Here is a 57,671-nt window from a genome sequence, read left to right on the forward strand (position 1 = left end):
TCATGTCGTCCCGAACGTAGTGAGGGATCTCCTGATGCGTAGACGACATGGTGCAAACATCTTCATGTCGTCCCGAACATAGTGAGGGATCTCCTGATGCGTAGACGATATGGTGCAAACATCTTCATGTCGTCCCGAACATAGTGAGGGATCTCCTGGTGCAGAGACGATATGGTGAAAGAGATGTGGTCTATGCTCATAACGATATTCTGCGCTGGGTATGACATGTTGCGCTCTAAATGAGGTGAGCAACTTTAGGGGAGTTGCTGCCAAGAGTTGGGAGATCCTTCGCTTCGCTCAGGACGACATGCCACAAACATCTTCACGTCGTCCCGAACGTAGTGAAGGATCTCCTGATGCGTAGACGACATGGCGCAAACACCTTCACGTCGTCCCGAACGTAGTGAGGGATCTCCTGATGCATAGACGACATGGCGCAAACATCTTCATGTTGTCCCGAACGTAGTGAGGGATCTCCTGGTGCAGAGAACGATCATTCGCTACACTTAGAAATCCTACATTTTCATGACAAGGCAGTATCACAAGGAATAGTAATGAATAGGCAAGAAGTAAATTATCCTGTTGGATTTAAATACCTTCATTGGCTCATTGCAGTCATCGTAATCGCTATGCTGCTTGGTAGCTATTTTCTTGAAGATCTCCCTGAGCGATACATAGGATTTGCATTCATGTTGCATAAATCCTTTGGCATTACCGTTCTCTTTTTGATGCTCGTTAGGGTAGGGTGGATTTGGCGAAATGGGAAACCGATGTTGCCTGAATCGGTGCCCGTGTGGGAGCGATTTCTTTCAAATTTTGTTCAGTATGCTTTATATTTCTTTTTGATTTTAATGCCATTAAGTGGTTGGATCATGTCGGCCGCTGCGAATAAACCGCCTTATTTTTTCAGCTTGATTCATTTAACCTTACCTGGAATAGAGCCTAATAAAGAATTAGCTCACTTAATGAAGCAGACTCATAATACGGTTGCATGGATTATCATGATTTTACTTGCTTTACATATCGCTGGCGCATTCAAACATTATTTTATTGATAAAGATAGAGTACTGCAGCGTATGTTACCAAGGAGTTGACAGAGATCTCATTAAGTTAATTAAAAATTGAGTTGACTTGTCAAGCTTAAAACTTTGCCAATTTACCCTAATTATTGCTATTGTGTACACATGGGTACTCAAAAAGCTTTGCTTATAAAAACAGAAAATGTATTGAAAATGGGAATGAGAAAATTTCGTTCTCACTTACCTCAGTATTTACTAACTTTTAATCCTGTAGCAATTACCGTCACGGGGAAACAAGAACGTCCTATATTTCAACAAAGCATCATGCAAAAAAATCGGATATTGAGGCTAAGGGAATGAAGCGAAAGGCTTAAGAAGCACTGTTTTGCTATGAGATTCAATAAGCGCTTCATTGGGGTGTTCATGGAGAATACTTATTGCCACTAAATATTGCTCATCTGCAAGCGGAGAATAATCAATGAGCTCACCGATTTCGGTGTTACTGTTGGGAAGAAATAATTTCTTCCCTGCGGTCAGTGGTTCGTTTGTTTCGATGAGAAACAGAGCTACCTCGTGCTTAAGTTTGGCTCGATAGTGAGTGCGTGCGACAATTTCTTGCCCTTTATAGCAGCCCTTATCGAAGCTTAGATGTCCTGATAAGTGCAAATCAATTCGATGAGGTAAGAATAAGCCTCTTGTTTCAGGGTAAATTTCAACGCGCTTATGACGCAATTGCAATTGATGCCAGGCAAGCGAGCCACGGATTTGTTGACTATTTATAAAAGGCTGGGCGAATGCAGATGCTTGTCCTTTAGTCATTAAGATGAGATAGCATTGATTGCCTAAATAGTAACAACAGCACTCCGCTGTACCGCTTAGTGCAAAACGCGTTTCAGGTAGCGTCATATTCTCAGGCAATTGATCGTGTGGATTAGCCAAATAAAAGCCATAAAGCTGATAAGCGGTCGTTTGTTCAACTTTAACCCGACTGAGCATTGCCGTCTTGCTGAGTGAAAATTGTGTTGCAGCGAGCAAATCGTTCGCTAAAATGCATTGCAAACCATGCCAATGGATCACATCAAACAAGGCCAATACACGTCCTTTTAAATTACATATTGCTCCTTGTTGCATCATCTTGTCAGTCACTTTGCGTATGTCACAACTTACTTGACCTTGCAAAAATTCTGCTGCTCGTTCACCGATGAAACGCAATGATCCAAGATAAGAAAGATCAAACAAGTAATTTTTATTTTTTTCAAAATTCAATTCACTGGCTAATGAAGTAAAAACACTCAACGGTCTGCCATTAACTCGGTATTCAGAAAAGTTCATTTTAGTTACTCTTAATATTTGCTGCTTTCGCGAAAATGATATTTTAGCATTTACACCAATGCTAGATTGCGAATGGTATGAAGTTTAGTGTAACATCGCCCATTCTGGCAATTAGGTAATTCAATGAGTAATTCATTAAAAAAAGCCAAACTCTTGTGGCACAGTCGACGAGGCATGCTCGAGCTGGATTTAATTCTCATACCGTTTGTGGAGCGTCAGTTCGATACGATGAACTCAGCACAGATCGCTTCTTTCGAAAAATTACTTGATTGTACGGATCCGGAATTATTCAGTTGGTTAATGGGGCACGCCGAGCCCGTGGACAAGGAATTGAACAATATTGTTGAATTTATCCGAATGCAGGATTACATTAGGTAGGTCGACTCATTACGCCAAACTCGCTTTGTTAATTCATTTGAGCGCAATTCTACTTCTTGCTTATTCTTCCTTTATTCTGCTTTTAAAAATTGCGATCACTGCCTTTCTTTTGTGGCAGCTCATTCGCATTTTTAACAATCCGCTGCCTTACCCAAATTATGTCATGCTCACTTATCACGAGCGCTGGGTGCTTCATGGTCAAGATCATCAGGAACGAATTTATGAGAAGGGAAGGGTAGTGGTTAGCATAGGGCTTTTTTTTCTCTTCGAGTTAAGCGGCAAGAATAAAAAAAAATTGATAGTGATATTTCGAGACCAAATTGAAGAGCATTCTTATCGGCTATTAGGCATCATCGAAAAAATTCAACCTAAGCTGCTGGATTAATAAAAGTCATGTCGTTTGAGATTCTCAAGCTTTTCTGTGCAAAAATCAATTCGCCTAAACCTAGCATTTTGAAGTAGCTTGGGTATAGAATGCACGAATCATGGCAAAACTATAGCCCTTTATGTTGGAAAGTGATCGTCTAGTCAGTGCTAATCCGGCGGCTTCTGAGGAAGCATTGGATCGAGCCATTCGTCCTTTTAGTCTCGACGAATACATCGGGCAAGATGAAGTGCGCTCACAGATGCGTATTTTTATCGACGCGGCAAAAAATCGAAACGATGCGCTCGACCACGTGCTCATTTTTGGACCTCCTGGTTTAGGCAAAACAACGCTTGCCAATATCATTGCCCATGAGATGGGAGTTAATTTACGGCAAACCTCTGGTCCGGTATTAGAACGGGCAGGGGATATCGCTGCCCTTTTAACGAATCTGCAAGAGAACGATGTGTTGTTCATTGATGAGATTCATCGCTTAAGTCCAGTGATTGAAGAAATTCTCTACCCAGCGATGGAGGATTATAAGCTCGATATCATGATTGGCGAAGGGCCTGCTGCACGTTCCATTAAATTGGAACTACCCCCATTTACGCTCGTTGGAGCCACGACGCGAGCAGGCTTGCTCACTTCTCCTCTACGTGATCGTTTTGGTATCGTACAACGCCTTGAATTTTATTCAGTGGATGCGTTGACTTATATTGTGTCTCGTTCAGCACGATTATTAGGAGTAACCACTGAAATTGAAGGCGCTCGTGAAATTGCCAGACGTTCTCGTGGTACACCCCGAATTGCTAACCGTTTATTACGACGGGTCCGCGATTACGCCGAAGTCAAAGGAAAAGGGATTATTACCTTAAACATTGCTGGTCAAGCGCTAGAAATGTTAAATATTGACCAGTATGGTTTTGACATGATGGATAGAAAATTGCTTCAGGCGATTATAGAGCGCTTCGCTGGAGGCCCAGTCGGTATCGATAGTATGGCCGCAGCCATTGGCGAAGAAAAAGGAACGATAGAAGATGTGCTTGAGCCTTACTTAATCCAGCAAGGTTTTTTGATAAGAACGCCCAGGGGGAGAGTGGCCTCTCAACTTGCTTACCAGCATTTTGGATTAACTGCCGTTGAAGAAAATAATTAATGGAAACTAGGAATTCTCACCAGATTAATTTTAGAGTGTATGCAGAGCACACCGATATGATGGGAATCGTGTATCATGCCAATTACCTTTGTTTTTTTGAGCGTGCCAGGACAGAAATGATTCGCAGTTCTGGCTTGTCTTTAACCATGCTTGCAAAGTATGATTGCCATTTTGCAATCAACGAGGTTCTACTTCGTTATCGCTATCCCGCTTATTTGGATGATTTATTGAGCGTGATAACAAAAACAAGCAATATAAAATCATGCAGCATGGTATTTGATCAGGTTATGCATAATCAGGATAATAAGCTAATCTGCGAAGCGCAAATCAGCGTGGTGTGTGTAAATAATAAGATGAAACCAAGGCGCTTACCTGAGAATTTATTTAAATCTGATAGCTAAAAATAGTGTTGGTTGGAGGAAAAAAACGTGGTAAACCATGCAAGTGTACTAGGTTATTTTATGCAAGCTGGCCTAGTCGTTAAGACAGTGATGATGATTCTGCTGATCGCATCCATAATCTCATGGACGCTTATCCTGCAAAGAGCGTGGTATTTCAAGCGTAAGAAACAACAATGTGAAGGATTTGTAAGGCGTTTTTGGGACAGTAGTGATTTGAGCAAACTCTATGCAGATATCGATAGTAATGTGGACGACAGACAAGGATTAGCCGCTATTTTTCATGCGGGGTTTAAAGAATACGTGCGCTCCCGTAAATTAGGGCACGTAACCTTAGAACCCATCCAGCGCGTCATGCAAATCAGCCACACTAAAGAAGCCATGCAATTGGAACAACATCTGCCCTTTTTCGCTTCTGTAGGCTCTATCGCACCTTATGTGGGTCTGTTTGGGACAGTGTGGGGGATTATGACTTCTTTCCAAGCCTTAGGACAAGCTCAACAAGCCACTATCGCAATGGTAGCTCCCGGTATTTCAGAAGCTTTGGTAGCCACCGCACTGGGACTGTTTACTGCAATTCCTGCAGTTATCGCTTATAACCGCTACAGTACTCGTGCATCTAACTTACTCGAACGCTACGATTTATTTCAGGATGAACTCGTCTCGCTGATTGAGCAACAAACTGCTGCGCCGATGAGAGGATAAGTCATGTTAAGAAGAAAAAAGACGAGTGCTCGCCCAATCGCTGAAATCAATGTGGTTCCTTATATCGATGTCATGTTGGTATTGCTCGTCATTTTTATGATCACAGCACCTATGTTAACGCAGGGTGTTACTGTGGATTTACCTAAGGCAGCAAGCGAAACCTTGAAATCAACTGACAGAGAACCCATTATCGTTTCAGTTAATCAGCAGGGTGATTATTTTCTTAATATTCATAGTGATCCTGCTAGCCCAATTGCACCGCAAGCTTTGAAAGTCCGAGTAGCAGCTGAATTAGAGTTAGCGCGACAATCTAAACAGGTATTAAATGTGTTGGTGAAAGGTGACCAAGGCGTTCCCTATGGAAAAGTGGTTATGGCAATGAGCTTATTAAAACAAGCAGGAGCTGAGCAAGTGGGTTTAATAACGGATTCGTCTGAGATGGGGCAGGAGAATCGGGGGTGATTGTGGATCAAAGTTATCGCAAGTCGTTTATTGCGGCCGTTTTATTTCATCTTTTTCTGGGTCTAGCCTTATTAGTAGACACCACGACTCATCAGCGCCCAGTGTTAACACCGGAAGCGAAAAACGAGCCTAGCCAGGCATTGCCCATCGAGCAATCTGCTCAACCGAAAGACGAGGTTGTAAAAGCGGTGAGTGTGGATAATCGCGAAGTGATGGAGACAGTGCAGCGTTTAAAACAAGAGCGCACCAATCAATTAAAGGCGGAGCAAGCAAGACAAAACGCTTTGCTTAAACAGGCTGAAATGGCACGTAAAGCACGCTTACAAGAGCAGCAACGCTTAGCGAAATTAAAAGAGGAAGCTGAGAAAGTTGCTATTGCTCGAAAAAAGCAAATTGAAGAAGAAAAACGCCGATTAAAGCAGCTAGCTGAGCAAAAAGCACAAGAAGCAAAACGGATTGAGGAACTTAAAGCTAAGCAACAACAATTAAAGAAACAACAAGAAGAGACCGAAAAGCTCGCTTTATTAAAGCAAAAACAAGCTGAAGAGAAAGCGAGACTCGATAAGGTTAACGAAGAAAAAGCTAAAGAAGAGCTTGCTCGAGCTGAAAAAGCGAAAGCAGAAGCCGAGCAACAACGTCAAGCTGCTCTTCAACAGCAAGCAGCAGCTGATGCAGCAAAAAAAGCGCATCTCGCAGGTGAAGTGGATAAATACAAGGCCATGATTGTTAATGCGATAAGCCGACAATGGATTTTGCCTGAAAATGTGGACAGTAGTTTGTCAAGTCAATTTAGAATTCGTCTCGCACCGGATGGTGCTGTTCTGGAAGTAAGCTTAATGCGTAGCAGCGGTGATTCGGTTTTAGATCGCTCCGCACAAACTGCTATTTATAAGGCGTCGCCACTACCAGTACCGAGTGATCCTGAGACTTTTAATTTATTCCGTGATATCAGTTTAACTGTACGGCCAGAAAATGTTAGGGGGTAACGTGTTAATTAGACGTTTGATTGCAGCAGCATTCCTATTTTTTCCAGTTCTACTGTTCGCAGTTGATTTAGAAGTGACTCAAGGTATTAACTCAGCACTACCTATTGGCATTGAACCCTTTGGTTATGACGAAATCGGACAGCAATTAACCGATGTAATCAACGCTGATTTCCGATTTTCAGGCCAGTTTAAAATTATTCCAGCACCTCAAGGGCGCCCCCTTGCAGTTAGTGTGTGGCGCGAGGCGGGTGCTGACAGTGTGCTATCCGGGCAAATAACCCGAATTGGTTATAATCGTTATGATGTGAGTTATAAATTATTCGATGCGGTAGCTCAAGGTAAAGTGTTACTGGCAAAAAACTATCAAATTAGTGCACATGATGCTCGCGCGCTCGCGCATCATATCAGCGATGAGGTGTATGAAAAACTGACAGGTGAGCGTGGTGTTTTCTCTACACGTATTGCCTATATTCTTGTGCAGCGGACTAACGCTGAGAAGGCAAAATATTTTCTTGAGGTCGCTGATTTTGATGGTTATAACCCACAAAGTTTGCTTGTTTCAACAGAGCCAATCATGTCGCCTGTTTGGTCGCCTGATGGTCGACAAATTGCTTATGTGTCATTTGAAAAAAAGAAAGCACAAATTTTTACCGTGTCAGTTGAATCAGGTAAGCGGCGTTTATTAACTGATTTTGTGGGCATCAATAATGCTCCAGCTTGGTCACCTGATGGTCGCAATCTTGCAGTGGTTTTATCGAAGGGAGGCTCTCCTAAAATTTACAGTGTCGACTTAAGTAGCGGTTACATGAAGCAATTAACCTTCGGGGATGCCATTGATACCGAGCCTCGCTATTCGCCAGATGGAAAATCAATGCTCTTTACTTCGGGACGAGGCGGTTCGCCGCAAATTTACCGATTGTCTTTGGTTGATGGAAGGATCGAGCGTATGACCTATGATGGAAACTACAATGCACGTGCTTCTTTTACGCCGGATCAAAAGCACATTGTGATGATGCATCGCGGCGAAGATCGATCGTTTAATATAGGAATACAAAATACAGATAATAATAGCCAAATCAGCCCATTAACCTCTTCTCCAGCAGACGAGTCGCCTTCTGTAGCTCCAAACGGTCGGTTAGTGCTCTATGCCACTCGGATTAATGATAAAGGTGTATTAGCGGTGGTATCGATTGATGGCCGCACCACAATGCGGTTACCGGCAAGGAATGGGGATGTTCAAGAGCCAGCTTGGTCACCTTATCTTGGTTAAGTAAAGTGAGAAACCGCTGGTTGTGTTTCCTCCTTATGTTGGTCGTCAATAACGGTTATTGTTGGAATGCCCTAGGTCACCGTTTGGTAGCCCAAATTGCTTATCATCATTTGACTGATCATGCTAAGCAAACTTATAACCGTTATAACCATGCTTTAGACAAAGTTTATCGAAAGCAAAATTTGGTGAACTCAGCTGCCTGGATGGACAGCCTACGCTTTCGTAAAGAAGTATGGCTACAGGAAAAGCATTATATTGACCAGCCTTTTTCTGCGGATGGCACCAAGGTCATTCTTCCTGCTAAGGTTAATGCGGTGTCAGCAATTGAAGAAGCAAAGACGGTTTTACGAGGCCATTCAAGTGATTTCGACAAAGGATTTAGCTTAAGGGTCCTATTGCATGTAGTGGGTGATCTTCATCAACCTTTGCACGCAATCAATCAATTTAGTGTCCAATATCCAAGAGGGGATAAGGGAGGCAATCTTGTCCATTTAGGAAAAAATTCGGTCGCAGCCAATTTGCATGCTTATTGGGATAGGGGAGGAGGATCCCTCTACAAGAAACAGTCCTATAAGCAACTGATTAAAATAGCCTATCGTATTGAAGAAGTATGGCCCTGCCAGTTAGAAAAGATGAATTTAGAACCAAAGAGTTGGGCAAAAGAATCTTACCAGATTGCAATTCAAAAAGCTTACCTAGTAAAACCTGGGCAGAAGCCGGATAAAAAATATCAGCACATGGTCAAGCGTGTAACTGAGCAAAGAATAGCTCTCGCTGGTTGTCGTTTGGCAGCCTTGCTTAATGCATTGGCAGAAAAAGACTAATGTCAAGACTTGGTAGTACCTTGCTTCAGAGATCACTGCCAAGAGTTTGGAGGTCCCTCGCTTTTGCTCGGGATGACAAGGGAGGTGTCGTCCTGAGCGAAGCGAAGGATCTCCTTGATGGAGCTCCTGCCAAGAGTCGTGAAGTCCTTCGCTTTGCTCAGGACGACGAAGTGCAGGGAGGGAGCCCGATTCTTCTTGCTAGTCAAGCCAGATCGTTGAATATTAATTAGTTCAATTGAGGATAATTGACTGTCTCAATTTCATCTAATATACCATTAATTTTACTGACAGCAGCGGTATTACCCCAAGCTCCTGTAATCACGAAATTACTACGATGCTGATTAAACAGTGGTTGTTTTTTTGCCCATTCTAACAATGCTATTTTTTCTTGGATATCCTCGATCAAATCGGCTTCTTTAAATAATTTTGTTAATGCAAAATCCCGGATTTCTTTAACCGTATCACCCCAAGTCCGCGTATTTTTAATCCCAAAAAACTGGTCCCAGTTAGGGTTTCTATGGGTATTAAATAGATTTTCTTTGGCACTGCAAATATCGAATATCATGCTCAATTGAGCGACATTTAATTCATTTGTATCGGTTGAAGTCAATTTAGTTGTAAGTTCACGTAATAAAACGGGTTTCTCCAAGCTAGGGCTTTCAGCAATGAGTTTTCTCACATAATCCATTGATTGGACCAATAAACACCATGTCTGCGGTGGATAAGTTAAGCTAGACCGAGTGGCTAAATCAGTACTGGCGCAGCCAATGCTATTTCCATTCTCGTCAGAGGTAAGAGGAGGAAGAGATTTCTCTTGCGAAAGAGAGGTTATAATATCATCCAACTCTTTTTCTGAAACTTCCTTTTCAATGCGGGCTAAAAGAGCTGATCTATGTTGAGGATTACTGATGAGCGCGCGAACCAATTCTTTTTTATGATTGGGCACTTGCATAATAGCGATGGTTGCACAATCACCCAATCCTTTTCGTTGTAAATCCTGGGCTAATAGTTTAGCCGGGCATGTATTGATATTGTAATGGATATCCTCTTGCGATTCTTGTAAATACCGTTGTAAATCATCCGCTATACCGGGTCCGCTATCACCACTTTGACGAATCTCCTCTAACCACACTGAAATGGTATAAGCTTCATAGTCTACTCTACTCAAAAACGATTTTTTTAAAAGCGTTTCACTAAAGGGTTGTAGTGCCTGAATTAGCTCTTGGAACTTATTTCTTTTCGTGCAAGCAAGTAGGCTGAGCCCTGTAAGAAGATTTTCACCGAGTTGAACGATTGTCTCGAGTTCTCTAATTAACTTGTCAAAATAAAATAGAGCCTTAGAGGTAAGTTGATGTGCACGATAAGTTTGTCCATCGACTTCATGTTGCTCTTTCGTGCATTCGAATTCACCCCAAATACCGTCAGTCATTTGGATAATGATATCGTCTTCCTTAATGGTGTCGAGCTCGATGAACTCAGCAGCGACTGCCACATTATCCTCTGTTAAATCTTGGACAGAGTTAGGGATATACTGAGAGAAGCCACCCATTTGATGACGCTGATAATCGCGTGCAGCCACTACCTGTTTTATGTCTCCTGTTTTTCCGTCAATAACGACAATCATTCCATCACCCACGTTTCCTATGATTGCTTTCATGGCACCATTGGGTTGACGATAAATAACAGTTGCTGCTAAAGAAGATTTAGAATTATAGGTAGGCGATAATTTGCTTTTTTTCGACTCTTCACCGGCTTCTAGCATGAGTTGCTGCACAGTATCTGTATCAAATGTTGTCAATTGTTTGCTTTTATTGACAAATGATTCACAAGCACTCGAGCTGACCAAAGCAGTGCTAAGATTTTCTTGCTTATCAGCAGAATGGTCCAATCCATCAGCAGTCGCCATAGTTAAGCCGATTCTTACACCATGCTCATCATAAAGGTAATCAGTGACACTGGCATCCAGTACACCGTAGGTATTCTCGCTGGTCGCATTAGAATAGGTGCTTCCCGATACAATGAGGGATTGAGTATTTCCAAAAAAATTAAATCGCTCCTGCAAAAATTCTCGAAAGCTATATTCATAGGAAAAGGGGCGGTTCTTTGTACGGGCTAATAGAACTTTTTGTTGATCTCTTACATCATGCTTACCCATTGTAACTCCTATCCAATATGGCCGAATTTAGTTTGTGGATGAAATCGTAGAAGAGTACCATTTTTTATAGTTTTATGTCAAAAATTTAATCAAAAAGAGTGATTGAGAAACATGTAATCTGTTTGTATTATGTCCATCATAAGTTTTTATGGATTTAAAACCCGTTTTAAAAACAAATAACCTCTTGATTAATGATTATAATTCATTTTGTCGTTATTTTAAAAAGCACGAACAAAGTTCAATGCAAAGAATTACCAAAAATTTAAAGTTCTTAAGGTTAACTTAAGCTTTCTCATATATCTTATGCCCATTCATCCTAATCCGGAAACCTTTCATGGGTAGGAAAAAGCTTAGAATACCAACGAAAAGTAATGCGTTTACTTCTTTAGCTGTAAGCCCCTTAGGGCAAATTATGATGCACTTGCAGAATAGGCTACAAGAGCTTATTCAGAAAAATAAGCAGCGCAAAGAGCAATCTACTCTCGAAAAAAAGTATGCAACGCAACGCCTCAAAGATATAAAGATCATTCTTGATAAGGTTATTGAATTATTTTTGTCCTTTGATAATGGAAACCAGCCCAGTAAACTTTCCCTTGTAAAAGATGGTATTTCGCTCTTCAGCCGGTTAGAGGATGCCAAAGAATTCGACACTCCGGTTAATGTATTCTATAGAATTACGCTGGAGCGGTTGCATAATGCAATAAAAAATAGCCGGCCAAACACCCCACGTCTTACCGCTACTAATATCCCCGAATTTAAAAATCGATTAAAAAAAGAATTAAGAAAAGAAACTGAAAAATGCTATGCAGAAGCACTGCAAATTCCCGGTTGTAATTTAGAGCACTACTTCTCGATTATTGAAGAGGTGATCGACGCATTTGATTTAGTGGAACAGGAGCCCTTTGACGTCAAGGATTTAGAGAAACGTTTTATTAAAGAAATCAAGTATGCGTTATTTGATGACAAAGGATACGCACCTCAAGCATTAATCATTAGTCATCCTTCCATGTACCATCTGGTCATTGAATTGCTTGATTTGCTTAGTCAACTTCCTGATGAGTTAGAAGATTTAGTTACTTTTCTAAATCCCAAAGCATTTACGCTGGACATAAGAAATAGTGCCTTATCCGCATTCATTCCCGATCGATTTAGTGACCTAAAAATTTCAGTTGAGCATGCGCCAAGCAACCCGCAACAGACACAAGGCGGACAAGGTTGTCAGGGATTAAAAGAGTTGCGTTATAAAGTTACTAACAATAGCGGAAGTGAAATCTATCATAATTTTCAAGATTATTATAATGATTTTTTAGTATCGACCAAAAATTTCCTTTCTTATTCACTTCAAACTTATTTAGAGAATTATGCGCAAACCCCTCACGTAAAAAGTGAGCTAGCAAAAATGAGCTTGCTTCAAGAATTTGTTGAACAAGAAGCTCGATTAGCGTCAAGCCATTTAGAAGAAGCGAGGCAGCTTCATGGGGCGTTTGATGAGTTTCACACCCTCCTGGCTAATGAACGGGCTCCTTCGGTAAAAGTCAAGTTATTGCATGAAAGAATGAGTAGCTTGGATCAAACTATTGCACAATTAGCTTATTTATTAGAAAGAAATAAGGATTATGAACTAAAAAAATTGAATGGCTTGATAGCGACTTATCCAACATTACTTAATGATTTGCAAAGGGCTAAAGTGCAACAGTTGGATGTTTCATACAGCACAGAGCAATTGCCGGAAGTGATTATCGCATTTAATGAGCAAACTGAGCTTGATGTTGTTCCTGTTAAAGACAAACTTAAATTAAAAAATCCTGAATATGAAGAGATAATTTCATTGCTGTCTTATTTTAGAAGTGAGAAAGCAAAACTTGCTGATCAGCTACAGCAAGAGGTAAAAGTCTGGCAAGAACAGGCAGTTATTCGCTGGAAAATGGAGAATGATGGATGGATAAGTGAGCTTAATGGATTAATTCTTGAAGAGCTGGACATGCCAAGCGATAGTGGTGATGTTGAGAATATACCTATTGATAAACGACTTGTTGTGATTAATGAATTATTGCTTGATGTGAGCGCTCGACAGAAAAAAGCTCAGCACGGTCTCGAAACAGTGAAAAGCATTGAGCAAAACCTAGCCGGTTCCATCCAATCCTTTGAACTTCTTCTAACGGTTGCGCCCGTGACCAACAAAGAGCTTAATGCTTGCTATGAGCAAAGTAAAATGCACGTTGAGCATTATAGAAATAGGCTACAAGAGGCTGCTGCAAATTTAGAGCAATGGCATGAGAAATTGGAGATTAAGCGGAATAAAGCTAAGGCTGCACAGGAGTTGGCGGAAACGATGAAGTCTTCTGATCCCTCAGTGATCCTTTCATTAAGGGAGAGTAAAAAAAGACAGCTTGCATTTATGGAAAGTGAATTAGCAATCCAATTGGTTGAAGAAAAATCCAAAAAAGAGCGGCATCGAGATAAAGTAGCACTGCTTCATTTAAATAGTGATCCTTTAGCCAATCCTGATCCATTATCGACACTCGAAGAAGAGTTTTTCAAAAAGAAAAATCGATTCACCAGTCAGTGCGCGGAAGCGTTGCAAAAAATTAAACTATTATTAGCGCACAGAAAAGAGTATCAAACAACACACGATCCTGAATTTATTCTAAGTGATGAAAATTTAAAAACGTCTGAGGGGATCAATACTCTCGTAACCTGGCTAGGAGAAATTACAGCGGAGGAAAGCAACAGTAGAACAGAACCTTCTGTCCCTTTCAAACTAAAAAGTGAGCTACTCCCTTTTTGTAATTTGGCAAAAACATTAAGAACACTTAGTCAAGATATCGAACACTTTAAAAATCAGCGTAAGCAGTATGCTAAAGAGGTGCAATTGCTCGTTGAAGACATTAAACAATTAAGCATAAATACACAGGTGAAGCAGGATGAGCTGAAAGATTTAACTAAGGAGATAGCTGTTCTTGATAAAATGGTCCTTTTATTAGTCGGCAATCAAGAAATAGGAAGACAAATTGCTGAGTTGGACAACTTAATTCTCGAATTCAATACCATTAAGTTGCTTAATCAACATCAAGAAAAACTGCTTAGTTCTTTAACCGCTGCGCGAGAAGAGTTATCAAAACTTGAAAACTTATTAAAAACCGCAAAAATCGAAGCGGCTAATAATCCTGTGTATGAAGATAATTTTAATCAAATCCAAAAAATTCTTGCCCATTCAAAGGAAAAACTTGAACTGCTTTTCAATACTATTTGTCATAAAAAGCAAAATGATTTAGATGCTTTTTTAATTAAAATTGAAAATGAGGTAAAGGAGATTTTTTCTGATGAAAATTCTGACGATAGCAATCTAGCTGGTCAATTAACAACATGGAATAATCGGCTAACTCAATGTTCAGTATTATCGGAAAAAATGAAACTTTATTTTCTTAAAATTGAATTTTTGCAGAGAGATTTATCCCATGTTGCTGATGAAAAACGAAAAGCAGAAATTACCAGCAAACTTGATCAATTTAATGAATTAGACAAACGTGTTAAAACGTTGTACACAGAATCATTAGCACAAGTTGACTCTCTTCTTTGTAAAATTGATGCTGAACTTCAGCAAAATCAAATGTGTGCAAATCTACTGTTTGCAGAATCTAAAGCGAGCTGGGAGACGAATGTTGCTGTAGTTGAGAAAGTGAGTCGCTATTTAAATGCATTTCCAATGGTCGGATTAACCCTCTTAAAAGCCACGTTAGAAACGCTGTCGTCACCACCTACCGAGTCGATGCAAAAAATTGCTCGTTTAGTTGAGGAATTTACTCAATTAAACGAAAAAATTGGAATTAAAAGTACAATTAATTCCCGATTAGGGAAGCGCATTGAAGAGAGGGAAGAGGTTGTTGCTGATTTTATAGCGCAACTTACTCGTTATGAAGATGAACGTCGAAAAAAATACCGTTATAAAGATCGATTGTTTCCCCAAGACCAACAGCGTAGATTGTCCTTTATAGAGAAAATCATAAAGGCTTTGGAATGCTATAAAGACACGGGTAACAGTGAGGCGCTATTAACCTCTATCTGCAACGAAAAAGAAACATTTCATGGTTTCAGTTTACGATCATTGCTTAATCGTTTTGTTGTAAAAATTAATGAACTCAATAAGCAAATTCCTGATAATTATGAATTGAATTCAAGTGAAGATTTAAAAGAAGCAAATGCTGACCTGCATGAGCAAGCAGAGGCAATTCTTAATACATTGAATTCAAGTGACCCCGAATTAGTTACCCAGATTAAAAAACTTTATGTTGAAATTGGAGAGCTTGAAAAATTTGGTGATTCGATTGCGGACAATTATAAAGAAAACGCGAATGTTGCTAAAAAATTAGCCGAAGCTCTGCAGGGAAAAGTGGATCAATTTCTCCTGGATAATCAACATAAATTTACCGATAAAGCGGCTTCACTCAGTGATAAAAAATTCTTTACAAAGTTCCATATGGACTTTATTTGTCATATTCACAGCAGGGATGAGATCATGAGTCAACACACTGCATGGCTACCTTTACTGGCAAATATTGCTCTTGCTTCGCTGGCTGTATTTACTTTAGGATTAGCGATCCCTGCAAAACAGTACATTACTGAAGTAACGACGGGAGAGGCGAGATTTTTCTGCCGGACAGATGGACTCTCGCATGTGGATGCGATTGAAAAAAGAGCAGAAAATTTGATCGCGGCGATAGCGTAAAAACAGCAGTATATCTAAAGCCCCTACGTACCGCGCTTCGTGCGGTACGTATCCACTGAACTTATTTCATTAAAACAGTAAAAAGCAGAGATATAGTTGACCGATTTAAACATCAAGGCTTTTGCAAAGCCTCAATCACTGCGCCTAAAAATCGTGTCGCTTCACCACCTGTCACTGCTCGATGATCAAAGCTTAGCGATAAGGGTAGTAGGCGATGCGTTTCCACTTTGCCATGAGAGGCGACTACTCCTTGGTACAAGCGGCCTACTGCAAGAATAGCCACCATAGGAGGAACGATGATGGGGCTTGCGAAACGACCAGCAAACTTACCGAAATTGGATAAAGTGATTGTTGCTCCTTTTAGTTTTTCTGGTGCGACAACTCGTTCGAATACCGCCTTTTTATAGTCATCAATCATTTTCCGTAATTGCTCGTCAGAATGAGTCGCGGCATTATGGATGACAGGAACAAACAATCCTTCACTGCTGTCCATAGCTATGCCTAAGTTGACTTCACTAAAACATTTTCTTGCACTGTGCGCCGTATCGAACCAGGCGTTAAGAGCAGGCTCTTGTTCACAAGCATGAATAATAGCGCGAACTAAACGCACGGTAATATCGGTTCCTGTTGACCAGCCCTCGATGTCCGCTTCATCAAAAATACTAACAGGAACTATTTCTTGATGTGATTGCACCATACTGTTGAGCATGGCTCGGCGTACGCCGCGTAACGCTTCATAACCTTCTGGCAGTTGGGCTTTTTTCTCTGCAGCAGCTTGCACATCTTCACGAGTAATCATGCCGTGCTCACCACTGCCTTTTAGCGAGCTAAGCTCGACACCTAATTTTTTTGCCATTAAGCGCACTGCAGGGGTCGTTTTGATTCGTTGTGAGCTTTTGCTGCCAGAGCCAATGATGAAGTTGTCTTCACTCATATCCGTGCTCTCTTCAAGATTACCCACCACTGTCCCTTTGTCGACTTTCTTAGCACTTTCAACCCCTGCTTCAAAGCCAACTAACGGTTCACCCGTTTTGATGACATCGCCAGGTTTACCGAACAGCTTAATGATTTTGCCATTTTGAGGACAGGGCACATCAACGACTGCTTTCGCTGTTTCCATGGAAACAAGCGGTTGGTCGGCCGTCACTGTATCGCCTTCTTTAACAAACCATTCATGAATTTCTGCATCGGGCAACCCTTCGCCTAAATCAGGTAAATTGAAAATATTCATCATCACTCCATTATGCTCAAGACACTGTCTTTGATTCGGGAAACACTGGGAATATAGTGCTTTTCGAGTTGGAAATAGGGCATAACCACATCGTAACCTGTGACGCGTTGTACCGGTGCGAGTAAATCAGCCAGCGCATTTTCCATGATTAATGCGGAAATTTCGGCACCCACGCCGCCTGTTTTAGCCGCTTCATGCACGATAACACATCGTCCTGTTTTCTCAACAGAAGCCAGTATAGTTTCAATATCCAAGGGTTTAATGGTTGCTACGTCGATCACTTCGCAGGAGATCCCTTCCTCTGCAAGTTGCTTAGCAGCTTGTAATGTTTCATGCATGCTCGCGCCCCAACTAATGAGAGTTACATCGTCACCTTCTTGTAACGTAAAGCATTTTCCTAAGGGTAGGGCTTCCCCATTATCGTCAACCGGTTGCTTGACTAAGCGGTAAATTCGTTTGGGTTCAAGGAAAATAACGGGATCAGGATTCCTGATGGCTGCGAGAAGTAAGCCATAAGCCCTTTTCGGTGAAGAGGGAATGACCACCTGAAGGCCAGGAATGTGGGCGAATAAAGCTTCAGTACTTTCAGAATGATGCTCAGGCGCTCTAATGCCGCCGCCAAAGGGAGCGCGAAACACGAGGGGGCAATGCAAGCGTCCTCGAGTACGGTTTCTCATCCGCGCTGCATGAGCAATAATTTGGTTCATAGCTGGATAAATAAAACCCATAAACTGAAATTCTGCCACGGGTTTTAAACCTTGAAGAGACATACCAATAGCAAGGCCGCCAATCATCGATTCTGCAAGAGGCGAATCAAAGACGCGGCGTTCACCAAAGCGCTCTTGTAATCCAACGGTAGCTCGGAAAACGCCGCCGTTTTTACCAACGTCTTCACCAAAAACGACAACATTCTCATCATGAGCTAATTCGTAAGCTAAAGCTTGAGTGACTGCTTCGACTAGAGTGATATCAGGCACGAGACACATCCTCCATGGCTATTGCGCGTTGCTCAACTAAATAATCGGGCAATTCAGCATAGTGATAATCAAAAATACTTGTGATTGGCTGTTTTTTTTGGCCTAGGTATTCATTAACCGCTTCTTCCACCGCTTCGTTGCTTTCCTTCATCAGCTGATCTTCTTGGGTTTTATCCCATATTTTTTGCTGTTCCAAATAATATTTAAAACGGGCGATGGGTTCTTTTAATTTGGCCTTTTCTACTTCTTCACAAGGTTGATAACGTGTCGCATCATCAGCTGTGGTGTGATCGCAAAGTCGATAGGTCAACGCTTCAACCAACGTAGGTCCTTCCCCTCGACGTGCTTTTTCGAGGGCTTCACCAATCACCTGACGGCAAACTAATACGTCATTTCCATCGATTTGAATCCCTGTAAAGCCAGCAGCAATCGCTTTTTGAGCAACCGTTTGGCTTGCTGTTTGTTTAGAAAGAGGAACGGAAATAGCCCACTGATTGTTGTTAACCACAAAAACCACTGGTAAATTCCAAGTGCCGGCCACATTCATGGCTTCGTAAAAATCGCCTTCGGAAGTGCCTCCTTCGCCTAAGCAGACCACAGCAACACGCGGCTGATTGCGATATTTGAACGCAAAAGCAACGCCCGCAGCATGTAAGCATTGAGAAGCAATAGGCACACAAATAGGCAGGTCTTCCGAGTTGCATGCGAATTGACTGCCTCGTTCGTCTCCGCCCCAATAAGCGAGAATCTCTGACATCTTAACACCGCGTTGAAATTGGGCTGCATAATCGCGATAGTAAGGGATAAACACGTCTTCAGGCCGCATCGCATGCCCGATGGCAGTTGAAATGGCTTCTTGGCCATTAATCGGGGCATAAGTACCCATTCTACCCGTCCGCTGTAACGCAATCGCTTTTTTATCAAAAGCTCTGGTGCGTACCATCACACGATAGAGTGTTTTCAGTGTAGCCTCATCATGAGCAAACTCAGGTAAAGCGTCACAAATTTCGCTTTTCTCGTTAAGAATCTGAGCGAAAGGTATTTCAAAACGGGCGACTATTGTCAAGGTCGATCTCCTTGTTAACACGCGTGGTTATTAGGATACTCAGAATTTTTCGTAAAAACTAGGGAGCTGCAGGCAATTCTCTCGCTGGGTTATCATTATGGCACTGCTTTCAAGATTAAAACCCATTCCGACATCCCATGGATAAGCTCAGGAGACGTCGGAGTAGTTAAAAAAAGCTCAAGGCTGCATTATTAGGTCGAGTGCAACTTACCTCAACTGAATTGAGAGCTAGCTGGCGCATCTGTGGATGGCTGTTCGATTGTTGGCGTTCGGGTAATTTTATCCGACGACACATCCCTTAATGATTTGCTTTTAGTGATAGAAAACAACCCCGCTTTTCGTGGGGAGGTGAGCGGTTTTTCATCCGATGACAACCCGCTATCCCCATTCTCTTTAAATTTTATTTTGCTAGAAGAGTCTGTGTTGGACCGGCGTCGAAGGAGGGGAGGAGCACTTTCTTCTGGTGTGGCTTGGCTGCTCTTCAGTAGTTTGGAGGCAATTGCTGTGTAAATCCATTGTGAACAAAGGGTCACCAATTCTTCTCTATGCTTTTTTCGGTCATGATGTTTCTCAAGATTGGGTGGATTTGTTTTAAGTTGTTCTATCATCTCTTGCGGAAGATAAAAATCGGCCTCATCAGGATATCGAATAGGAGGAGCCTGGATATCCATCAAGAAAACTTCTCTTAAAAGCTTAGCGGTTTCTTCAATTACTTCCCCTGTTAATTTTTGCAAATTTTCATCTTTGCCATGAGGGTATTTTAGTTGAAGGAAATTGAGTAGGAAACTAAAGCATGATTTTCCGTCGATTTTGAGATGTTCTAAATTTTCGCTTAGCTTTTGTAATTCTGGACTGGCTTTTGCCTGTTCTAAAAGGCCTACTTCAATGGTGTCAAAATGCGCGTATTGAAGCATTAAGGCGCTTAACGAAAGATCGGTTTTTGCTTTTATTTGCTCTTTTATTGTTTGATCAATGAATAGGTGTTTCGTTGCTATTCGACCTGACTTTGCAGTTAACTCGGTTAATTGCTCCAATAATAAACACGCTTCAGCAAGCAACGCTCTGTTTCCTTGTAGAGCTGTTTTTAAACTATCTAGTTCAGCTTGTACGCTCGTATCCGGGGTTAATTGATAGCTTTTAATATCACTGGTGATAAAAAAACGAAAATTACGGATTAAGCCTCTTGCTCGGGCGAATAAAACTTGATGAATGGCATCGTTCATGCGATGCGGATCTTGTCCAAACTCTTCTTCTAACTCTTTTCTGGATCGTTCCTCGTAGAAAGTTGGACCTAAGTTGTGTGATTTAAATCCAGCATAAAATTCAGGTTCATTACGCATGACCTCTTTGATGGCTTTCTGGAAAAAATCGACCAGTGAAGAATCAACCGGTTGTTTTTTGTAGAGCGGTGCTAGGATTTTATTGAACAATTCTTTTATTAAAATCATCTGTAATTCTTTGACAGGAATGAGTTCACCTACTTCTAGGTAGCTCATTTTTCTTGTAAACGTTGAGGGTGAATCAAAAACCGTTCGTCGCGTTTCTAAATCTGAAATGAATTTTTTTAGAAAATAACAGTGGTCTGTTTCTCCGTCGGGTAGATAGCGCAGGGTATCTCCTCGAAGATTTGAATCAATGGATTCAGGAAGTATTGCTTCAAGTTGCAGCCCCATTACTTCGCCAGAACTGGTTTTGGTTGTTTGCGTCGATGGCGTAGCAGCGTCTTGGGCTCGTTTTGTTGGGACAGGAGAGGTGTTGATAGTGGAGATCTCAAAAAACGCTTTCGAGTTGGTTCTTGATCTTGGTGTTTTCACACGAGAAGCATCGTGAGAAGCACTTGGCGTTATATGGCTACCAGCGTGTGCGCTTGCCCCAGTTAAGCGTCGAGGAAAGGGTATTGAGCGAGGTGAAGGTGCAGGAGCTATGCTTTTAATATCAAGGGGTGAAATGGGTGATGGGGCGTCGATAAACTGTATCTCTTTTCCAAAATAGGATTTAACATGGGAAATCGTGATGGAAGCTTTTTCACTATTGATTTCCACTCCTGCAATTTTTCGTTTTTGTAAGTGATCAATGACAAGGAATTTCCTTAAACTCTGGCCTGCGCTTGCTGAAGAGGATCCCGCAGAGTTAGGCATCACTTCGAAAAGGCAAGTGGCTTTGTCTTGGGTTTCATCATATTCCCAAAGAAGAGGAGCTCCATGATAAGCGAGGGTAGAGATAAAAATACGCATGATTGTTTATATTTTGAGAAAATGAAACCGAAATGTACAATTTATTCCCTGTGCACGTAAAGTGTTTTTTTTTAATTTCGTACTAATTGGATAAAGAGTGGCTGAAATTCAGATTTTTAACTTAACTTATTCAGAGGATTTGATAGAACACTATCAAAAATTAGCAACCTTATCGGGCTTCGTACTCTTAGAGAGTAATGATCGTTTAAGGGGGCGTTACGATATCGTCAGTGCATTGCCTTATGAAGAGCTCAAAATAGAGCGAAATGTTTCTGGATTTCATCACGTTTTTGCTGCACTGCAAAAACGACTCCCCCAGACCGTGTCAGCGATTGATCTTCCTTTTCAGGGAGGAGCGATTGGTTATTTTTCCTACGATTTTGCAGCTAATTTAACAGGAGCACATTCGGTCGCACAGCCCAGTCTCGAAAACATGCCTGTGGTTCATGTTGGTCTGTACGATTGGGCGATCATCAGTGACCATCACTTAAAAAAAGTGTATGTCTTTGCAGCGAACACACGCTCTGAAACGCCTTTGATAGTTAAAGAGGTACTTTCTGTTTGGCATCAAGTTGGCGATTACAACCGTCCTTTTGGGTTAACAAAGCCATTTACACCCCTAATCACTAAAGCAGAGTACCAAGACGCATTTCATGCAATCCATCAGGATTTAAAAAAAGGGCGCACTTACCAAGTCAATTTTACCCAACCGTTTAATGCTGAATACCAAGGTGATTCTTGGGTGATGTACAAGAAAATAAGAACGAAAAATCCAGTTCCTTATTCAGCTTATTTACACTTTTCTGATGCAGACATTTTAAGTTTTTCACCCGAACGTTTTCTGGTAATGGATAAAGACAAACTTCTCACCTCACCCATCAAGGGAACAGAGAAGCGCTCATCGGATCCTCAACGGGATGAGCTGTTGCGCAACAGTCTATTGGCTTCCAGCAAAAATCAAGCTGAAAATGTCATGATTGTGGATTTACTCCGCAATGATTTGGGGAAAATTGCTAAGCCCGGTTCGGTGCATGTCCGTGATTTATGCGCAGTTGAAAGTTATCAGGCTGTGCATCATTTGGTCAGTAACATTGAAGCCATTGCTTTAGAAGATCAATCAATGATGGATGTATTTAGCGCGTGCTTTCCTGGAGGCTCAATTACGGGTGCACCCAAATTGGAAGCAATGCGCATCATTGCTGAACAAGAGGCTTATGCGCGTGGAGTGTATTGCGGTTCTATCGGTTATTTTTCCAGGCATGGTCGCTTTGATAGTAATATTGCCATACGTACCGTAGTAGCTCGCGAGAAGATCTTGCATATGGCTGCTGGAGGTGGAATAGTGATTGACTCCAATTGGGAAGATGAATACCTTGAATGTTTTACCAAAATAGCGGCAATAATTAATGGACTTAACTGAAAAGATAACGCCTATCGATGCGGCAGTTGTCGTGCTGCATGAGTTAGCAAGTGATTCTTTAGTGCTGACACAAAGAAGTCACACTTTGCGCAACCACCCGGGAGAAATTTGTTTTCCTGGAGGCCGTTGGCAAGTGGGTGATAGAACTTTATGCGATACGGCCTTACGCGAATTGCAAGAAGAGCTTGGAATTTCACCCGCAAGAATCGTCTTACAAAAAGCATTGCGAACGGAGCGCACTTTAAGCGGATACCTCATTCATCCCTGGTTTGCCACGATTGAAAATTTATCGCCTTATCACGCGGACCGAAATGAAGTTGCGGAAGTCTACTATTTACACATGAGCGAGATCATTAAGGCGTCCAACTATGAGAAAATCCAAATAAGTCGTTTTGGTCTGAATTTTACAACCTACCGGTTTGTTGCGAGCAGTCATTATGTCTGGGGTGCGACCGCTCGGATCATGATGCAGTTGATTGTCGAAGACGACTCGGTAAGACCCTAACCTATGAATTTTATGCCATACTCGCTTCTTTCATTTTTTCATCATTGGTTTTTAATGCTCGACGTAAAATTTTACCCACATTGGTTTTAGGTAATTCTTTATAAAACTCGACCACTTTCGGTATCTTATAACCCGTTAAGTGCTCACGGCAGTGGGCTATGACTTGTTCAGCGGTAAGGGTAGGATCTTTTTTTACGATGCAAGCTTTCACTCGCTCACCAGACTCTTCATCTTGGATACCCACCACTCCTACCTCTAGCACGCCAGGGATCATGCCAATCACTTGTTCCACTTCATTAGGGTAGACATTAAAGCCAGAAACGACAATCATATCTTTTTTGCGATCAACTAAATACACAAAGCCTTTCTCATCCACACAGGCGATATCCCCTGTTTTTAAAAAACCATCGTTAGTAAAAACTAAAGCAGTTTCTTCTGGTCGTTGCCAATAACCTTGCATCACTTGAGGACCTTTAATGCATAATTCCCCCGCTTCACCAATAGGTACCTCAACATCGGAATCATTGCGGATAGAAATGGTTGTGGAAGGGATGGGCAATCCAATGCTGCCATTATATTCATCCAGGTACATGGGATTGATGGTTGCTGCTGGACTGGTTTCCGTTAATCCATAGGCTTCTAAGATGCGGAATTTGGTGATTTCTCGCCATTTAAGTGCCACACTTTTTTGCAAAGCCATTCCACCTGATAGGGCGCATTTTAATTTTGAAAAATCAACTTGTTGAAATTTGGGGTTATGCATAAGGGCATTGAATAGGGTGTTTACACCGGTAATGGCTGTAAAGCCTGTGTTTTTAATTTGATTGATAAAATGAGGAATATCACGCGGATTGGTAATGAGAATATTTTTCGCTCCTGCTTTAAGGAAAGTCAGGCAATTCGCCGTGAGGGAAAAAATATGATAAAGAGGCAAGGCAGTAATGATGATGTCTTCCCCGTCTATTTTTAATGGAGAAATCCAAGCAGAAGCTTGCAATACATTGGCTACCATATTGCCATGAGTAAGAATAGCCCCCTTTGCGATACCCGTAGTTCCACCAGTGTATTGAAGGAAAGCAATATCGTGATGATCTAATTTAACTGGGGTTAAATGGCCTTTGCGTCCAAAGCTAAGTGTATCATTAAAGTGAGTCGCATGCGGAAGGGTATAGGGAGGGACCAATTTTTTTACATATTTAACCACTGCATTAACAATGAATCGTTTCATTAATGGGAAGACGTCACCCATTTGGGTTACAATAATGTGTTTAACTGTCTTAACTTGAGGCAGTGCTTTTTCAACAGTGTGGGCAAAATTAGCGAGAACAATTAAAACTTCAGCACCAGAATCATTCATCTGATGGACAAATTCGTTAATGGTATAAAGTGGATTAGTGTTCACTGCAATACAGCCAGCGCGCAGAATGCCAAATAAAGCAATGGGGTATTGCAGGAGATTAGGCATCATCAGTGCTACACGCGTGCCTTGTTTTAACTCAAGTTGTTGCTGCAGATAAACGGCGAATTGGCGGCTTTTTTCTTCAAGCTCATGGTAAGTGATTTCACATCCTAAGTTAACATACGCAACCTTTTTAGAATATTTATGACAAGAATCTTCGAATAATGAAACAAGCGAGGAGTGCTCATTGATATCAATTTCATGAGGTACGCCATCTTGATAATATTTTAACCACACCTTCTCCACATCAATGTCCTTCTGTTATTGCTCCCCTCATGTTAGTATAAACAAAAAATGGGGTGATGGATATCTTAGTTATGACCGATAATGTATTGAAATCACAGGCTTTTAAGCTTAAAGGTCGATTATATACTTTTACAGTTTTGCAATTACTGAATCATGATCGTGTTTTATTTGCTCAGCAATTGGATGAAATGATCCTAAAAGCACCTCGGTTTTTCGATAAAACACCTATTATTTTAGATTGTAGTGCATTGCAAGAGGTTGATTTTGATTTGCAAGCGTTTTGTCAATCGATGCGCGAGCATAATTTAATTCCTGTGGCTGTTCAGGGGGCTAGCCCTTTCCTTGAAACAGTCGCACAATGTCAAGGATTGGGTGTTTTACACACTTCTTCAACGCAAGATAAAGATTTAATCGAAAACGAAGTAGAAGAGCAAACCACCACTCCTGTCGAAATTAAATCCAAATTGCTCACCACTCCTGTACGCTCTGGTCAACAAGTAGTAAGTAAAGGAGGGGATTTAGTCATCACTGCTTCTGTTAGCCATGGTGCAGAATTATTAGCAGACGGCAATATCCATGTGTATGGCGCATTGCGAGGTAGGGCACTCGCGGGGATCTCGGGTGATAAACAAGCGAGAATTTTTTGCCAATCCTTAGAAGCAGAATTGGTATCCATCGCTGGTTATTACCGTTTAAGCGATGCAATCGAACCGCATCAAGGTCCTTGTCAAATTTATTTGCAAGATGAACACATTCACATTGAGCCTTTATGTTAATGGTGCCAAATAAGCCTTTTGAAGCAGTTTTTATTTCTGATTTGCACCTTCATCCCGAAGAGCCAATGATTATGGCTCGCTTTAATCACTTCATTGATTGGGCAGCGATAAACACGCAATCTGTTTATATTTTGGGGGATTTTTTTCACGCCTGGCCGGGTGATGATGGAGGGGATTCTTGGAGTCAGACTATCGCTCATCGGCTTAGATGGTTATCTGAGCAGAAAGTTTCCCTTTATTTCATGCACGGGAATCGTGATTTTCTACTGGGTCCTCGATTTGCTCAATCCGCAGGCATGACCATTCTTCCTGATCCCACTGTGATTCAATTAGGATCACATCAAGTGTTACTTGTTCATGGGGATCGGTATTGTATTCATGATAAGGGACATCAATGGTTTAGACGCATAACCAGGAATCGTTGGTTTCCTAAGCTTTTTTTGCGGATCCCTTTTCGAGTACGTAATAAAATGGTTGCCAGTGTGCGACAAAGAAGCCAAACAAATCGCAGCAAAACAATGGCGCAAATGGATGTTGTTTTGCAGCCCATGATTGATCATATGCGAAAAAAAAAAGTCACTGTATTAATCCATGGTCATACGCATAAGGTTGGCTTAAGCAATTATGTCTATAATGGAAGTGTGTACGATCGCTATGTCTTAAGCGATTGGGATGAAAGCCCGAAAGTATTGTGTTATTATAAGTCAAACAGGTTTGAATTCTCTCATTTGGATTTTTAGAGGAACAGTAGCATGGCCGATTTAACTGAAGCCCAGAAACGCGAAATTGAAAGCAAAAAAGATACTCAGGTCAAGGATGCACTAAAAGAAGAGGTTGTCGCTAAGACAAGAGAGATGAAGCAAAAGAATAAGGCGATAAAAGAAGAAGCAAGCTTACAAGAAGCCAATAAAGATAAATACGATTTCGATGATCAGCCATTTTTTACTCAAGTGGACGCTAACGGGAAGAAAATCGTCGGAAAAATAGAACGAAAAGCTGATCATTTGATTGGTAAAGGGGTGGGGGCTGCGAGTGACTGGGCTGTGGAAATGTACAACCTTTTATCTGCCTCACTTGAATTAAATAAAGCCCTGTATTATGACCCTCTTAAACTTCCTTTTGAAGATACAGTTAAAGGAGTTGGAAAAGCCCTTTGGCAAAGAACCGTTGTGGCAGGGGCAGAAGCTATATCGGATAAGATTAGTCGTCGCTTTGTAAAAGATGAGGAACTGGCGAAAATAAATTTTGGTGCTGGCGTTGATGAGAATGGCATTTTATCCAGTTCTGTAACTAAAAATAATAAAACTTGGCCCGAAATGGGGGGGTTATTCAATCAAGGGATCTGTGATTGGGCAAAAGTTCAAGGTTACCAAGCTCTTCAGCAAAATGGTCAACTCGTCTTACAAGATAAAAATGGCGTGAAGATGACTCCTCAAAAATTCAAAGAGTTAAATGATAACGTGGATACCAGTTTGGAGAAATTTCTCTCCAGTCGCATGGGTATGAAGATAAATTACAGTGGTCCCACTCAGCAAGCCGCCGACGAAGAAGAGAATAATCCTCCTGCTCCAAGAATGAATTGAGGTTGTAGAAAAAAGAAAGACAGTTTTTTCATCCAGGTATTCCGCTATGAAAGCGAAATACCTTATCCTTTGAGCCAATTAAAGCATTTTCTATTTTTAAGAAAGCGTTCAAGCGGTCATCAATATCCCCACCATACCGCTTAGCCAGCCGAAGATAATCTAGAAAATGACGCGCTTCCGATTTAACCAAAGAAGCATAAAATTTACTTAAACCGTTATCATTCATTCGCGGAATAAGCGCATTAAATCGTTCGCAAGAGCGGGCTTCGATAATGGCACCGACAATGAGCTGATCGCGTAATCGCTCTATACACCCCCCTTTAGTGACAAGTCGATGCATTTTTTGTGCATAATCAGCTGGGGGAAGTGGACCAAAACGAATATTTCGATTAACCATCAAGCGAGTTACTTTTTCAAAATGCAATAATTCTTCTCTTGCCAAAGGAGACATGACCTCAACTAACTCTGGTTTTTCGGGGTATTTAGAAATAAAATTAACGGCTGTCGCCGCTGCTTTTCGTTCGCAATGCGCATGATCAATTAATAAAGTGGGTATATTGGCAACAGCCGCATCGAGCCAACCTTCTGGGGTGGGTAAGCGAAGAAAATCAATTAACGTTTGCAAATCATTTGAATCTGAGCTTAGCATAACAAATTTACACTATACTTTGTAAAATAATGCCCTTATATCTTACAGATAATGAAAAATCAAATTGGATCAAATAATGAGTGCAGCAGAAACAAGTAACGAGTTATCAATCTGGTTATCAACTTATGGCTTGATAACCGCTGAACGAATTCTAGAGCATTACAAAATTCGACTACAGCATGAAGAGTTCATCGCTGCAATAAAAAATCCAAACACGTTTTATCATCGTTTGTTAAAAGTGCCATTAAGAAATGTATTTAATGGGATTATTTTGCAACAAGCAAATGATTATCAAGTTTATGCGCAAAAAATATTCATTGATTACTTAATGTCGGGTGAGACCAGTAAATCAGAAGATTCACCAGGTGCCCTTACACGTGAAGATTTAGAAAATGAACGCAGAACACTAGTCAGTATGGGGGATGATTTTCATCAATGCGAACTCGATCATAATAAACTCATTGCCGAATGCCAGAGGAATCTTATTGAGTATGCAGCAGAATGGAAAAAAAATTTAGCGACTGCAGCCAAAAGGATTCGTGATGAGTTAAGGCTACAGGGCGTGGATAAAGAGAACAATGTCATTATCCAAGCAGTCAATGCATTGATAATTCAATCGGATTCGTCTAAGGGAAATAAAATTAATAGTAAAGATAATTCATGGCTTCGTGCGGAAAAGATTATCGGAGGAAAGTTATCCGAAGAGGCAAGACAAATTTTTATTGAACAAATCGCCAAATTGGTTGATTTCTCATCAGAAATAGAGTCTTCCCTCGCCAATTTTTCGAACAAAGCGAATGAAATGGGAGCAAGAGTACGTCAATGGCGCTCCGATTTTTATAAGTTAATCCTGCGTGTGAACGAATTGATTCAATTACTCCCTGAATACCATACGGATTCTACCCAGACTGAGGAAAATCGTGAAACACTTTATTTTGATTCAGCTCTTGGGGAGGAGGAGCAAAAAGGGTAACCTGCTCAGGAGGCATCATGCTGTTGTCGCAACGTCGTGAGGGAGCACCTCGGAGGTTACTGCCAAGAGTCAGGAGGTCCCTCGCTTTTGCTCGGGATGACAGTTGTGTTGTCGTCCTGAGTGAAGCGAAGGACCTCCTTGGATGGGGTTACTGCCAAGAGTCGGAGGTCCCTCGCTTTTGCTCGGGATGACAGTTGTGTTGTCGTCCTGAGTGAAGCGAAGGACCTCCTTGGATGGGGTTACTGCCAAGAGTCGGAGGTCCCTCGCTTTTGCTCGGGATGACAGTTGTGTTGTCGTCCTGAGCGAAGCGAAGGATCTCCCCGAGAGTTACAGCCAAGGTCGGGAGGTCCCTCGCTTTGCTCGGGATGAAGTTGTATTGTCGTCCTGAGCGAAGCGAAGGATCTCCCCGAGAGTTACAGTCAGGGTTGGGAGGTCCCTCGCTTTGCTCGGGATGAAGTTGTATTGTCGTCCTGAGCGAAGCGAAGGATCTCCCTGAGAGTTACAGCCAAGGTCGGGAGGTCCCTTGCTTTTCTCGGGATGACATTCATGAAGCGGATTGAGCGAATCGCACTGAGAGATTACTATCCATTAAGCAGACACTTCGTGTATAATATCGCGCTTTTAATCTATCATTAATCGGAGCGTCTTTATGACAAATGAATTAACCCTTTCCATTATTAAACCCGATGCTGTCGCTAAGAACGTCATTGGCCAAATTTATTCCCGATTTGAAAAAGCTGGGCTCAAAATCGTTGCTGCAAAAATGGCCCACCTCACCCGAGCGCAAGCGGAAGGTTTTTATGCTGTTCATAAAGCAAGACCCTTTTTTAATGATTTAGTGAGCTTTATGATTTCTGGTCCTGTCATGATTCAAGTATTACAAGGCCCAAATGCAATTGCTAAAAATCGTGAACTGATGGGCGCTACTAATCCTAAGGAAGCTGCTCCCGGTACTATTCGCGCGGATTTTGCAGACAGCATCGATGCTAACGCCGTTCATGGTTCTGACAGTGCTGAAACGGCTGCTCAAGAAGTTGCTTTCTTTTTTGAGCCGCATGAAGTTTGTGAGCGATAATTCATTTATAGGCATCTTCGATGTAAGTGGTCTGGACGGGACATAGCCATCGCTCCACGTGCCGCGGCCTGTCCGCGGGACGTAGCGATAAGATTCACTACCTTCACTTAATGGCAGGTTGTGAGTGTTATGAAATTCAGTGGAGTAAGTGATGAATCAGAAAATTAATTTATTGAATTTCAATCATCAACAAATGCGTGATTTTTTCAGCGAATTGGGAGAAAAACCCTACCGTGCCCAGCAGGTCATGCAGTGGATTCATCAATACGGATTTCATGACTTCTCACAGATGAGTAATTTAGGTAAGGCGTTACGCGAGCGTCTTAATCAGATAGCAGAGATTCGGCTTCCCGAGATCATTACTTGCCAAAAATCAAGCGATGGAACATGCAAATGGTTACTAAAACTCGATTGCGGGAATTGCATTGAAACGGTTTTTATACCTGAAACCAACCGTGGGACGCTTTGTGTGTCCTCGCAAGTAGGTTGCGCATTGAATTGCAGCTTCTGTTCAACAGCAAAGCAAGGATTCAATCGAAATTTATCCATTGCAGAAATTATTGGCCAGGTTTGGTTAGCTGTACGCGAATTGTCTCAACAAAACGGTTTCCATGATAAAAAAATAACAAATGTAGTCATGATGGGCATGGGTGAGCCTTTACTTAATTTTGATAATGTCGTAGCGGCCATGGATATCATGATGGATGATTTCGCTTATGGTTTATCGAAGCGGCGGGTCACTTTAAGTACTTCTGGCGTTTTACCTGAGCTTGAGCGCTTACGGGAAGTTAGTCCTGTCGCTTTAGCGGTTTCCTTGCATGCGCCAAACGATGAGTTACGTAATCAATTAGTACCGATCAATAAAAAATACCCATTAGCTGAGCTCATGGCGCTGTGTAAAAGGTACTTTAAAAACGAATCCAAGCGAAGAGTCACTTTTGAATACGTGATGCTAAAAGGGGTTAATGATCAACCAGAGCATGCAGATCAGCTCATTAAATTATTACGCGACGTGCCTGCCAAGGTTAATTTGATCCCTTTTAATCCTTTCCCTATGACTGAATATGAACGCTCTTCCCAGCAAGCCATTGATACTTTCCGTGAACGATTGCTGGCGAAAGGGATTAATACGATCACGCGTAAAACAAGGGGCGATGATATTGATGCTGCATGCGGGCAACTTGCTGGTGAAGTAAAAGATAGAACAAGTCGTTCACGACGCTGGCAAAAATTGCATTTTGTGCCTAAAAAGCAAATCGAAAGAGCAGAATAGCTTGAGATTTACTGAAAAAAGAGAGGTCATTACATTCAAAAATTAGATGCGTTTTGCCTTGCGAAAAGAGTGCGTAACTTTTCTTTAATGGTTATAATGGCCAATCTTTAAAATGCAATACGAATAATTGTGTTAAATTTATTCCGGCTGTTACTCATTTTTGGCTTAGTATTACTGCAGGCGTGTCAATCAAAAATGACAGTGAATGCAGAGCAAGCTATGCAGGCCCAAAAGCAAAAAGACGCGGCATCATACAATACTCAATTGGGCATGATTTATCTCAAACAGGGAGATAGGCCAAGGGCTAAGCGTAAGTTGCTTGCTGCTTTAAAATTAGCGCCCAAGTCATCTGAGGTAAACGCAGCAATGGCTTATTATTTTGAGATGACAGGAAATACAAAACAAGCTCGTATTTTTTACAAAAAAGCATTATCTTTAGCCTCTAATAGCGGAGCACAACTCAACAACTATGGTACTTTTTTGTGCCGATTAGGCCGATATAAGCAAGCCGAAGGGTATTTCTTAAACGCAGTCAAAGATGTGTATTATGTTAACTCCGCTGGAGCCTATGAAAACGCAGGATTATGTTTGGCGGCTATTCCGGATTACACTAAAGCCAGAAGTTATTTTGTGAAAGCACTAAAACAGGATCCACAGCGGAAACAATCGCTTTATGAGTTAGTCAAAATAGAGCTAAAACAGGGGCATGCAGAAAAAGCCGTAATGGACTTGCAAAATTACGCTGAAATGACTATGAATGATTCTAAGTTGCTGGGCATAGCAATAGAAGCAGCGCATAAAGCGGGAAAAACAAAACTTGAGGTAGTTTATAAACAACGGCTGACCAGGCTAAATCATTTTACGGACTCTACCGGAGAAAAGAATGACAACAGTAATAATGGATGAAATTCATAACGGTACTTCAGAAAAACCCGGCATGCAATTAGCGCGCGTGCGCGAAAAAAAAGGATATAGCCAGGAGTACGTCGCCGGTAAGCTTCATTTACGCGTTAGAATTATTGAGCTTCTTGAGGCGGACGACTATGATCAAATGCCTGAGCCTGTTTTTATCAAAGGCTATATTCGCGCCTACGCCAAATTATTGGGCGTTCCGGTTGATCCCTTATTGGAAATATTTAACAGCATGCACTCCACGGAGCGAAAATTGGAAAAGGCATTGTGGCAAAGCAAGCGAGAATCAAACAAAGGAGAGCGAACAGTTCGCATATTAACCGGTTTAATAGCGGTGGCTGCAGTGGTTGCTGTTGGCATTTGGTGGCAGAAAAATAAAGACAGCACCCAAATTTTTTCTGCTAAAAATGCCCCGGTGGTTGCCGAACAAGCGTCGAAGACAGAAGCCGAAATTAGGTTAACAGATCTTTCTAAAATGCGTTCCATGCTTACTCCTAATAATAGTCAGATAACACCGTTGGAGACAAAAGGTGGCTGAGAGAATCCAAGCAATAAGAGGTATGAATGATATTTTACCTCAGCAAACTCCCTCATGGCGTAGACTTGAAGAACTATTCACCCGCTGTCTTTTGCAGTACGGTTATGAAGAAATTCGTTTCCCTTTGCTAGAAAGCACTCAACTGTTTAAACGGACAATTGGTGAAGTCACTGATATCGTTGAAAAAGAAATGTACACTTTTAACGACTTAAATGGCGATAGCTTAACCTTAAGGCCTGAGGGCACAGCGGGTTGTTTACGTGCGTGTTTGGAGCATGGCTTATTGCATAATCAGCAGCAAAAATTGTGGTATATCGGTCCTATGTTTCGACATGAAAAGCCACAAAAAGGTCGGTATAGGCAATTCTATCAATTTGGCGTAGAAGCTTTGGGCATCGACGGTGCAGCGATAGAGCTCGAATTGATAGCGATCTGCAAGCGGTTATGGGCTTTATTAGGTATTGAGAACGACGTTCAGTTGCAAATTAACACATTAGGTGAGTTAAGTGAGCGCCAGTTATATAGAGAGAAATTAATCGCTTATTTCAAACTTCATTTTGATCAACTGGATGATGATAGCAAGCGGCGTTTAGATCGAAATCCGATGAGGATTCTCGATAGTAAAAATCCCGAAATGCAATCCTTAATCAATGAAGCGCCGCGACTGATCGATTCACTGGGTAAGGAGAGTAGGCAGCGTTTTTCTGACTTATGTGAGGGACTCACTCAATTAGGGATTTCCTATTCCATTAATCCTGTTTTAGTGCGTGGTTTAGATTATTATGGGCACACTGTTTTTGAATGGGTCACTGAGAAATTAGGCAGTCAAGCAACGGTTTGCGCAGGAGGGCGCTACGATGCGCTGGTCGAGCATTTGGGGGGTAATCCAACCCCCGCTGTTGGTTTTGCGATGGGAGCTGAGCGATTGCTCCTATTATTAGAAACGCTAGCGATAGCGCAAAATAACGTCCAAGCTCCTGCTGTATTTATCATTGCGAATGGCAACGAGGCAATGCAAAACGCTTTAATAATTGCTGAAAAATTGCGTAATGCGAATCAAAATTGGCAGATCATTACAAACACAGTAGGCGGTGGCTTTAAAAGCCAGTTTCGTAAAGCGGACAAAAGCGGGGCAGCGTTTGCTTTAATCTTAGGAGAGGAAGAAGTTGCACAGGGGACAATTAGTATCAAAAATTTGCGTCAGCAAGAAGAGCAGGTCACTCTCTTGCAGCAAGAGTTGATTGGTTATTTGCAGAATGAGTTAACGTCGGCTTAATTTCGTCTTAAACATAGCGAAGGAGCTCTAAAGAGGCTATTGCCAGGAGTCAAGAGATCCATCGTTAGGCTCAAGGTGGTTATAAAAAGCTTAGTAGGGGTTGAGCACTTACGTGCAGGGGAGAGTAGAATGTCTGTTTATATGACAGAGGAAGAACAGTTAGCAGCAATAAAAAATTGGTGGAATAAATACAGTAATGTGATTACTGTTATTTTATCCCTGGTATTGCTGGTTACTGCCGGATTTAAATATTGGAATTGGCATCAGGAAAAAATAAGCACGCAAGCATCGACAGCGTATGAGCGGCTTATGGTTGCTTTTTCAAATCAAGATGAAAACAATATCCAATCTTATGCAAACCAATTAATTAAAGATTATGGAAAGACAGTTTATGCGGATGCTGCTCGCTTGACCTTAGCCAAAATGTTAGTCACCAATGATCAGTATGATAAGGCACGCGAAAATCTAGAATACGTTGCTGAACATTCAAAAATGCAGTCACTAAAGCAAGTGGCTAAATTACGCATTGCTCGTTTATTTGCAGCCCAAAAAGCCTATGACAAAGCATTAGCCGAACTGGCTGTAGTGGATGATTCTGTTTATATGCCTGTCATTAATGAATTAAAAGGCGATATTTATGCTGCAACAGGAAATTATCAGCAAGCAATTCAATCGTATAAGGAAGCGATAACGGAAGTGAGAACTAATGGAATGGGCAATCTTTTTCTTGAAATGAAAACAAATGAGTTGGCTGCTCTTGCTCAATCAGTGAATGCAAATGAGAGCACGCTACAATCGTAATCCTTAAGGAAGTCGCTCGCTTGATGGGGTGATCGAACGGTTAGATTTCGCTGGGATTGCGAGAAAATAGGTATTCAATCAGTTTAAGTAAGAGGAAATATGTTGCGCATTAACAAAAAATTGGTCATTTTGACGGTATGTGTTTTATTGCAAGCTTGTTCTAAAGTAGATGATTATATGCTGGGTAAAGACAATACGCCGGCACCAGCGGCTTTGGAACCGATTACTCCTAAAGCAAAAGTAGTTGAAAAATGGTCTGTACCGATAGGTGGTTCACAAAAAAATAATGCCCATCTCAAATTAATACCTGAGATTGTAGGTAATGTGGTCTATACTGCTGACGCGAGTGGGTTAGTACAGGCGATCAATCGAAGCAATGGTAAATTACTTTGGTCTAAAAACCTAGATCATGGTTTGGTCAGTGGCCCAACCGTAGCCGCTGGTGTCATTGCAGTGGGTACGGATGCTTCTGCTATCGTCTTATTAAAACAAGCTGATGGTAGTCAACTTTGGCAGCAAAAACTTTCTGGAGAGGTTCTTGCTAAACCAGTGATAACAGCGAACAAAATAATTGCCAAAACAATTGATGGCAATTTATACGCTTTTAACTTAGCGAATGGTGAGAAACTATGGTTATCTGATCATGGAGCCCCCAGCTTAATTCTAAAAGCCAGCTCATCGCCAGTAGTCGTTGGTAATTTAGTTTTGGTGGGTTATTCCGATGGTAAGATGGATGCAGTGGATATCCAGACAGGCCGTTTAGTTTGGCGACGCAGTATCGCTTATGCCAGTGGAGCAAGTGATGTTGAACGCTTAGTCGACATTGATGCTGATCCCATTGTGCGGGGTAACGTGGCCTACTTGGCGAGTTATCAAGGCTATATTGGTGCATTATCGTTAACGGATGGTCAATTTATATGGCGTAAGCCAGCCTCTGTTTATAGAAACATGACCATTGACAGTAAAACTATTTATTTAACGGACAGTGATGATATTGTTTGGGCAATTAATCGTCAAAATGGGCAGGTTAATTGGAAGCAGGTCGCCTTGAAGGCGAGAGGCTTAACGGAACCAGTCCTGGTAGGAGACCGTTTAGTCGTTGGTGATAAAACAGGATTACTTCATGTTTTAGCAACCCAAAATGGGGAGTTAATTTCACGTACGGAAGTAGGCGGTGCGATTACGACTGCGCCTTCAGCTGCGGGGAATACTATTTATGTCATGTCGGCTGATGGCAAATTAAGTCGTTATTCAGTGGGTTAATTAATGATTCCAGTTATTGCCTTAGTTGGCCGTCCTAATGTAGGAAAATCGACGCTTTTTAATCGGCTTACAAAGACCCAAGATGCTTTGGTGGCCGATTTTCCTGGATTAACTCGCGACAGACAGTACGGCCAAGCCTACTTTGAAGACAAGTCTTTTATTGTTGTGGATACAGGTGGTATTGGTGTTGATGATTTAGCCGTTGATGCATTAATGTCAAAACAATCCAGTTTGGCGCTTGATGAGGCTACTATTGTTTTGTTTTTAGTTGATGGTCGAGCAGGTTTAACAGGTATCGATGAAAATATTGCTCAACGTTTGCGCAAAATAAATAAACCCGTTTTTCTTGTGGTCAATAAAACGGATGGCCTGAATGAGGAAATCGCTTGCGCTGAATTTCAATCTTTGGGTTTGAACGAAGTTCACCCTATCTCTGCAGCGCATGGGCGCGGCATGCATTCATTACTCCGTGCTTTACCTCTAGAATCCAATGTAATGGAGGAAGAGGAGGAGTCGAGTAAAGCCATAAAAATTGCTTTTGCAGGACGTCCCAATGTTGGAAAATCCACCTTAATAAATCGTATTTTGGGAGAGGAACGGGTTGTTGTTTATGATATGCCTGGTACGACACGCGATAGCATCGCTATTCCTTTTGAGCGTGATGAAAAATCCTATATTCTCATTGATACGGCAGGGGTACGCAGACGTTCGCGTGTCGAAGAGAAGATTGAAAAATTCTCAGTCATTAAGACACTTCAAGCCATTAAAGAATCCCATGTGTGCATGATGCTTCTCGATGCCCGAGAGGGATTGACTGAACAGGATATGCATCTATTAAGTTTTATTATTGAAGCAGGTAAGGCTTTAGTGATTGTGGTTAATAAATGGGATGGCCTGGATGAAGAGCATAAAGAACATGTTCGAGCTGAATTGACCCGCCGCCTGCAGTTTGCTCAATTCGCAAAAATTCGTTTTATTTCAGCATTGCATGGCAGTGGAGTAGGGTTGTTATTTAAAGACATTGAACAAGCTTATGGTTCGGCAACCCAAGCCTTTTCAACGCCACAACTGACACGATTGTTGCAAGACATTGTCACTCAACATACGCCACCGATGGTGAGTGGCCGGCGAATTAAGTTAAGGTATGCCCATGCAGGTGGTCATAATCCACCCATTATCGTGATCCATGGTAATCAGCTTGATGCGTTACCGGACAGCTATAAGCGCTATCTGATTAAGGCATTTGTATCGCATCTTGGCTTGGTGGGAACCCCCTTAAAATTAGAATTTAAAGGCTCAGAAAATCCCTTTAAAGATAAAAAGAATAAGCTGACCGATAGGCAAGTAAAAAAGAGAAAACGACTAATGAAAAGGGTAAAGAAGCGATAGGAAAAATGAAGCGACAGGGATGGTTTTTTTTAATCAATTTATTGCTAATAGTGACGACACAAATTCACGCGGCATCCTATACCACTCCGCAAGAATTTATGAATTTATACTTTGATTTTACGGGAACAAATGAGCCTGATTTTCCTAAAGATAAAAAAACTATTCCTCAGTACTTGATTCAGTCAGAAAAAACGCAAGCCGACAAGCCCCTTTTCAATGGTCCTTTAATTCTCATTCTTAATTCCTCAATTTATATTTATGACCAGGATAAGCAATTACTGTATTCTAAATTACTGCGCACCAATCGATCGACTGGCTTTTTTGAATTAACTGCAATTTCTCATGTGGGTCCTGCGCTCTCTTATTTGGCAAAGATTAAACAAAATGGGGATCCCTCTTGGAAACTCGCAATGGCTACATTATTAGCGGATATTAAAAGGGTAAAGCGCTTAAATGCTCAACAATCAAATAATTGGCTAGATCAAGTCAATATAAAACCTTGGCAACCGCATAAAAAAGAAATTCAAGCAATGATTGATTACGCCATGTCGATGGCTGGAAATTACATCGTGTCTGTGCAAAAAACAGGCAATTTTGATTTGAATTCCGTTCAAGAGCAATTTTTAAATGGTAATAAAGAATACCCTATTCCCTATAATTCGGTCATGGTTGGGACTTTTATGCTGACTGCGCTTCAGAGCATGATGGAGGTTTATGAAGAGGTTATTCATTTAAATTTGGATTGGCCCAAAGCCATGGTGATTGTGCGAAATGTTGCCGGCAACAATGTTTCCGCTGGTTTAACAAGTGGAACGAATTGGATGCTCACTTTTGTTAGTGCCTTATCAAATGGCAAAATTCCCACTAACCGAATCATTATCGCACCTTATGCGAAGGTCATGAGTGAAGTCGGACAAAATCCTCTTCCCACTGAAGCTTATCAATACTATGTAGCAATGGTATGGGGCAGCATTTATAACCGCACGCGAATTGCTGATGAAGTGTTTACGGATTTGGAGACCATTTACCTTCCTAATCGGCCAGCACTTCCAGGTGATTATCATTATTCTACGGCCAATGACATTAACGATTTTATGGTTCGGCTTAAACATTCGCTACAAGATTCTCGTGAAATGTTGTCTAACACGGTCGGATTCTGGTTACCTGGGGAGTTGCAAAGCAAGGGCTGGGATCCATCTAGAATTGATATACCCGGTTTAACAACCGGATTTCCTTCAGTAATCAACAGCTATCCAGCAAATAATCCTGAGATAGGCGATTCACCATAAAAAGCAGTTTTTGTAAAAATCATCCTGAGCAAAGCGAAGGACCTCCTGACTCTTGGCAGTACCTTGCTTTAGGAGATCCTTCGCTACGCTCAGGACGACATTTGTCCAATCGGTCTGCCCAGGATGACAAAAAGTATACTCTTATTCTTCCCTCGCCCGCAAAGTGAGTACATCACAAGGGGCCTGATGAAATACTGCGTATGCAGTACTGCCGAGAAAAGCAGGGACAGCACCGGGCGTGTGGCTACCAATAATCACCAAGTCGCAACTTAAATTCGTAATCATATCGATAATCTGTTTCTTCGCTGAACCAACTTCCACATGCAATTGTCCAGCCGGGATATTAAGCGCATCGCCAAGATAGTTCATTACCGTTTGCGCATCCTCTTTCGCTGGCACTCCTATTTCTGCAAAACCCAAGCCTTGAGCTAATTGGTAGGTTGAAGGGGGTTCGATGACGTACAGTAAATGCAGTTTGGCATTAAAGGACGTGGCAATTTGCAAGGCTTGCTTGCACATATCAAAATGATTTTCGCGTAAGTCGGTGGGATGTAAGATTGTGGTGTACACGATTCCCTCGCTTAAAAAGCTATCCAGTTAGCATAAGTGTAGTGTAAGAACAAAGAAAATGAGAGATTTTTATCCCCCATTCGAAATAGGGATGGACTTTCGTTTATGCGCAGGATAGCACTTACTGTCGTGAGTCGAGGGAGGGTTGGTAGAGGTTCTCGTCAAGATTGATCTAAATTCTCATTTTTTGAGCTGAACAAGGCTTATTTGCAATGAGATCCTTAAGTTTTAAGCCGTTGATCGTAAGAGAAGGGGCGATTTCTAATAACGGAAGAAATACAAAATCACGTTCCGTAATTCGCGGGTGCGGTATTTTTAGGTCAACCGTAGCGATTTTTTGTGTACCATATAAAAGAATATCAATATCCAGTGTTCTTGATCCCCATTGCAGTCGGCGAACGCGCTGCTGTTGGTGCTCGATCTTATGGCAATAACAAAGTAGTTGTTGCGGGGACAGCTGGGTTTGCAACGCGATGACAGTATTGCAAAATTTAGGTTGAGTTTTTCTTCCCCACGCCTCGCTCCGATAAAAGCTGGCTATTTGGGTGATGCATGATTTTGGGAGCTTGCGCAAGACATTAACTGCGCGTCGCAATTGACGCTCTGGTGAATTTAAATTACTACCTAGGCCTAGATAGCAAAGGGTCATGAAGTAACCCCTTTGCGCTTACGGCGTCGTCGCTGCTTTGCAGAGGCTTGTGAGGCAGGTAAAGCAGCAATCATGTTTGCTTTGTCGGTGTCTGTTACTTCTTGAAAGGTAGTCCACCATTGTGCCAACTCCATCGATTCATCGCCGGCAAGCGCGCGTAAAGCTAAGAAGTCGTATGCTGCCCGGAATCTGGGATGTTGTAAGAGATTATAAGCTCGACCACCCAAACGTTTTGGAAAACGAAATTGAAGTAACCAAATCTCTCGTATAACTTGGCTAAACCGTTTAGGTATGGTGATCACTTGATTTTGTTCGCTGATAACCAAGGACATTGCTTTCTCTAACGCAGGAAGGGGATCGAGACCTTCCTTCTTTTGTAAATATAAGGCTTTATCCTTGAGTGGAAACCAAAGCAGTACGGCGAGTAAAAAAGCGGGCGTCACAGGTTTATTATCGCGAATGCGGGTATCAGTGCTCTCTAAGGCAATGCCTAGCAGTGCATTAACGGGGTATTCGCTTGATAATAATTGATGAGTTTGTTCGAATAACTGCGCAAACAAACCATATTTTACCAATAAACATTGCACCGATTCTGACTCACCGCATTGATAAAGTTTGGTAGTTTCATCAAATAAACGGGAGCCAGAGACATGCCTAATTAAATGGTTTAATTCAAATAAAGGTGCTGCTGTTTCCTCTGCGATTTCAAAGTGCAATTTGGCGCTGAAACGAATGGCACGTAACATTCTGACTGGATCTTCTTGGTAGCGAGTTATTGGATTTCCAATTAATCGAATGGTGCGCTGATGGACGTCATTCACCCCCCCAGTAAAATCCACTATGGAAAAATCGTCAATGTTGTAATAAAGCGAATTGATAGTGAAATCGCGTCGCCATGCGTCTTGATCTAGAGTACCGTAAACGTTGTCACGAACAAGCATCCCTTTCTCATTCGTTTGTTGATTTTCATCAACTTCTTGGCTATCAGTTCCTCTAAAAGTAGCGACCTCGATAATTTCACGATGAAAAATAATATGAACTAACTTAAACCGGCGACCAATAATTCGGGCGTTACGAAATAGTTTTCGAATTTGATTTGGCGTGGCATTCGTTGCAATATCAAAGTCTTTAGGAGCTTTACCTAATAAAAGGTCGCGTACGCTGCCGCCAACCAGATAAGCTTGAAATCCTGCGCTATTAAGGCGATTCAACACTTTTAAGGCATTAGCACTGATGTCTGTTTTTGATAAGTTGTGATGGCTGCGCGGAATAATATAGCTAAAATCAACTGGTGGTTGACTAGTTCTGGTTTTGCGTAACAGCTTTTTGATTAGTTTAATTATTGTTGTCACCTATCTGGCTTGTAAATCGCGTCAACATTATAGCTAAAATACCTGCAAAAGTGAAATACAATCACAAATTCCAAAGGGCGGTCGCATTTAATCGAATATTATCCTGCTCAAAGAATCGGTGAGAAAGGATTTACCTTTTTCTTAGTTAAGTAGACAATATGGCCTTTAAAATTATTGCTATGCATTCAAATGGAATTTTTAGACATTATTGTTAGCCTTTTTGCCCTAATCATCCTTGAAATAGTCCTCGGCATAGATAATTTGGTCTTTTTGTCGATTCTGACGGAAAAATTACCGAAAGAACAACGGAAAAAAGCGAGACGCTGGGGTTTAACTTTTGCGTGGATTACACGATTAATGCTGTTGGCGACTGCAGTGGGTTTATCCAAATTAACCCGTCCTCTGTTTAGTATTGCTGAATTTTCTTTCTCCGCGCGTGATTTGTTTTTATTTGCGGGAGGAATTTTTTTAATCGTTAAGGCAACACAAGAAATTCATGATGAATTAGAGGAAGATCTAGTCGAATATAAAAAAGAGCATGTGCATTCTGTGTCATTTAAAGGCGTCGTGGTTCAAGTGGCCTTGATGGATATTATTTTCTCCTTGGACAGCGTACTCACTGCAATCGGATTGACGTCCCGTTTTACGATAATGGCGGCGGCAATCACTTGCGCGATTTTGGTCATGATCTACGCAAGCGAACCAGTGAGTCGCTTCATTGAAAAATACCCCACGGTTAAAATGTTAGCGTTAAGCTTTTTAATTTTAATTGGTACTTTCTTGATTGCAGACAGTTTCGGTTTTCATATACCGAGGGCTTACCTCTATTTTGCTATGGGATTTTCTTTAGGCGTCGAATCCCTTAATCTTTTAAGGCATTCCCGTCGAAAAAATAGGAAAAGAAGAGAATAGCATGTTAGTTATCAAAGCGTTTCATATTATTGCAATGGTGGCTTGGTTCGCTGGGCTTTTTTATCTACCGAGACTGTTTGTTTATCATGCCGATGCGATGGATCAATTAAGTATTGGACGTTTTAAAATAATGGAACGACGCCTTTACTACGGTATAACCTGGCCAGCAGCATTGATAACCACTTTTCTTGGCGTTTGGTTAACAAGCTATAATTGGCAATATTATTTAAAAGCACCTTGGTTTCATGCCAAATTAAGTTTAGTTATCTTAGTATGGGTATACCATTTGACATGTGGTCATTTTTTGAAGCAGTTTGCCCAAGATAAAAACCGTAAAAGGGCTAGATTTTATCGGATATTTAATGAGCTACCCACAGTGCTGTTAATGGGGATTGTGTTGTTGGTGGTTGTTAAACCGTAGGTTATTTGTTCTAAGCTTCCTTCCTGTCGTCCTGAGCGTAGCGAAGGATCTCCCTTCATTCTGAGTTGAGCTTCCTTCCTGTCGTCCTGAGCATAGCGAAGGATCTCCTTTCGTTCAATTAGTGCCAAGAGTCGGGAGGTCCCTCGCTTCGCTCGGGATGACATGCCTTGCTCGGGATGACATTGCTTTACTCACGATGACATGCTTTGCAGGATGACAATGATTACTCTATCTCTACCATCTCAAAATCTTCTTTTGCCGCACCACAGTCAGGACAAAACCAGTTTTCTGGGACGTCTTCCCATCGGGTTCCGGCTTCAATGCCATCTTCTGGCCAACCTTCGGCTTCGTCATAAATAAATCCACATATGACACAAATATATTTTTTGTATTCTTGCATTGCTTTTGCTCTGAATTGAAAGAGGGCTAATTTAGCTATTGCTAGCCCTGTTGTAAAGCTTAAGTTCTAAATTTTGTCAGTGACAAGAAATAGAGTAAAATAGTTCTCAATTTTAGGCAACGGAGTAGTCATGACCAATTCCCATCAATTATTTGCCCAAGCTCAAGCTATTATTCCTGGAGGAGTCAATTCGCCTGTACGCGCGTTCAAGGGAGTAGGTGGGGAGCCTGTTTTTTTTAAACAAGGAAAGGGGGCTTACCTGACCGACGTAGATAACCGGTCTTACATCGATTATGTGGGTTCTTGGGGCCCCCTTATTCTTGGCCATTGCCACCAATCAGTTGTTGCTGCGGTTACCGAAGTGTTACATAGCGGCATGAGTTTTGGTGCACCGACGGAACTGGAAGTCAAACTTGCGCAAAAAATCGTCGAAATTATGCCCAATATTGAAAAAGTGCGCATGGTTAATTCAGGGACTGAAGCCACAATGACCGCAATCCGATTGGCTCGCGGATATACGGGAAAAAATAAAATCATTAAATTCAATGGTTGCTATCATGGGCATAACGACAGTTTACTTGTTAAAGCAGGTTCTGGCTTGTTAACTCTAGGAATCCCTTCGACGCCAGGGATTCCTGCAAGCATCACCGAGCATACGCTTACCGCGGACTTCAATAGTCTTGAACAAGTTGCACGTTTATTCGAACAATATCCGGATGATATTGCAGCCATTATTTTGGAGCCCATCGCAGGGAATATGGGATTTGTGTTACCTAAATCGGGCTTTTTGGACGGTCTGCGTGAACTTTGTGATGCGCATCATAGCTTACTTATTTTTGATGAAGTAATGACTGGTTTTCGAGTAGCACTGGGCGGCGCGCAACAAGTGTTTAACATTAAGCCTGATCTAACAACCTTAGGCAAGGTCATTGGCGGTGGAATGCCTGTGGGTGCGGTTGGAGGAAAAGCAACAATCATGTCCCATCTTGCTCCAGAAGGATCGGTGTATCAGGCTGGAACGCTATCAGGTAATCCATTGGCAATGGCAGCTGGCTTAGCGACTTTAAATGAAGTGGAGAAGCCTGGTTTTTATGAGCAACTTTCTGCGAATACCCAAGCGATGATCGATGGTCTCACTGAAATTGCCGAATCATTTAATATTCCTTTTCATTGTGCTTCTTTGGGAGGCATGTTTGGATTTTGGTTTAATGATAAACAGCAGGTGTTTGATTATGCGGACATTGCATCATCTGACGAAGTATTGTTTAAACAGTTTTTCCATGGCATGTTGCAAAAAGGGGTGTATTTTGCTCCTTCGATGTACGAGGCGGGATTTGTATCTTCTGCTCATCAAAGCGAGGAAATCCGACTAACGCACCTTGCTGCCGAAGCAGTATTAGGTAGCCTCGTTGGAGTCAGGGCCTAATGAAGAAATATCATGTGTACGGAATAGGTAATGCTTTATTAGACCGGGATGCACTTGTGGATGAGGAGTTTCTACAGGCGTTGAGTATAGAAAAAAATGTGATGACGCTTACTGATGAAGCAACGCATCAGCGTTTGCTGAGTGCATTAGCGGGATCCTTTTGTCACAGTGGATGTGGTGGTTCCGCCGCCAATACCATGATTGCCTTAAGCCAATTTGGCGGGCGAGGCTTTTACAGTTGTAAGGTAGCTGATGACGAAGCCGGCAGGTTATTTTTGCAAGAATTAACCACCTTAGGTCTGGATTGCAATTTAACTTTAGACACCTTGACCCCTGGGGTAACAGGGCAGTGTTTGGTTTTAGTAACTCAGGATGCGCAAAGAACCATGAATACGCACTTAGGTATTTCTGAAACACTATGCCCCGAAGTACTTAACTTAGAGGCAATTGCTGACTCAGAGTTTATTTACCTTGAAGGGTATTTGGTGACCTCTCCCACGGCGAGAAAGGCGCTGCTAGCCGCAAGACAACATGCGCGAACAACGAACACAAAAGTGGCTTTGACGCTTTCAGATCCTAATATGGTTCGCTATTTTAAACCCGAATTACTCACTATCATTGACGGAAAAGTAGATCTCCTGTTTTGCAATGAAGAAGAAGCGCTATTATTCAGCCAAACGGATAATTTAGAGATCGCTATTGGATTATTGCAGTCGTTTACGAAGCATTTAGTGGTCACTTGTGGCAGTCGAGGTGCTATGTTATCCATTGATGGGGAAACGGTGGCTATTCCGACGACACCAGCTATAGCCATCGATACCGTGGGTGCAGGTGATCTTTTTGCTGGGGCTTATCTTTATGCAATTACTCATGGCTATGCTCCTCAATTGGCTGTGGAGTTGGCAAACAAGGCTGCAGCGGAAGTGGTGAGTCAATACGGTGCTCGACTTGCTATTGAAAAAGTGTTGGCAATCAAAGAACAGTTTACCGCTGTCAACTATAATTTTGCACGGCAGCTTTATCAGAAGGCGAGTAGGGAGCTTGAGACGCTGCTAATAGGTTAGGGGCATGACGAAGACGAAAACTGACTGCTGATAGGTTGGAGTGCATTGGGCAAACATCGGTTTTCAACGATTAGCTGCATAAAAGTGCCACCTTTTGTGCAATAAGTGCTTCCTCATCGCCGCGAATTACTAAAATCGGACTGTGTGATTTAGAGATTTTACGGCAAGATTCAGGAGTGTTGGTTGTGTTTAATTCAACGTCTAATTCCAAGCCTAAATGCTGAAGCGGTGTAATAATTTTTTCTCGTATCAGCGAAGCGTTTTCACCCACGCCGCCCGTAAAAATTAAGGCGTCTAGCTTACTTAGCTGGCTATAATAAGCACCAATCATTTTTTGGATCGCATAAACGTACATGTCGATGGCGAGTTTGGCAGACTCATCGCGTGCTAAGGCTCGGCTTACAAGTTTGCGCATGTCGTTTTCATCAGCAATACCTTTTAAGCCACTGCGCTTATTCAATAACGTATCCACTTCTGCTCTACTCATACCCTGGTGTTGCAGGTATAAAACAATGGCCGGATCAATATCACCACAACGGGTACCCATAATAAGACCCGCTAAGGGAGTCATGCCCATGGAGGTATCGATTGATTGACCGTTTTTAATTAAGCAAGCACTGGCCCCGTTTCCCAAATGAAGCGTGATAAAATGACACGATGAGAGCGGTTTGTTTAAAAAGAAAGCCGCTTGTTGAGCGACGTATTCATGATTAATTCCATGAAATCCATAACGCTGAATTTGATAACGGGTTGCAATGTCAGAGTTAATCGCGTACTGACGGACATAAGATGGCATCGTGTGATGAAAGCCACTGTCAAAAATAGCCACGTGCACCGCTTCAGGATAATATTGCATTGCAAACTCAATGCCTTCGGCATTAACAGGATTATGGATTGGCGCCAGTTTTGCGAGGGCACGAATTTCCGTGAGCACTTCGCTGGTTATGATAGTGGGTTCAAAATACTGTTTTCCTCCATGAACCACTCGGTGCCCCACCCCTTGGATAGGATGATCAGCTAAATCCTGGTAAAGTTTATGTGCTAAAGCAGCAAAAGCTTGCTCATGAGTTTTAAAATGGTGATTCTCCGAAGATTTAGTTTCTTTTGTGTGATGCCACTCCCCTGAAGACTCCCCAATCCCCTCAATTAATCCTGAAACTAATGGAGAAAGTTGTTCGTTGTTCACTTGATATGCTTTGTATTTGATTGAAGAGCTACCGGCATTAAGGGTGAGTATGTTCATTTCATTGGTCTCCTTGTGCCTGAATAGCGGTTACTAAAATGGTATTAATAATATCCTCCGGTGTACACCCGCGGCTTAAATCATTAACGGGTTTATTTAAACCCAATAAAACTGGGCCAATAGCAAGGGCACCGCTTTCCCGTTGTACTGCTTTGTAAGTATTATTTCCTGTGTTTAGGTCAGGGAAAATCAGGACGTTCGCATTTCCTGCGAGCTTAGAGTGGGGTAATTTTTTTGCTGCCACTTGAGAATCCACTGCTGCATCGTATTGGATAGGCCCTTCGGCCAACAAGTCGGGTTGTAATTGTTTGATTATTTCCATTGCTTTTGCCACTTTTTCGACACTTTCTCCTTTGCCGGAATCACCGGAGGAATAAGACAGCAAAGCAACTCTTGGTTCCAGCCCTAAATTTTTAGCAATCAGAGCGGCTTGGAGCGTAATTTCTGCAAGGGTTTTACTGTCAGGCTCTGGATTAATCGCACAATCCCCATAAATTAATACTCGAGCGGGCATGCACATAATGAAAATGGAAGACACTTTGGCGACGCCTGGCTTTGTTTTGATGATTTCCAAAGCAGGGCGAACGGTATCGGCTGTTGTATGAGTTGCACCGGATACCATGCCATCGGCATCGCCATTGTAGACCATCATTGCTGCAAAATAATTCACATCCGTCATGCGTTCTAACGCGATAGGAAAATTAACATTTTTATGTTGTCGCAAAAGATGGTATTGCTTTGCATAGCTCTCTTTTTTCTCTGAGGTTTCGATATCGATGATATGAATGCCCGGCAAATCTAACTCCAACCGTTTTGCTTGAAGGTGAATTTTCGCGGGCTTTCCTAATAAAGTAATGCGCACAGCTTCTCGTTTTAATAGGTAATCCGCGGCGGTCAATATGCGAGGGTCTGCGCCTTCTGGAAGAACAATATGCTGCTTTGCTTGTTTCGCTTTATGAATTAATTCGTATAAAAATACCGCTGGACTCAGTTGAGGTTTGTAGGAGGTGTCGCTAAGTAATCTCTTCAAGGGTTCAGTAAAGTAAGGGCGCATCGCCTCTATTGCTTGTTTTACTCGTTTCGGATCGGCTTTGCATAAACTATATTTGGCTGAAAACAAAGTAGTTGCTGTCTCATAGGTTTTAAGTTGTGTTAGCAGTACCGGGAAAGGATTTTCAAGTCCAGCAATGATTTCAAGAATAACGGGTCCTGGTCGTTCCCCATTGGTCAAGACAAGCCCTGCAATTTTAGGATAATAAGCAGATTGGTCAGCGAGTAAGGAGCCGAGTAAAATATCAATGCGATCATCAGGCGTAATGATGAGCATTCCGCTTCGATCAAGACGTGATTCTAAGAAATTAGCCACTGTTTTGGCAGCAATAGAAAATTGCCTGACAGACCGATCCAGTTCAGATTTTCCCAAAAGAACTTCGGCTTGTAATTTTTGTGCGATATCCCGCACTGAGGGATTCGCTAATTGTTCGAACTCAGGAATGATCGCAATAAAAGGAAGATTGGGAAAATGATTGTGAAAAAGTTTGCTTGCTTCATTTTCATAAAGACTATCAACTTGATTAATAATAATTCCTATCACCTGAGCGTGATTTTTTTTACTCACTTCAATGGCAGTATTTAACACGGAAAGCGTGTGTTCCAACGTTCTATTTTTGGCAGAAACCATGAGCACCACTTCACAATTTAATTGATAAGCCAAAGTTAAATTAAATTGATACTCAAAGACATCATTATCGCTTTCAAAATCGGTGCCTTCAAAATAGGTGAACGTATCATTTCCTTGTGTTTTGGTTGCTTCAAGGACTGTTGCAACTAAATCGTCAGGTTGAGTCCGCATCATGGAAATGGCTTGATTGACCTTCATAAGAGGAGTTATCTTTTGCTGTGCGATGTCTTCTAACAAGGGAATTTGAGATTCATCTGATTCAGAAAATAATTTAAAACAGCGTAGGGATTTTTGTTGTTCCTTTATAATGGATAGGAATCCGAGGGAAACGAACGATTTACCTGGACGTTTCTCAACGCCGGTTAAATAGATTTTATTATGCATTATTGGCTCCCAAGCTGCATAAATTTAAATTTTCATGATCCATAACTATACAGCTTAAACCTGAAACGTGCAAAATGAATACCAGGAAAAATGAGAATAAAATACGGATGGATATGGTATTGTCATATACTTAAGTTAAGAGAGAGTAATATTCGTGAGTAGTTCTTTTGTTCCTATTGAAGCGGCAAAAATATCATGGTGTGATGAGTTACCGTTTTCACTCGCCTTTGATGACATTTATTTTTCGAAGGAAAATGGGTTGGCAGAAACTCGACATGTCTTTATCGAGGGCAATAACCTCATAGAACGGTGGCAAAATTTAACACAGGAAACGTTTGTCATTGCAGAAACAGGTTTTGGTTCAGGACTTAATTTTTTACTCACTTGGTCATTATGGCTCGAACAAGCACCCCAATCGGCCCGGCTTCATTTTTTCAGCTGTGAAAAATTCCCATTGACAAAAAATGATTTGCAACGTTGTTTAAAACAGTGGCCTGCGCTGAAAAGACAAGCCAGTGCTTTAATTGACAATTATCCTATTTTAACGCCTGGGTTTCATTGGTTATCTTTTGAGGCAGGAAGAATTAATCTCATCCTTATGCTAGGCGATGCGACAGCGTGTTACAAACAACTCCTTGTTTGCGGCGATGCAAAATTGGAGAGGGAGTTAAGAACAAATAGTGTTGATGCTTGGTTTTTAGACGGGTTTTCACCCGCTAAAAATCCAGCAATGTGGTCTGACGATTTGCTGCAAATCATTGGACTTTTATCCAAACCAGGCACAACATTGGCTACTTTTTCTGCCGCAGCTTCGGTTAAAAATAATTTGCAAGCAGCCGGATTTAATGTGGATAAGGTAAGAGGGTTTGGATCCAAGCGAGAAATGATTACTGCTCAGTTTGTTGAGTCAAGTCCGAGTAATAAAAAACTTCGTTGCACACCCTGGCATGTTAATCCAACACAACCAGCAATGGCTAAAAAGGCTATTGTCCTCGGGGCTGGTCTTGCAGGATGCTATACCGCTCACGCCTTGGCAAAGCGGGGGTGGCAAGTGAGTCTAATCGATGCGCATAATGAAGTAGGGCAAGGTGCTTCGGGCAATAAGCAGGCGGTTTTATACCCAAAGTTATCTGCCTATCGTTCGCCCCTGACGCAATTTATGCTAACGGCTTTTTTATTTGCTTGCCGTACATACCGGCGATTATTAAACAAAAAATCCATAGGTGAATTATCCGGTATCTTGCAATTTGCTTTCAATGAGCGAGAGTCTGCCGCACAGCAAAGTTTAGGCTCATGGCTGTCTTCTTACCCCGAGCTGGGTCGGCTCGTCGATGCACAACAAGCTTCAACGATAGCAGGCATCGAATTGACAATGGGTGGTTTATACATTCCCTATTCCGGCTGGATGGATTCTCAAGCATTATGTGAGCAACTCTGTCAGACCCCAGGAATCGATTGGTATCCAAATACTCTCATTTCGGAATTGCATTTTGAAGAGAAAAAATGGCACGTAGGGGAGCATTTAGCAGAGGTATTGGTGATTGCCAATGGTTATCAAGCAAAGCAATTCATTCAGACAGCCCATTTACCGTTAAAAGCAATCCGCGGGCAAATGACTAGGATTGCAAGTAATAAAGCGAGTACAGCACTAAAAATTCCCTTGTGTGGAAATGGACATGTCCTGCCAGCTTATGGAGGGGGACATGCTATTGGGGCTAGCTATCACTTGGATTCTACGGATAGAGCAAGTTATTCTGCGGACGACGTAAGTAATCTAAATAAACTGAGCCAGTTACCTGCATCCATTGCCTGGTCTTTAGAAATCAAAGACAATTGGGTAGGCGTGAGGGCAACGACAACGGATTACTTACCTATGGTTGGGCCAGTTCCTGATCCCACAATTTTCCCATCACGTTTTGCCGCGTTGGCGACGAATGCCAAAAGATGGATCCCTGAAGCAGGGGCTTTTTTGCCCGGTTTATTTCTTTGCACTGGGTTTGGCTCCAGAGGATTGACGACTGTTCCTCTGTCTGCTGAATGGTTAGCGGCGCTTATTAACAATGAACCGAGTTTTCTACCGCAGGCGATGGTGCAATCGTTATCCCCGGCTCGCTTCTTGCTTAAAGCAATTATCAAAAATTTAAGTTAAATTTCGTGGAAGATAAGACAGTGTGTCATCGCTTTCTGCGACTTAAAAAAATGCTTTTGTTTTCTTGTTCTATACTTTAAACCTGAGCCTATAAATGGAGTTATTATGGAAAAAATACATACCGAGGCAAGCTTAGAGCTCGTACTCAAGAACTGCTCAACGATCATGCATGAAACTAACAGAATGGATGCGACTCAATTAATGACTGATATTTTAGTTATTTTAAGAGATCTTTCTCTTTTGTTGCAAAGCCATAGAAATAATTTTTTTCCCTTATCGATCGAGTTGCTAGAGGTTGACGAAGTGACATTTGACTGGCCTGAAGTGAAAATATCCACTCAACAGCCTTCCCTCCATTTTATCCGAGTATAAGAATAAGCCGCATGATGCAATGGGGCTTCATGTGGCATCGATTCTTTAAGAAAGTCTTGCTTATCCAAGCCGAGATCGTTACTCTTGCGAACCATTAGTTCACCTAATGAGGAGCAGCTATGCACAACATTGAAATTTTTCAAATCGATGCTTTCTCTGACAAAGTGTTTTACGGTAATCCTGCAGCAGTTTGTTTGCTCAGTGAATGGCTCAACGATGAACTCATGCAAGCCATTGCAGTTGAAAATAATTTATCCGAGACCGCTTTTGTTATCGAGGACGAGCATGGCTTTCATATCCGCTGGTTTACGCCTAAGGGAGAAATTAGTTTATGTGGACATGCTACTTTGGCGGCTGGATTTGCTTTGCATGATCTAGGTAAAATTAAAGGCGATACAGTGAATTTTTCTAGCTTAAGCGGCTTGCTTTCGGTTAAGAAAAAGGGTGATCGTTATACATTAGATTTTCCTCGATTAACGTACATGACAAGTGCAACACCTGAACTGATTGCAGGTTTAATTGATAAACCCTGCATTGGTATCTACGAGAGTGACTTGGATTATTTAATTTTGCTCGCAGACGAAAATAAAGTCATGCAAACGCAGGTCGATCTCAAGGCGTTGTCAAAATTACCAAAACGCGGGCTTATACTCACTTCCGGCTGTTCTGAGGCAGATTTTTATTCTCGCTGTTTTTATCCAAGGCATAATATTGCTGAAGATCCAGTGACAGGTTCAGCTCATTGTGTACTTGCTCCTTTTTGGTCCGAACGTCTTAATAAAAAATCCTTGCACGCCATTCAAGGTTCTTATCGAAAAGGTGAAGTGTATTGTGACGTACTTGATGACAGAGTCTATCTCTCAGGGCATTGCAAATGGTACTCCAAAGGCCATTTAGTGCTTTAATGGGTGTTAGGCTTGGATCTAACATGGGATGGCTCCTGTAACACTGTCCTGCCATAACCTAAAAAAGTTGCTATCAAGTAAGTAGCATGATAAAAATGCCTTTCACCCGATCAAGGAGCGAGCGTCGATGTCATATTCTGCAGGTAAGCACTTTCGGACTTTAATCAAAGAGAATCCCCCCTTGCAGGTTGTAGGAACAATTAACGCCTATTCTGCAATGCTGGCTGAATCCGTAGGATGTAAAGCAATCTATCTTTCCGGCGCAGGCGTGGCCAATGCCTCTTATGGGTTACCTGACTTAGGGATGACGAGTTTGGCTGAAGTGTTAGAAGATGCAAGACGAATTACTCAAGCGTGTGAGCTTCCCTTGTTGGTGGATGTGGATACCGGATGGGGGCATGCCTTTAATATTGCCAGAACAGTGCAATTAATGGAGAGCACTGGGGTTGCTGCAATTCATATCGAAGATCAGGTTTTAGCAAAACGTTGCGGCCATCGGCCTAACAAAGCGATCGTATCCATGCAAGAAATGGGTGATCGAATAAAAACAGCGGTGGACGCGCGAAAAGATGAGCATTTCGTTATCATGGCACGTACAGATGCTTATGCTGTGGATGGGATGAATGCGGCCATTGAGCGCGCTCAACTTTGCGTTGAGCTGGGCGCAGACATGGTCTTCCCTGAAGCAATGACTACACTGGATGAATACAGAGAATTCAGTCGACATCTTAACGTTCCCATCCTGGCAAACATTACAGAGTTTGGCAAAACTCCTTTATTTAGTCGTACGGAGCTTGCAGAGGCAGGCGTACAGCTTATTTTATATCCTCTTAGCGCCTTTAGAGCGATGTCGTATGCCGCTTTGTCTGTGTATAAAGCCATTAACGGGGAAGGCACACAAAAAAGTCTGTTGGATCAAATGCAAACGCGCAATGAGTTATATGCTGTGCTTGGTTATAACGATTATGAAAAGAAACTAGACCAATTAATGGAGGGAAAGGATGGTCAATAAATCAGCAGCAGGTTTGGCTGGAGTAATTGCTGGGCAATCAGCCATAGCTACTGTAGGCCAAGAAGGAGAAGGGTTAAACTATCGAGGTTATTCGATCGATGATTTAGCTGAGTATGCCACGTTTGAAGAGGTTGCCTATTTATTGCATTATGGTCATTTACCTACCCGCAATGAACTGAACGCATACGTTGATAAACTGGTCAGCTTACGGCATTTACCAAGTACGCTAAAAACCGTACTCAAGCTAATACCAAAGAATACTCATCCAATGGATGTGTTACGCACCGGCTGTTCCATGCTAGGGACTTTAGAACCAGAAGAAAGTTTCTCACAACAATACGATATTGCTGACCGATTACTCGCTGTGTTTCCCAGTATGATGTGTTATTGGTATGCCTACCATTATCAAGACAGGGAAATTAGCGCTGAGAGTAATGAGCCGACGGTGGGCGGGCATTTTCTAACGCTCTTACATAACAGACAACCGACTGAGATTGAGCGCCACATGATGAATGTCTCGCTTATCCTTTACGCAGAGCATGAATTTAATGCTTCTACTTTTGCAGCCCGTGTTACTGCAGCAACTTTGGCTGATTTTTATTCTGCTGTAACCACGGCGATAGGTACTCTGCGAGGGCCTTTACACGGTGGAGCGAATGAAGCAGCAATGGAGTTACTTGAACGGTTTAAAAGCCCTGATGAAGCCGAGCGTGAATTAATGAATATGCTGGCCAAAAAAGATAAAATCATGGGATTTGGTCATCGTGTGTATAAAGAATGCGATCCTCGTTCTGACATCATTAAAGCCTGGTCTCATAAGCTTGCTCAAGCTCAGCAAAACCTATTGCTATTCCAAGTTTCTGAACGCGTGGAAGCGGTCATGCGTCGGGAGAAAAAATTATTTCCCAATCTTGATTTTTATAGCGCTTCGGCTTACCACTATGCGGGTATCCCCACTCATTTGTTTACTCCTATCTTTGTCATGTCAAGAATTACCGGTTGGTCTGCTCATATCTTTGAGCAGCGTGCAGACAACCGCTTAATTAGACCAAGTTCTGAGTACACTGGGCCAGCACCCAGAAAATACGTTCCTATTGAAGCGAGAGGTTAATATGCACTCTTATGTAGAAGATAACGTTAAACCTGATTATGACCCCGTAATCACTGGTATTACGGATTATATGTTCAACAAAGAAATCACAAGTGCACAAGCGTATGAAACTGCTAGGCTCTGCTTAATGGACACGCTTGGATGCGGCATTTTAGCGTTAAATTTCCCCGAGTGCACTAAACTGCTGGGTCCCGTAGTGCCCGATGCGGTTCTACCGGGTGGCGCTCGCGTACCAGGCACAAGTTATGAGCTCGATCCTGTTCAAGCGGCATTTAACATAGGTACAATGATCAGATGGCTTGATTTCAACGACACCTGGTTGGCTGCAGAATGGGGACATCCCTCAGATAATTTAGGTGCGATATTAGCTGTGGCTGATTATGTTAGCCGGCAAAATCTTAAAGAAGACAAGCCAGCAATTACCATGCAAGACGTGCTCACAGCAATGATTAAGGCGCATGAGATTCAAGGGTGCTTGGCACTGGAGAATAGTTTTAATCGAGTCGGTTTAGATCATGTAATTTTAGTGAAAGTTGCGAGTGCGGCGGCAGCCGCCTCTTTATTAGGTGCTGATCATGACATGATGCATCGTACTTTATCGCAAGTGTTCGTGGATGGACAAAGCTTAAGAACTTATCGCCATGCACCGAATGCGGGTTCACGTAAATCCTGGGCAGCAGGTGATGCGACTGCTCGAGCGGTGCGACTGGCATTCATTTCAGCGACCGGCGAAATGGGGTATCCGAGTGCATTGAGTGCGCCCAAATGGGGCTTTTATGACGTTCTTTTTGGTGGTGAACCATTCAAATTCCAAAGGCCTTACGGCAGCTATGTCATTGAAAATGTGTTATTTAAGTTGTCCTATCCCGCTGAATTTCATGCGCAAACCGCCGTTGAATGTGCCGTGATCTTACATGAGCAAGTGAAAGAGCGCTTAGATGAGATTGCGCGAATCGAACTGATAACCCATGAGTCAGCGATCCGTATCATTAGTAAACAAGGGGCTTTACATAATCCTGCTGATCGTGATCATTGTCTGCAATACATGGTGGCAGTGGCGCTATTGTATGGCGATTTACGTGCGGAACACTATGAGGATGAAATAGCTTCAGATCCGCGTATTGATCAACTGCGTGAAAAAATGTACGTGAGCGAGAACTTGCAATTTTCTCGCGATTATCATGATCCAGAAAAGCGCTCCATTGCCAACAGCATTAAACTCATTTTTAAAGATGGAACCCAATCGAATTTAATCACAGTGGAATATCCAATCGGCCATCAGCGACGTCGTGAGGAAGGTATACCTGTGCTGCTTGAAAAATTCAAACGCAATTTAGCGACGCGCTACAAACCAGAGCGTATTGACGCCATTTTGGAGGTCATGAATGATACGAATTCATTGACTGCTCTGTCAGTAGTGGATTTCATGGCACTTTGGGTGTTGTAAATTAACTCAACTGCCATCTTGAGCATAGCGAAGGAGCTTCCCCACTCTTAATTTGCAATAGCAGATCCTTCGCTACGCTCAGGATGATGATAGTTAACTCGGGCTTTTTCCTAAAACGGCGTTTAATAACGCTAAATAATGACTATCTTGCCGGTAATCCTTGCGGAAATAGTGATTAATAAATAAAGTCAAGGAAGCTTCTTTTGATTTAGGCGGTTTAACCGTTTCAATCTCTAATGCCAGGGCTAGTGCTGCGTGGAGGATGGCCATTTGTTCCACAATAGTTTGAATGTGCAAACTTTGCGTGGCAGAGGGCATTGTTTTCATAGTGTTAATGGCATTGCTTAAATCGTTCATTTTTTCTTTAATGAATGCCTTATGTTCTGAATGATTTGTTAGCTGATTAAATAGCTGGTGCAAATAGTCAAGAAATAGTTCGTCAACTTTAAACTTCTCAATATCTCTTAATGTTTGCATCCATAAAGTGAAATGAGTGCCTTCCCAGTTTTCACAAACAATGCAATCCCTTAGCAGGCGAGGTAGTGAAGAAAAACTTTCTATTGTTCCGTTGCCAGCCAAAATATCAATGCAATGGTGAATGTTTTCTACAGAGCGCTTTGCAGTAAAGTATTTGTTTAAGTTCGCAAGCGTTCTCATGAGCAGTTGTTTTTCTTTAGGTTGTTCTTCATAGGGGATAGTATCAAGCTCATCTTGGCAGTTGGCCATATAGAAAATACTGGCGATTAAAGCAGTGTTTTCCGCTTTAATGTGGGCAAGTGTTTCTTTGACCAGAGGGTAATCAATAATTTTATGATTAAAGGCTCGCCGATTGAGTGCGTAATAATAGGCAGTTTGAAAGGCTCGCCGAGCCATACCTAACACAGAAAAAGCATTAAATAGACGCGACACATGTAATACATTTTCTAACGCTAAGTGAATTCCTTGATAAAGCTCTCCCATAGGGTAGGCGAGTGCGTCTTCAAATTCAATTTCAGCGGTTGCCATGGATCGGGTACCAATTTTTTGCTTTAAACGACGCAGCTTATACTGATTTGGTTTGCCGTCTGGTAACCGGCTCGGTATTAAGAAAAGTCCTAATCCCTTAGTGCCGCTTATATTTTGATCATAGCGTGCTGTTGCTAAAATTAAGTCCGCATTTGCATTCGAACAAAACCATTTTTCTCCTGTTATTCGCCACGCCTTAAGATCGTCCTGATAAGCTTGTGTAGCGTTCACACCCACATCGGAACCGCCTTGAATCTCGGTCAAAAATTGGGCGCCTGTGTAATTTTGGCTATATGAAGGTTGAGTTAATTTATCCAAATAAAATGAAGTCTCTGCCAATTTGCAATAATTTTTTAAAACACGAATGACACCCGCCGAACATGCAATAGGGCAATTATGTCCTGCTTCCCCTGCGTGAGAGGAAAGAAAAAACAAACTCAAGGACTTATGCATTTGACCTGGTTGGAGTAGATAATGCATCAGATCAGAGCCGTAAATAATATTTCCAGCAGTCTCATAAGCAGGGTGATGAATCACCCGATCCTCTCGCTCACCAATGCTATTGTAATGTTCAACTTTGGGTAGATTCGCATCAAGGTTATTTTCCATGACGAGCGGTTCCAGTTGATAAGCTACACGATGAGCGAAATTGCGCAATTGCCGCATGAATTCGGGGTATTCGATGTAATAGCATTGATAAGTATGCAGGAGATTGGAGTCTTCGGTTAAAATGAGGTCCTTAAGCTGCTGATTCCAGTGGTTGAGGTAGTCTCTTGTTTGTTCATAGGCATTCGTTTCATTCATCCTTGTCTCCAATTGTGCCAAAGAAGTCCCTCTCTAAAATTTTCTTTTAATACC

General features: G+C 42.0%; 52 protein-coding genes (1 of these 52 running past the window's edge). 36 read left to right on the forward strand and 16 right to left on the reverse strand.

Annotated elements, in window-relative coordinates:
• Positions 1-554: 554 nt before the first annotated feature.
• Positions 555-1,094 carry a cytochrome b gene (locus tag B5D33_RS04060; RefSeq protein WP_058453860.1) on the forward strand — a complete coding sequence of 180 codons (540 nt, stop codon included), beginning with the start codon at positions 555-557 and terminating at the stop codon, positions 1,092-1,094.
• A 273-nt stretch (positions 1,095-1,367) separates the two neighbouring features.
• On the opposite strand, the gene ygfZ is transcribed toward B5D33_RS04060, so the two are convergent.
• Positions 1,368-2,351 carry a CAF17-like 4Fe-4S cluster assembly/insertion protein YgfZ gene (gene ygfZ / locus B5D33_RS04070; protein ID WP_058453858.1) on the reverse strand — a complete coding sequence of 328 codons (984 nt, stop codon included), beginning with the start codon at positions 2,349-2,351 and terminating at the stop codon, positions 1,368-1,370.
• A 123-nt stretch (positions 2,352-2,474) separates the two neighbouring features.
• Here ygfZ and B5D33_RS04075 point away from each other — a divergent pair, with 123 nt between their 5' ends.
• From B5D33_RS04075 to B5D33_RS04115, 9 genes are all read left to right on the forward strand, one after another.
• The gene (locus tag B5D33_RS04075) at positions 2,475-2,729 is read left to right on the forward strand and encodes an FAD assembly factor SdhE (RefSeq protein WP_058453857.1); all 255 of its coding nucleotides are present in this window, start codon (positions 2,475-2,477) and stop codon (positions 2,727-2,729) included.
• Positions 2,692-3,114: a protein YgfX gene (locus B5D33_RS04080; protein WP_133140990.1), complete on the forward strand. Its 423-nt coding sequence runs from the start codon at positions 2,692-2,694 to the stop codon at positions 3,112-3,114. The genes B5D33_RS04075 and B5D33_RS04080 overlap by 38 nt, the downstream gene beginning before the upstream one ends.
• Before the next feature lie 121 nt (positions 3,115-3,235).
• The gene (gene ruvB / locus B5D33_RS04085; protein ID WP_058453855.1) at positions 3,236-4,249 is read left to right on the forward strand and encodes a Holliday junction branch migration DNA helicase RuvB; all 1,014 of its coding nucleotides are present in this window, start codon (positions 3,236-3,238) and stop codon (positions 4,247-4,249) included.
• Positions 4,249-4,650: a YbgC/FadM family acyl-CoA thioesterase gene (locus tag B5D33_RS04090; protein WP_058453854.1), complete on the forward strand. Its 402-nt coding sequence runs from the start codon at positions 4,249-4,251 to the stop codon at positions 4,648-4,650. Before ruvB ends, B5D33_RS04090 begins: the two co-directional genes overlap by 1 nt.
• A 27-nt stretch (positions 4,651-4,677) precedes the next feature.
• Positions 4,678-5,352, forward strand: a complete 675-nt coding sequence (gene tolQ / locus B5D33_RS04095) for a protein TolQ (protein ID WP_058453853.1) — start codon at positions 4,678-4,680, stop codon at positions 5,350-5,352.
• 3 nt (positions 5,353-5,355) lie between these two features.
• Positions 5,356-5,814 (forward strand): protein TolR, encoded by a 459-nt coding sequence (gene tolR / locus B5D33_RS04100; protein ID WP_058453852.1) that lies wholly within the window; start codon positions 5,356-5,358, stop codon positions 5,812-5,814.
• Positions 5,811-6,800 carry a cell envelope integrity protein TolA gene (gene tolA / locus B5D33_RS04105; RefSeq protein ID WP_058453851.1) on the forward strand — a complete coding sequence of 330 codons (990 nt, stop codon included), beginning with the start codon at positions 5,811-5,813 and terminating at the stop codon, positions 6,798-6,800. The genes tolR and tolA overlap by 4 nt, the downstream gene beginning before the upstream one ends.
• A gap of 7 nt (positions 6,801-6,807) precedes the next feature.
• A complete protein-coding gene (tolB, locus tag B5D33_RS04110; RefSeq protein WP_234802458.1) occupies positions 6,808-8,070 on the forward strand; it encodes a Tol-Pal system beta propeller repeat protein TolB in 1,263 nt (420 codons plus the stop codon).
• The gene (locus B5D33_RS04115; RefSeq protein WP_133140991.1) at positions 8,049-8,894 is read left to right on the forward strand and encodes a S1/P1 nuclease; all 846 of its coding nucleotides are present in this window, start codon (positions 8,049-8,051) and stop codon (positions 8,892-8,894) included. The genes tolB and B5D33_RS04115 overlap by 22 nt, the downstream gene beginning before the upstream one ends.
• A 226-nt stretch (positions 8,895-9,120) precedes the next feature.
• Here the strand turns inward: B5D33_RS04115 and B5D33_RS04125 are convergent, their stop codons facing one another.
• Positions 9,121-11,049 carry a protein phosphatase 2C domain-containing protein gene (locus tag B5D33_RS04125; RefSeq protein ID WP_058453847.1) on the reverse strand — a complete coding sequence of 643 codons (1,929 nt, stop codon included), beginning with the start codon at positions 11,047-11,049 and terminating at the stop codon, positions 9,121-9,123.
• A 334-nt stretch (positions 11,050-11,383) separates the two neighbouring features.
• Here B5D33_RS04125 and B5D33_RS04130 point away from each other — a divergent pair, with 334 nt between their 5' ends.
• On the forward strand, positions 11,384-15,775 hold the full coding sequence (locus B5D33_RS04130; protein ID WP_058453846.1) for a hypothetical protein: 4,392 nt from the start codon (positions 11,384-11,386) through the stop codon (positions 15,773-15,775).
• A gap of 112 nt (positions 15,776-15,887) precedes the next feature.
• Here the strand turns inward: B5D33_RS04130 and B5D33_RS04135 are convergent, their stop codons facing one another.
• From B5D33_RS04135 to B5D33_RS04150, 4 genes are all read right to left on the reverse strand, one after another.
• The gene (locus tag B5D33_RS04135) at positions 15,888-17,006 is read right to left on the reverse strand and encodes a dihydrolipoamide acetyltransferase family protein (protein ID WP_058453845.1); all 1,119 of its coding nucleotides are present in this window, start codon (positions 17,004-17,006) and stop codon (positions 15,888-15,890) included.
• Between the two features lie 2 nt (positions 17,007-17,008).
• Complete coding sequence (locus B5D33_RS04140; protein ID WP_058453844.1) at positions 17,009-17,983, reverse strand: alpha-ketoacid dehydrogenase subunit beta; 975 nt, start codon at positions 17,981-17,983, stop codon at positions 17,009-17,011.
• Entirely contained in the window at positions 17,976-19,049 is a 1,074-nt protein-coding gene (pdhA, locus tag B5D33_RS04145; RefSeq protein ID WP_058453843.1) for a pyruvate dehydrogenase (acetyl-transferring) E1 component subunit alpha, read from the reverse strand. Before pdhA ends, B5D33_RS04140 begins: the two co-directional genes overlap by 8 nt.
• A 212-nt stretch (positions 19,050-19,261) precedes the next feature.
• Entirely contained in the window at positions 19,262-21,283 is a 2,022-nt protein-coding gene (locus B5D33_RS04150; RefSeq protein ID WP_058453842.1) for a hypothetical protein, read from the reverse strand.
• Between the two features lie 97 nt (positions 21,284-21,380).
• On the opposite strand from B5D33_RS04150, the gene pabB reads away from it, so the two are divergent.
• Entirely contained in the window at positions 21,381-22,703 is a 1,323-nt protein-coding gene (gene pabB / locus B5D33_RS04155) for an aminodeoxychorismate synthase component I (RefSeq protein ID WP_058453841.1), read from the forward strand.
• Positions 22,690-23,208, forward strand: a complete 519-nt coding sequence (locus B5D33_RS04160; RefSeq protein ID WP_058453840.1) for an NUDIX hydrolase — start codon at positions 22,690-22,692, stop codon at positions 23,206-23,208. The genes pabB and B5D33_RS04160 overlap by 14 nt, the downstream gene beginning before the upstream one ends.
• Before the next feature lie 10 nt (positions 23,209-23,218).
• Here the strand turns inward: B5D33_RS04160 and B5D33_RS04165 are convergent, their stop codons facing one another.
• Positions 23,219-24,913, reverse strand: a complete 1,695-nt coding sequence (locus B5D33_RS04165; RefSeq protein ID WP_058453839.1) for an AMP-binding protein — start codon at positions 24,911-24,913, stop codon at positions 23,219-23,221.
• A gap of 71 nt (positions 24,914-24,984) precedes the next feature.
• On the opposite strand from B5D33_RS04165, the gene minC reads away from it, so the two are divergent.
• From minC to B5D33_RS04180, 3 genes are read left to right on the forward strand one after another with little or no spacing between them, the layout of a single operon-like run.
• Entirely contained in the window at positions 24,985-25,689 is a 705-nt protein-coding gene (gene minC / locus B5D33_RS04170; RefSeq protein WP_058453838.1) for a septum site-determining protein MinC, read from the forward strand.
• Positions 25,683-26,429: a UDP-2,3-diacylglucosamine diphosphatase gene (locus tag B5D33_RS04175; RefSeq protein ID WP_234802452.1), complete on the forward strand. Its 747-nt coding sequence runs from the start codon at positions 25,683-25,685 to the stop codon at positions 26,427-26,429. The genes minC and B5D33_RS04175 overlap by 7 nt, the downstream gene beginning before the upstream one ends.
• Before the next feature lie 12 nt (positions 26,430-26,441).
• The gene (locus B5D33_RS04180) at positions 26,442-27,272 is read left to right on the forward strand and encodes a hypothetical protein (protein ID WP_058453837.1); all 831 of its coding nucleotides are present in this window, start codon (positions 26,442-26,444) and stop codon (positions 27,270-27,272) included.
• Positions 27,273-27,300: 28 nt separating this feature from the next.
• Here the strand turns inward: B5D33_RS04180 and B5D33_RS04185 are convergent, their stop codons facing one another.
• Positions 27,301-27,921: a MiaE family protein gene (locus B5D33_RS04185; protein WP_058453836.1), complete on the reverse strand. Its 621-nt coding sequence runs from the start codon at positions 27,919-27,921 to the stop codon at positions 27,301-27,303.
• Between the two features lie 76 nt (positions 27,922-27,997).
• Between B5D33_RS04185 and B5D33_RS04190 the strand changes: the two genes are divergently transcribed.
• The 10 genes from B5D33_RS04190 (at position 27,998) to B5D33_RS04235 (ending at position 38,710) form a co-directional block, all read left to right on the forward strand.
• Complete coding sequence (locus B5D33_RS04190) at positions 27,998-28,894, forward strand: hypothetical protein (RefSeq protein ID WP_058453835.1); 897 nt, start codon at positions 27,998-28,000, stop codon at positions 28,892-28,894.
• A 649-nt stretch (positions 28,895-29,543) separates the two neighbouring features.
• A complete protein-coding gene (gene ndk / locus B5D33_RS04195; RefSeq protein ID WP_058451748.1) occupies positions 29,544-29,969 on the forward strand; it encodes a nucleoside-diphosphate kinase in 426 nt (141 codons plus the stop codon).
• Between the two features lie 151 nt (positions 29,970-30,120).
• Positions 30,121-31,242, forward strand: a complete 1,122-nt coding sequence (gene rlmN, locus B5D33_RS04200; protein WP_058451749.1) for a dual-specificity RNA methyltransferase RlmN — start codon at positions 30,121-30,123, stop codon at positions 31,240-31,242.
• A gap of 129 nt (positions 31,243-31,371) precedes the next feature.
• Positions 31,372-32,148, forward strand: coding sequence for a type IV pilus biogenesis/stability protein PilW (gene pilW, locus B5D33_RS04205; RefSeq protein WP_058451750.1), 777 nt, complete (start codon positions 31,372-31,374; stop codon positions 32,146-32,148).
• Positions 32,126-32,692 (forward strand): helix-turn-helix domain-containing protein, encoded by a 567-nt coding sequence (locus tag B5D33_RS04210; RefSeq protein ID WP_058451751.1) that lies wholly within the window; start codon positions 32,126-32,128, stop codon positions 32,690-32,692. Before pilW ends, B5D33_RS04210 begins: the two co-directional genes overlap by 23 nt.
• Entirely contained in the window at positions 32,685-33,968 is a 1,284-nt protein-coding gene (hisS, locus tag B5D33_RS04215) for a histidine--tRNA ligase (RefSeq protein WP_058451752.1), read from the forward strand. The genes B5D33_RS04210 and hisS overlap by 8 nt, the downstream gene beginning before the upstream one ends.
• A gap of 129 nt (positions 33,969-34,097) precedes the next feature.
• Complete coding sequence (locus B5D33_RS04220; RefSeq protein ID WP_058451753.1) at positions 34,098-34,769, forward strand: YfgM family protein; 672 nt, start codon at positions 34,098-34,100, stop codon at positions 34,767-34,769.
• Positions 34,770-34,877: 108 nt separating this feature from the next.
• Positions 34,878-36,032, forward strand: a complete 1,155-nt coding sequence (gene bamB / locus B5D33_RS04225) for an outer membrane protein assembly factor BamB (protein ID WP_162263016.1) — start codon at positions 34,878-34,880, stop codon at positions 36,030-36,032.
• Between the two features lie 3 nt (positions 36,033-36,035).
• On the forward strand, positions 36,036-37,421 hold the full coding sequence (gene der / locus B5D33_RS04230; protein ID WP_058451755.1) for a ribosome biogenesis GTPase Der: 1,386 nt from the start codon (positions 36,036-36,038) through the stop codon (positions 37,419-37,421).
• Between the two features lie 5 nt (positions 37,422-37,426).
• On the forward strand, positions 37,427-38,710 hold the full coding sequence (locus B5D33_RS04235) for a DUF5624 domain-containing protein (protein WP_058451756.1): 1,284 nt from the start codon (positions 37,427-37,429) through the stop codon (positions 38,708-38,710).
• A gap of 141 nt (positions 38,711-38,851) precedes the next feature.
• On the opposite strand, the gene B5D33_RS04240 is transcribed toward B5D33_RS04235, so the two are convergent.
• The 3 genes from B5D33_RS04240 to pcnB all read right to left on the reverse strand — a co-directional run bounded on the left by B5D33_RS04240 (position 38,852) and on the right by pcnB (position 41,251).
• Positions 38,852-39,280: a universal stress protein gene (locus B5D33_RS04240; protein WP_058451757.1), complete on the reverse strand. Its 429-nt coding sequence runs from the start codon at positions 39,278-39,280 to the stop codon at positions 38,852-38,854.
• 172 nt (positions 39,281-39,452) lie between these two features.
• Positions 39,453-39,929 (reverse strand): 2-amino-4-hydroxy-6-hydroxymethyldihydropteridine diphosphokinase, encoded by a 477-nt coding sequence (gene folK, locus B5D33_RS04245; RefSeq protein WP_058451758.1) that lies wholly within the window; start codon positions 39,927-39,929, stop codon positions 39,453-39,455.
• Complete coding sequence (gene pcnB / locus B5D33_RS04250; RefSeq protein ID WP_058451774.1) at positions 39,926-41,251, reverse strand: polynucleotide adenylyltransferase PcnB; 1,326 nt, start codon at positions 41,249-41,251, stop codon at positions 39,926-39,928. Before pcnB ends, folK begins: the two co-directional genes overlap by 4 nt.
• A 219-nt stretch (positions 41,252-41,470) precedes the next feature.
• Between pcnB and B5D33_RS04255 the strand changes: the two genes are divergently transcribed.
• Positions 41,471-42,193, forward strand: coding sequence for a TerC family protein (locus B5D33_RS04255; RefSeq protein WP_058451759.1), 723 nt, complete (start codon positions 41,471-41,473; stop codon positions 42,191-42,193).
• A 1-nt stretch (position 42,194) separates the two neighbouring features.
• Positions 42,195-42,614 (forward strand): protoporphyrinogen oxidase HemJ, encoded by a 420-nt coding sequence (gene hemJ, locus B5D33_RS04260; protein ID WP_058451760.1) that lies wholly within the window; start codon positions 42,195-42,197, stop codon positions 42,612-42,614.
• Positions 42,615-42,837: 223 nt separating this feature from the next.
• On the opposite strand, the gene B5D33_RS04265 is transcribed toward hemJ, so the two are convergent.
• Positions 42,838-43,014 carry a rubredoxin gene (locus tag B5D33_RS04265; RefSeq protein WP_058451761.1) on the reverse strand — a complete coding sequence of 59 codons (177 nt, stop codon included), beginning with the start codon at positions 43,012-43,014 and terminating at the stop codon, positions 42,838-42,840.
• Between the two features lie 130 nt (positions 43,015-43,144).
• Between B5D33_RS04265 and hemL the strand changes: the two genes are divergently transcribed.
• The gene (hemL, locus tag B5D33_RS04270) at positions 43,145-44,440 is read left to right on the forward strand and encodes a glutamate-1-semialdehyde 2,1-aminomutase (protein WP_058451762.1); all 1,296 of its coding nucleotides are present in this window, start codon (positions 43,145-43,147) and stop codon (positions 44,438-44,440) included.
• The gene (locus tag B5D33_RS04275; protein ID WP_065239984.1) at positions 44,440-45,504 is read left to right on the forward strand and encodes an adenosine kinase; all 1,065 of its coding nucleotides are present in this window, start codon (positions 44,440-44,442) and stop codon (positions 45,502-45,504) included. Before hemL ends, B5D33_RS04275 begins: the two co-directional genes overlap by 1 nt.
• 70 nt (positions 45,505-45,574) lie before the next feature.
• On the opposite strand, the gene B5D33_RS04280 is transcribed toward B5D33_RS04275, so the two are convergent.
• Both B5D33_RS04280 and pta read right to left on the reverse strand, forming a co-directional pair.
• The gene (locus tag B5D33_RS04280; RefSeq protein WP_058451763.1) at positions 45,575-46,747 is read right to left on the reverse strand and encodes an acetate/propionate family kinase; all 1,173 of its coding nucleotides are present in this window, start codon (positions 46,745-46,747) and stop codon (positions 45,575-45,577) included.
• A 1-nt stretch (position 46,748) separates the two neighbouring features.
• The gene (gene pta, locus B5D33_RS04285; RefSeq protein ID WP_058451764.1) at positions 46,749-48,812 is read right to left on the reverse strand and encodes a phosphate acetyltransferase; all 2,064 of its coding nucleotides are present in this window, start codon (positions 48,810-48,812) and stop codon (positions 46,749-46,751) included.
• A 154-nt stretch (positions 48,813-48,966) separates the two neighbouring features.
• Here pta and mnmC point away from each other — a divergent pair, with 154 nt between their 5' ends.
• The 6 genes from mnmC to B5D33_RS04315 all read left to right on the forward strand — a co-directional run bounded on the left by mnmC (position 48,967) and on the right by B5D33_RS04315 (position 55,808).
• Positions 48,967-50,961: a bifunctional tRNA (5-methylaminomethyl-2-thiouridine)(34)-methyltransferase MnmC2/FAD-dependent 5-carboxymethylaminomethyl-2-thiouridine(34) oxidoreductase MnmC1 gene (mnmC, locus tag B5D33_RS04290; RefSeq protein ID WP_058451765.1), complete on the forward strand. Its 1,995-nt coding sequence runs from the start codon at positions 48,967-48,969 to the stop codon at positions 50,959-50,961.
• A gap of 105 nt (positions 50,962-51,066) precedes the next feature.
• Entirely contained in the window at positions 51,067-51,333 is a 267-nt protein-coding gene (locus B5D33_RS04295) for a hypothetical protein (protein ID WP_058451766.1), read from the forward strand.
• Positions 51,334-51,452: 119 nt separating this feature from the next.
• Positions 51,453-52,238 carry a PhzF family phenazine biosynthesis protein gene (locus tag B5D33_RS04300; RefSeq protein ID WP_058451767.1) on the forward strand — a complete coding sequence of 262 codons (786 nt, stop codon included), beginning with the start codon at positions 51,453-51,455 and terminating at the stop codon, positions 52,236-52,238.
• A 127-nt stretch (positions 52,239-52,365) separates the two neighbouring features.
• On the forward strand, positions 52,366-53,250 hold the full coding sequence (gene prpB, locus B5D33_RS04305) for a methylisocitrate lyase (RefSeq protein ID WP_078767332.1): 885 nt from the start codon (positions 52,366-52,368) through the stop codon (positions 53,248-53,250).
• Positions 53,240-54,361, forward strand: a complete 1,122-nt coding sequence (gene prpC / locus B5D33_RS04310; RefSeq protein WP_058451768.1) for a bifunctional 2-methylcitrate synthase/citrate synthase — start codon at positions 53,240-53,242, stop codon at positions 54,359-54,361. Before prpB ends, prpC begins: the two co-directional genes overlap by 11 nt.
• A gap of 1 nt (position 54,362) precedes the next feature.
• Positions 54,363-55,808: a bifunctional 2-methylcitrate dehydratase/aconitate hydratase gene (locus B5D33_RS04315; RefSeq protein WP_058451769.1), complete on the forward strand. Its 1,446-nt coding sequence runs from the start codon at positions 54,363-54,365 to the stop codon at positions 55,806-55,808.
• Positions 55,809-55,901: 93 nt separating this feature from the next.
• Here the strand turns inward: B5D33_RS04315 and B5D33_RS04320 are convergent, their stop codons facing one another.
• Positions 55,902-57,617 (reverse strand): acyl-CoA dehydrogenase family protein, encoded by a 1,716-nt coding sequence (locus B5D33_RS04320; protein WP_058451770.1) that lies wholly within the window; start codon positions 57,615-57,617, stop codon positions 55,902-55,904.
• Between the two features lie 33 nt (positions 57,618-57,650).
• Positions 57,651-57,671, reverse strand: the 3' portion of a protein-coding gene (gene ppsR, locus B5D33_RS04325; protein WP_058451771.1) for a posphoenolpyruvate synthetase regulatory kinase/phosphorylase PpsR. 795 nt of this gene lie beyond the right edge of the window; 21 of the gene's 816 nt are visible here — the last part of the coding sequence; its start codon lies beyond the right edge, outside the window — the gene reads right to left on this strand; its stop codon occupies positions 57,651-57,653.

The sequence above is a fragment of the Legionella maceachernii genome, assembly GCF_900167045.1.
Taxonomy (GTDB): domain Bacteria; phylum Pseudomonadota; class Gammaproteobacteria; order Legionellales; family Legionellaceae; genus Tatlockia; species Tatlockia maceachernii.

Excerpts from the sequence above, each read along its gene's own strand:
- B5D33_RS04060 (WP_058453860.1), top strand. The coding sequence starts at position 555 with ATGAATAGGCAAGAAGTAAATTATCCTGTTGGATTTAAATACCTTCAT.
- ygfZ (WP_058453858.1), bottom strand. The coding sequence starts at position 2,351 with ATGAACTTTTCTGAATACCGAGTTAATGGCAGACCGTTGAGTGTTTTT.
- B5D33_RS04075 (WP_058453857.1), top strand. The coding sequence starts at position 2,475 with ATGAGTAATTCATTAAAAAAAGCCAAACTCTTGTGGCACAGTCGACGA.
- ruvB (WP_058453855.1), top strand. The coding sequence starts at position 3,236 with ATGTTGGAAAGTGATCGTCTAGTCAGTGCTAATCCGGCGGCTTCTGAG.
- B5D33_RS04090 (WP_058453854.1), top strand. The coding sequence starts at position 4,249 with ATGGAAACTAGGAATTCTCACCAGATTAATTTTAGAGTGTATGCAGAG.
- tolR (WP_058453852.1), top strand. The coding sequence starts at position 5,356 with ATGTTAAGAAGAAAAAAGACGAGTGCTCGCCCAATCGCTGAAATCAAT.
- B5D33_RS04125 (WP_058453847.1), bottom strand. The coding sequence starts at position 11,049 with ATGGGTAAGCATGATGTAAGAGATCAACAAAAAGTTCTATTAGCCCGT.
- B5D33_RS04130 (WP_058453846.1), top strand. The coding sequence starts at position 11,384 with ATGGGTAGGAAAAAGCTTAGAATACCAACGAAAAGTAATGCGTTTACT.
- B5D33_RS04135 (WP_058453845.1), bottom strand. The coding sequence starts at position 17,006 with ATGAATATTTTCAATTTACCTGATTTAGGCGAAGGGTTGCCCGATGCA.
- B5D33_RS04150 (WP_058453842.1), bottom strand. The coding sequence starts at position 21,283 with ATGCGTATTTTTATCTCTACCCTCGCTTATCATGGAGCTCCTCTTCTT.
- B5D33_RS04160 (WP_058453840.1), top strand. The coding sequence starts at position 22,690 with ATGGACTTAACTGAAAAGATAACGCCTATCGATGCGGCAGTTGTCGTG.
- minC (WP_058453838.1), top strand. The coding sequence starts at position 24,985 with ATGACCGATAATGTATTGAAATCACAGGCTTTTAAGCTTAAAGGTCGA.
- B5D33_RS04175 (WP_234802452.1), top strand. The coding sequence starts at position 25,683 with ATGTTAATGGTGCCAAATAAGCCTTTTGAAGCAGTTTTTATTTCTGAT.
- B5D33_RS04180 (WP_058453837.1), top strand. The coding sequence starts at position 26,442 with ATGGCCGATTTAACTGAAGCCCAGAAACGCGAAATTGAAAGCAAAAAA.
- B5D33_RS04185 (WP_058453836.1), bottom strand. The coding sequence starts at position 27,921 with ATGCTAAGCTCAGATTCAAATGATTTGCAAACGTTAATTGATTTTCTT.
- B5D33_RS04190 (WP_058453835.1), top strand. The coding sequence starts at position 27,998 with ATGAGTGCAGCAGAAACAAGTAACGAGTTATCAATCTGGTTATCAACT.
- ndk (WP_058451748.1), top strand. The coding sequence starts at position 29,544 with ATGACAAATGAATTAACCCTTTCCATTATTAAACCCGATGCTGTCGCT.
- rlmN (WP_058451749.1), top strand. The coding sequence starts at position 30,121 with ATGAATCAGAAAATTAATTTATTGAATTTCAATCATCAACAAATGCGT.
- B5D33_RS04210 (WP_058451751.1), top strand. The coding sequence starts at position 32,126 with ATGACAACAGTAATAATGGATGAAATTCATAACGGTACTTCAGAAAAA.
- B5D33_RS04220 (WP_058451753.1), top strand. The coding sequence starts at position 34,098 with ATGTCTGTTTATATGACAGAGGAAGAACAGTTAGCAGCAATAAAAAAT.
- der (WP_058451755.1), top strand. The coding sequence starts at position 36,036 with ATGATTCCAGTTATTGCCTTAGTTGGCCGTCCTAATGTAGGAAAATCG.
- B5D33_RS04235 (WP_058451756.1), top strand. The coding sequence starts at position 37,427 with ATGAAGCGACAGGGATGGTTTTTTTTAATCAATTTATTGCTAATAGTG.
- folK (WP_058451758.1), bottom strand. The coding sequence starts at position 39,929 with ATGACCCTTTGCTATCTAGGCCTAGGTAGTAATTTAAATTCACCAGAG.
- B5D33_RS04255 (WP_058451759.1), top strand. The coding sequence starts at position 41,471 with ATGGAATTTTTAGACATTATTGTTAGCCTTTTTGCCCTAATCATCCTT.
- hemJ (WP_058451760.1), top strand. The coding sequence starts at position 42,195 with ATGTTAGTTATCAAAGCGTTTCATATTATTGCAATGGTGGCTTGGTTC.
- B5D33_RS04265 (WP_058451761.1), bottom strand. The coding sequence starts at position 43,014 with ATGCAAGAATACAAAAAATATATTTGTGTCATATGTGGATTTATTTAT.
- hemL (WP_058451762.1), top strand. The coding sequence starts at position 43,145 with ATGACCAATTCCCATCAATTATTTGCCCAAGCTCAAGCTATTATTCCT.
- B5D33_RS04275 (WP_065239984.1), top strand. The coding sequence starts at position 44,440 with ATGAAGAAATATCATGTGTACGGAATAGGTAATGCTTTATTAGACCGG.
- B5D33_RS04280 (WP_058451763.1), bottom strand. The coding sequence starts at position 46,747 with ATGAACATACTCACCCTTAATGCCGGTAGCTCTTCAATCAAATACAAA.
- pta (WP_058451764.1), bottom strand. The coding sequence starts at position 48,812 with ATGCATAATAAAATCTATTTAACCGGCGTTGAGAAACGTCCAGGTAAA.
- B5D33_RS04295 (WP_058451766.1), top strand. The coding sequence starts at position 51,067 with ATGGAAAAAATACATACCGAGGCAAGCTTAGAGCTCGTACTCAAGAAC.
- B5D33_RS04300 (WP_058451767.1), top strand. The coding sequence starts at position 51,453 with ATGCACAACATTGAAATTTTTCAAATCGATGCTTTCTCTGACAAAGTG.
- prpB (WP_078767332.1), top strand. The coding sequence starts at position 52,366 with ATGTCATATTCTGCAGGTAAGCACTTTCGGACTTTAATCAAAGAGAAT.
- prpC (WP_058451768.1), top strand. The coding sequence starts at position 53,240 with ATGGTCAATAAATCAGCAGCAGGTTTGGCTGGAGTAATTGCTGGGCAA.
- B5D33_RS04315 (WP_058451769.1), top strand. The coding sequence starts at position 54,363 with ATGCACTCTTATGTAGAAGATAACGTTAAACCTGATTATGACCCCGTA.
- B5D33_RS04320 (WP_058451770.1), bottom strand. The coding sequence starts at position 57,617 with ATGAATGAAACGAATGCCTATGAACAAACAAGAGACTACCTCAACCAC.